Raw genomic sequence first — 57671 nt, forward strand, 5'->3', positions numbered from 1 at the left:
CGTTTTAAAGAGATTGAAAATTTTAAGCCACAGCCATATTGGGAGTTGCAAACCATGTATCGCGAGACCTTATTTAGTTATGAAGAAGGACGTTTTTTAAAGAAGGAGGATGGTGAAGCCTTAGCAAATAAGGTTAAGGAAAGTGATTTTAAAATTGTTTCTATTGAAAAAAAGAAAGGCAATGAATATGCGCCTAAACTGTTTGATTTAACGGGATTGCAAGTGTATTGCAATAACAAATTCGGATTTTCGGCCGATGATACGCTTAAAATAGTACAAACCTTATACGAGCAAAAAGTAGTAACATATCCAAGAGTAGATACCACGTTTTTACCAAATGACGTGTACCCTAAGGTTCAAGGTATTCTGCAAAAGCTAACAGGTTATGCGAGTTTAACGCAGCCACTTTTAGGAAAGAAAATTAAAAAGTCGCCGAAAGTCTTTAACGATAAAAAAGTTACCGATCACCATGCTATTATTCCAACAGGCATTCAAACCAGATTACAATATAATCAGCAGCAGGTTTACGATATTATTGTAAAACGTTTTATTGCAGTTTTTTATGAAGATTGTTCGGTCTCGAACACTACTGTAATTGGCAAAGCGGCTGAAGTTTCTTTTAAAACTACCGGGAAGGAAATTTTAAAAAAAGGCTGGCGCGTTGTTTTTGAAACACCCGATAAAAAAGAAAAGGAAACTGGGATATTACCTGCTTTTGTGAAAGGTGAAAGTGGACCTCATGAACCGTCGTTTCTAGAAAAAGAAACGAAACCCCCGAATCAATTTACAGAAGCATCCTTGTTACGTGCTATGGAAACAGCAGGCAAACAGGTTGATGATGATGAGTTAAGAGACTTAATGAAGGAAAATGGTATTGGCAGACCATCAACGCGTGCCAATATTATTGAAACGCTTTTTAAACGAAAATATATAAAACGTAATAAAAAACAGGTGTTACCAACGGTTACTGGTATTCAGTTAATAGATACGATACAAAATGAACTGTTGAAATCGGCTGAATTAACGGGTTCTTGGGAAAAACAACTCAAGGATATCGAAAAGGGTGAATTTAGTGCTGCAGCATTTATAAAAAACATGAAGCGTATGGTAGATGCTTTGGTTTACGAAGTTAGAAGTGAAACGAAGCGTGCCAATATTTCACATGTTGTTACTGTTAAGACGCGTGAGGCTAAAGAGACTAAAAAAAAGAAAGCCGGTATTGAGGCAGAGATTTGTCCAAAGTGCAAGCAAGGCCATCTGATAAAAGGAAAAACGGCTTATGGCTGCACCGCTTATAAAGAGGGATGTACGCTTGTGTTGCCATTTAGTTTTCAGGGGAAAAGGATTTCGGAGAAACAATATACAAGGTTGCTTCAAAAAGGGTCAACTGTTAATTTAAAAGGTTTTAAAACAGGTTCTGGTGACGTTGAAGGCTTGATTCGTTTTGATGAAAATTTCAAATTAAAATTGGAACCTAAAAAAACGTCCGTGCCTGCCTCGTCGGCAGACAGGAAAGCAAATAAAGATGAATTGCTATGTCCTAAATGTAAAAATGGAACGATTATAAAAGGAAAAATCGCCTATGGATGCAGCGATTATAAATTGGGATGTGATTTTAGAATGTCTTTTGATGTTGTTCGTGATAAAATTAAAGGACAAAAAGCAACAAAGGAACTTGTGTATAGTGTTTTAAATGAAGGAAAATGAACCATTGCGTCATTACTAGGAGGTACAACAAAGTAATCTCTCTATGTCGCATTAGGATAAATTCCGAATAAAAAATAAATGACTGAGGATAAAGTTAAACATAGACATTTTATTATCTATAAACCGTATGGTTATTTAAGTCAATTTTACAGCAATTCAAAGCAGCAGAAAAAGAAAATATTTTTAGGAGATTTATACGATTTTCCAGAAAACGTTATGGCTATTGGCAGGTTAGATGAAAAATCGGAAGGTTTGTTGCTAATTACAACCGATGGTAAAACAAGTGATTTTGTAAACAGCCAAAAGGTTGATAAAGAATATTATGCACAGGTTAATGGTGATATTTCTGAGGATGCAATTACTAAGTTGAAAACAGGGGTTGAAATTGGATTTAGTGGAAAAAAATATATAACGAAACCTTGTGAGGTTTTTAAATTACAAACCAAACCAGAATTGCCATTACGCTCAAAAAAAATTCGAGACGACAGGCATGGACCAACCTCTTGGGTGTCTATTACGCTTAATGAAGGTAAGTTTCGTCAGGTTCGTAAAATGACATCCGCCGTTGGGTTTTCAACTTTACGGTTGGTTAGAGTTAGGGTAGGAGCTATTTGTATTAATGATATGAATTCAGGCGATGTTATTGAAGTAGAAAAGTTTAATTTAAACTTCTAATTTTTTCAATTCTTTATAATTTCTATTCAGTCGTTTAAGTAACAAACCATAAATTAGTTTGTAAAATAGCCATATTATAAAAACAAAAATAGCAGTTACACCCACAAGTATCATATAAGTTATAATCATTTGTTTTTGGTTAAAATGCGATATGGTCTCGGTTAAATTTGGATCGTGTATAATAGCAAAATACATACCCACAACCATAGATGCAAACGCCATAATTAAGTTATAAAGCACATAATATTTAATAACTTTTCGAGTTTTTAAAATGCTTTCCATTAACTTTTTAGCGTTGTCTGTAACCGAAATAGCTTTATGAGATTTAAATAGTAAATATATAAACAGTAATATTACTAAATAACTTATTATAGTTAATCCTATAAAAATAGTTTCATTCGTATATACAGATTCTAATCGCTCTTTATAGCTATCTGAAGTAAAATAAGGAATTGTATTAATCAATATCCAAAATACTAACTCTCCAATACTTATATAGAATAGCGTCTTGACAATAGAAGATGATTTCTTTTGTAATAAGGGGTATATCTCTTGGGAAGATAGCTTTTTATAAGCCGAATCTTGTTTGCCCCAGTCTTTTTTTAATAATTCTAATTCATCCATATTGTTACGGATTAAGGATGGTTTTTAATTTAGTTTTTATCCTATTCATCTTCACACGTGCGTTCACTTCAGTAATCCCCATTGTTTCACTTATTTCTCTATAATCTTTGTCTTCTAAATATAAAAACACAAGGGCTTTTTCAATATCATTTAATTCATGCACCGCTTTGTACAAGGTTTTTAATTGTTGCTCTTCGGTATCGTCATAATCTTCAGCTTTCATTCTAAACTCAACACCATCAAAATCTTGCGTGTTAATTGTGCGTTTTGATTTCCGATATAATGTTATGGCTGTATTTAAACCAACACGATACATCCATGTGCTGAATTTTGAATCACCACGAAACTTAGGGTAAGCTCTCCATAGTTGAATGGTAATTTCTTGAAACAAATCATTGTGCGCATCATAATTGTTAGTATAGAGTCTGCATACCTTATGTATAATATTTTGATGCTTTTCAAGCAATTCAACAAAACTATGTTCTAGCTCTTGATTCAATTTGATTTGTTAGTTATTATGTAAGTAGCTTAAATATTTAAAACGTTACAAAAGTGTTTATAAATTAATTACAAAAACCCTTAATTATAAATTTTTTAGTGATTATTATTTATGATTTTTTAAAATCAATAACTCTATTGTCGTTTTATTTTAAATTAAAGTGATTATTTAAATAATAAAAATTATAAACTGATAATGAACGGTTTAAATTGGCAGTATAGATAAAATCTATTAACGTTTTTCTTCTTTAAAAGAATTGTTTTTGCCAATCTGTTTTGCTAATATATAAAAAATAGATTTTCAAATCTATTCTTCTAATTATAGCCAAATATATAATCGATTTCTATAAGTTTTTTGTTCTCGATTTATTAATTAACAGTCTTTTCTTGTGTTTTTTAAAGAGTTGGTTTTCAATATTCATCAATTCATCAATTCATCAATTCATCAATTCATCAATTCATCTTCTAATTTTTACAGTTCAGTTAATTGTAATTTTTCGTGGTGATTTTCTTTTTCAACTTTGTGTCATCATAAAAAATTAAGTAATCATTTTTATCATGAAAAAAGCGATCATAGTTACGCTTGTATTAATAGGGTTTCAATTAAGTGCGCAACAAATTATTAACGGCACAGTTTTCAATAATAAAGGTATTCCAATTGTTGGTGCCAATGTGTTTTTAGAGAGAAGTTATGATGGTGGTACAACCGATGACCATGGAACATTTAGTTTTAAAACAACCGAAACTGGGACACAAACTTTAATAATATCTTATATCTCTTATGAAAGCTTTTATATGGTTGGAGATATCACATATATGAAAGACATAATTGTGAAACTTCGCGATGATGTAAATACACTCGATACGGTTGTTCTTTCAGCGGGTACTTTTAAAGCAGGAGACAATAGTAAGGTGAATGCATTAAAGCCTTTAGATATTGTGACAACCGCAAGCGCCTTAGGAGATGTTATTGGTGCTTTTCAAACCTTACCAGGAACTTCAACAGTTGCCGAAGATGGTAGGTTGTTTGTAAGAGGTGGCGAAGCAGAAGAAACACAAATTTTTATTGATGGTATTCGCGTGTTTACACCATATACACCAACGACAAATAATGCGCCAACAAGAGGTAGGTTTTCGCCATTTTTATTTGATGGTATCACGTTCTCAACGGGAGGTTATTCGGCAGAATATGGTCAAGCCCTTTCAAGTGTGCTGCTACTAAACACTATCGATGAACCCGATCAAGAGAAAACTGACATAGGTATTATGAGTCTTGGTGCAACACTCGGTAATACGCAACGATGGAATAAAAGCTCTTTAAGTGTTAATGGTTCATACATCAACTTAGCACCATACAATGAAATTTTTCCAAACAGAAATGAGTGGATAAAACCTGCTGAAGTATTATCAGGTGAAACGGTATATAGAAATAAGTTTGATTCAGGTTTATTAAAACTCTATGCTGCTTTTGATTCAACTAATTTTGAATTAACACAAGAGGATATTAATGAGCCAGAAGGAATTCGTTTAAAATTAAAAAACAACAACTTGTATTTTAACGGATCATATCAAGGCGCTTTAAACGATACTTGGAATGTTTTTGGGGGTGCAAGTCTTACTTATGGAAAAAATGATCTAAACTTCACCGAAATGACTATTAATGATACAGAAAAGGCTATTCATGCAAAACTAAAGTTTTATAAACGTTACAGTAACCAATTTAAACTTTATTTTGGAGCCGAATACTTAGCATCAAATTTTAATGAGGATTTTTCTGAAACCAATTTCGATAAAGAAACTTATCGCTACAAAGATAATATTAAAGCCATTTTTGTAGAAGCAGATATTTTCTTATCAAAAGCAATCGCATTTAAAGCCGGTTTAAGATCAGAATATAGTGAGCTCTTCAATTCATTTAATGTGGCTCCAAGACTTTCATTGGCTTATAAAACATCAAAAAGCAGTCAGCTATCATTGGCTTATGGTAATTTTTATCAAAGTCCAACCAGTAATATTTTAAAATTTAATCAAGACTTAAAATCACAAAACACGTCACATTACATTTTAAATTATCAGTACAATGCAGATCGAAAAATATTTAGAGCTGAAGCGTATTATAAAGATTATAATAATTTGGTAAAATATGATACGGATTTTACTCAATTTGATAGTAACTACAATAGCGATGGTGATGGATTTGCTAAAGGAATTGATTTGTTTTGGAGAGACAGTAAGAGCTTAAAAAATATTGATTATTGGGTTAGTTATTCGTTTTTAGATTCAAAGCGGAATTATAAGAATTATCCGTTTAAGGCACAACCCAATTACGTTAACACCCATAACTTATCTCTTGTTGGTAAATATTGGATTAATGATTTAAGAAGTCAATTAGGCTTAAGTTATACTTTTGCTTCAGGACGACCATTTACTAACCCAAACACAGAAGGGTTTTTAAATAAAAAAACCAAATCATATAATAGCTTAAGTATTAACTGGGCCTATTTAATTAGTCCGCAAAAAATACTATACGCATCGGTTAATAATGTACTCGGATTTAAAAATATTAACGGCTATCAGTATGCTAATACTGTCAATAACAATGGCCTTTTTGATAGACGAATATTAAGACCTGCAGCCGATCAATTCTTTTTTGTTGGCTTTTTCTGGACCATAAGTGACGACAAAAAGAGCAACCAGTTAAATAATCTATAAGATGTCTCCAAGAATAGTGTGTTTTGAGTATATATTAATAGAGCACCCTAGTTTAATCGATATAGTATGAAATCTGTATTCTTCAGCTCTTTCTATGACAAAAATCATAATTTCTGAACTTTAAATTAGTTAACTTTAATACAAGAAATTTAAACCTTAAGTTATGAAAGCTAAGAAAAATCCAGAAATGGAAATTGGTAGAAATAGCAGTTTATATTTTGCTCTTGGTCTCAATATCATGCTGTTTGTTTCTTGGCAATTGTTGGAATATAGAACCTATTATAGTCGAGATTTAGCGATTGATATTTTAAGCATGGATGAAGAATTTGAGGAAGATATTCCAATAATCAATGTCAATACACCCCCACCCCCACCCCCACCTGTAGCTATTCAAGAATCTATTGAAGTTGTTGAAGACGCTGTAGAAATTGAAGAAACCATTATTGAAAGTACAGAGACCAATCAAGAAGATGAAATTTCAGAACCAATAGTGTCAGTTAGTGATGTGACCGTTGAAAAAGTAGAAGAAGACGATGAAGTCCCATTTGCCGTTATTGAAGATATTCCAGTATTTCCCGGTTGTGAAAATGTACCTAAAAATGAAAGAAGAGATTGCTTTCAATTAAAAATGGAAGAGCATGTAATTAAATATTTCAACTATCCGGAAATGGCAATGGAACTTGGGATTCAAGGCAAAGTGTTTGTTGTTTTTAAGATTGATGCAAATGGTTATATTACAGGAATAAAATCTAGAGGACCAGATAAAGTTTTAGAGAAGGAAGCAGAACGTATCATAAGCAAATTACCTAAAATGATTCCAGGTAAACAAAGAGGTAAACCAGTAAAAGTGCCATATAGCGTTCCTATTTTATTTAAATTTGTAGAAAGTTAATCTTAAAAATAATTATTGCAACAATAAATAGTATCGTTTTAATTTTATCATGTTAATTTTTTAAACCGCTTTAAGGTCTAATATATAGATTTTAAAGTGGTTTTATTATTTAATAATCGTACAAGACATCTCGTCCTGTAAATATGACAATTCAGTTACTCTCTTTTTAAAATATTGTACGTATGATAGATATTTGTCTCATAATTTAAAAACAATCAGCATGCAAAAATTAAGTGTTATTTTAGTATTATTTGTAACGAGCTTATTAAGTGCTCAATCAAATTATGAAAAAGGTATGCAAAAGGCCTTTGAACTTTGGGGAGGAAACAATCCTGCAGAAGCGTCAAATATGTTTGAGCGTATTGCAAATGCAGAACCAGACAATTGGTTGCCTGCGTATTATGCAGCTCAAATTAACATTGTAAATAGTTTTGGACTTCAAGATGAAGAAAAACTATCAGCACAACTTAAAAAAGCACAAGATCTAATTAATGATGCGACGGCTATTTCAAAGAACAATCCAGAAATTTTAGTGCTTCAAGCATTATTACACACTGCTTGGGTGGCTTATGATGGGGCAACCTATGGGATGACTCTTTCTCCTAAAGTAGCAGCAATTTATGCGCAAGCAGAACAGATAGACCCTAAAAATCCAAGAGTAGTTTATTGTAAAGCCGAATGGGGTATTGGAGGTGCAAAATATTTTGGACAAGACACTATGCCATTTTGTAAAGATTTGGAAAGAGCTTTAGAACTTTTTGCTAACTTTAAACCAGAAACACCATTTCACCCAAATTGGGGCAAAGAGAGAGTTAAAATGCTTGTTGAAACTTGTGAAAAGTAGTCAGTAGATTATTAATTATATATTATGACAAAATCGGTTAAAAATATCATTATTACATTTATTATTGGATGTTCAGTTTTTGTAATTGGCAACTTATTATCGAGTGGTTTTAATTTTGAAACGGTTAATGATTTTTTAATAAATTTTGTTTTTTATCAACTGTATTCTTTTGTTCTTGGCTATTCTAATATGTATTTCTTCGATTATTTAGAACAACGTAAATGGAAAAAGGAAGATAGAATAAAAAGGATTACGATTGGAATTTTAGGGTCAACAGCAATTACTTTAATTGGGCTATTTATTTTAAGGGCATTAACAGCAATCTTGATGAATGGTAAAACATTCACTGAATTTATTGCTAATGAAAAGTTTGCCTATTATCAATTTGGCTTGTGGATTACCTTAACTATTGTCGCTATTTTTCATTTTGTTTATTTCTACAATAGATATCAGCAGAACAAAATTAAAGAACAAAAGGTTATAGCAGGCACGGCAAGTGCTAAGTTTGATGCCTTAAAAAACCAATTAGATCCGCATTTTTTATTCAATAGTTTAAATGTGTTAACCAGTTTAATTGAAGAAAACCCAGAAAATGCACAAAGGTTTACAACGTCATTGTCAAAAGTATATCGTTATGTGTTGGAACAAAAAAACAAAGAACTGGTAACCGTTGATGAGGAGTTAGAGTTCGCTAAAACATACATGTCTTTACTTAAAATGAGATTTGAAGACTGCATAGTTTTTGACATGCCAGAAAAAGTGTCAAACCCAGATAGCAAAGTGGTGCCTTTATCTTTGCAGCTTCTTTTAGAGAATGCAGTGAAGCACAATATGGTAACTACAAGTAAACCCTTACGCATTAAAATATTTGAACATGAAGGCAATTTGGTGGTAGAAAATAATCTTCAGCCTAAACAAATTGTAAAAAAGAGTAGTGGTGTAGGTTTAGAAAACATCAAACAACGCTATAACTTATTATCAAACAAAAAAGTAAACATCGATCAACAAGCAAACAGTTTTGCCGTGGCGATACCAATGCTTACAAAACAAATATCAATCATGAATACAACATCAACTTCAAAAGTAGATAGTAGCTATTTAAGAGCACGAAAACATATCGATGATATTAAGGAGTTTTACTATGGTATAGTATCATTTATTATAATATTTCCGTTTTTAGTTTATATTAACTATGTGACTTACTGGGATTTTAAATGGTTCTGGTTTCCTCTCATAGGATGGGGAATAGGCATCATTATTAATGCTTTTAAAATTTTTATGAGTAATGGTATTTTTGGCCGAAATTGGGAAGAGCGTAAAATAAAACAATTTATGAATAATCCGGGAGATGAAGACACCCGTTGGAAATAAAAATAGCACACAAATGAGAACACAATCAGACAACAATATTGACGATAAATATGTTCAGGCTCGTAAGAAGGTAGAAGAATTAAAGGGGTTTTATTACAACCTTATTTCTTATGTTTTGGTGATTCCTTTTTTAATTTTTATTAATTACAAAACCTATTGGGACTTTCATTGGTTTTGGTTTCCTATACTAGGTTGGGGAATAGGTCTTTCCTTTCATGCCTATCATGTATTTGTTAATAATAGTATTTTAGGGAAAAACTGGGAAGAACGCAAGATCGAACAATTTATGCGGGAAGAAGAAGAAAAACGCTGGGAGTAATGTTAAAAATTAAGTATTATGACAACTTTTAGAACAAACAAACAAGAAAACGATAAATCTCAAGCCGATTTTTATCGTGAAGACGCGTATTTGAGAGCACAAAAAAAGGTAAAAAAAATTATTGGTTTCTATTGGCATTTAGCAGCTTATGTGATTATCAATTTGTTTTTTATAGTTTTTTTAGGATCAAATAATGGTGACTTTTTCAGCTTTGGTAATTTCTCAATGGCTATTTTTTGGGGAATTGGATTATTTTTTCACTTTCTAAGTGTCTTTGGACCGGATTTCTTTTTCGGTAAAAGTTGGGAACAACGTAAAATTAAAGAGTATATGGATAAGGATAAAAAACGATGGGAATGAACGTACTTATTATAGAAGACGAAAAACCATCAGCACGCAGATTACAGCGCATGTTAGCAAGTATACAAGTTAATGCAGAGGTAATGCTGCATTCTATAGAAGAAAGTATTGCTTGGTTTAAAAATAATGAACATCCAGATTTAATATTTTTAGACATTCAATTAAGTGATGGGTTATCATTTGAAATTTTTGAAACTCTAGACATTAAAAGTGCTGTTATTTTTACGACAGCATATGATGAGTATGCCTTACAGGCTTTTAAGCTAAATAGTATAGACTATTTGTTAAAACCTATTGATACTTTTGAGTTAGAGAAAGCGGTAAAAAAATATCAGAATCGAGTTCCGCAGCCACAAGCTGTAACCATAGATTTTAACGATATAAAAAAACTTTTAGTAAACCCCATTGACCAGGAGTATAAAAAACGATTCTCAGTAAAAATTGGGCAGCATTTAAAACTTATTAATATTGAAGATATTGAATGTTTTTATAGTGAAAATAAAGGCACATATTTATATACTAATGAAGGTAGAAACTATTTGTTAGATACCACGTTAGAGCTATTAGAACAAGAGTTAGAGCCTCAAACCTTTTTCCGAATTAACCGTAAATTCTTTGTAAACATAAATGCCATTAAAGATATGGTAAGCTACACAAACTCACGTTTGCAAATAAAACTAAGTTCTTATAATGAGGATGAGGTTATTGTGGCACGCGAGCGCGTTAAGGATTTTAAGGCATGGTTGGAATAATTTTTCATTCTCAATTTGAGCCCTATTTATTTACTGAAATATTGTTGTAACAACAATATTAATTCATCTTTTTCAATCGGTTTTGAAATATATGCATCACATCCTGCGCCTAGGACATTATCTCTTTCTGCGGCTAGACCAAAATCTGTCTGAGTAATAATAATTACATCTTTATTAAAATAGGCGTATTTGTTGTGGAGTTTCATATCCATCCTTTATAGGTGTTTTAAGCCTTAAGCCGTTATGGTTTTAAATCATACCATTTATACATTTAATGATCCATTAAGCGACCATAGATGGTGCCTATTGATTTTTTTAATTTTTTAAGAGAATTATTCACTGCTTTCTCTAGGGTGTCTGCATTACTGGTAACTGCAATGGGTTGCAGGTTTTCTAATCGTGCCTCAATCAAACAACGACTATCATTCTGGCCTTTTTTTGAACCATTCTCATCTGAAAGATGCACTTCTATACGTGTGATATGATCACTGAATCTATCTAATTCTTTAGTTATTGTAGTATTTATATATTTTTCAAGTCTTTCGTTTCCTGAGATGTTTGCATCGGTATTAAGTTGAATATTCATAATGTTTTTTTAAGGTTTTATATTTGCAATGAGAGAGAAAAAATTCTTACCTAAAAATGATTCTCTAATTGTAAAGATAGTGATTCTTAAAGCGAATGTATTATACAATTGGGGAAATGAATTATGTCATTTTAAGAGTTTAGGGTAATGGATATAATTATTCTTGCTTAAAGTAATTAATGGAAGATCTATAATATAGATATAACGAATTGAGTCTTTCGTTTCACGAGTTTGTATAAGATATGTGTTGCATGGCGCAGCGTGCGGCTTGAAGCAGCGAACCCCACCAGTATTTTCTCTTCTCCAAATTAACTGAGCCGCGTGCGAATTAGCAAAGCTAGCTTCTCAGAACTTTCGGAAGTACTATTTATTATTATTTGTTCAAATTATTCAAATATTGAGAATGTAATCTATACATTTTTATAAGCCGTTTTTAATTCCGTTAACAAATTCAATCAGATTATAATAGGTTTGATTTTGTTGTTCTTCCAATGAAATATCAGAGGAACTGTCCATTAGGAGATTACCTAAATAACCAAATTGAGAATGATTACCTCTATTTATCAGAATCAATTTTGAGTTTTTCGGCAACTTACTTTTGTTTTCCATAACTTCCTCAACTCTTGCTAGTCCGTCATTATCTGCATGCAATTTGATACAAGGGATATCTTGAATTGATAAATCAATGTCTCGCGGATGAGAAGTACCCATTAAAAATAGGCCTTCAAATACATTTGGGTTTTCATAAACAAACTGTACTGCCATTTTTCCATATTGAGAGTGTCCACCGATGATAAATTTTCCTCGATTTAGGTTAATTAATTTGGAAACTTTTTGATAGTCATATTGAGGAAGCCTCCAATCCATCTTTATTAGGTGAGTAGTAAATCCATTCTCTGATATTCTCCTACAGAGTGGCGCATATGCTTTAGGGTCAGTTAAACCACCTTGTAAAAAAATAATTTCAAGTTCGTTTTCTGAAGTCTTAGATTTAAAAGCGAATTGGACATCTGTTTCAATAACAGAAACAAAGTCAGAATTCAAAAAAGTGTTTTCAGGAAGATTATGATACTGAAATGTATTCCAATTTCATATAGAAAATATTGCTACAGGACCAAACCAAATAGTCCTGAATATCTTTCGTTTGCTCCATTTTGTTGTCATTGGTCGGGGTTGTGTATAAATGGCTTATACGTAATATGATATGAATCCGTTTTAATGATTTATATCAAACGTTAAATGAAGTTAGTCAATAATCTTACAAGGTTGCCTTGTTAGGTTTTAAAGTATTCTTTTCAGTTTAAGTTAACGTTCTCTTAAAAACGAGGACTTTTTGGGTTATTCCCTTGGCGTTCAATATATAAATGATAGCTTTGTAACGAATTTTAACAAGAAAACAAAATTTATGAGTCAAGTAAAAGAAAATGATACAGTAAAAGTTCATTACACAGGAAAATTAAGCAACGGAGAAGTTTTTGATAGCTCAGAAGGCAAAGAACCATTAGAAGCCACATTAGGGCAAGGTATGCTAATACCTGGTTTTGAAAAAGCTATCATTGATATGAAAGTAAGTGACAAGAAAGTGGTAAACATTTCTAAAGAAGAAGCATATGGTGATATTCAAGACGGATTGTTTCACAAAGTAGATAAAAATCAATTGCCAGAGGAAATCAAACCAGAATTAGGAATGGGCTTAACTTCAAGAAGTGAAGATGGTAAAGAATACCAATTTAGGATTGCCGAAATTAATGAAGATCACATTGTTGTTGATGGCAATCATCCATTAGCAGGTCAAGACCTTACATTCGAACTAGAGGTTGTGGAAATTAAGTAACCATACAATAAAACATATTATAAAAAGCTTGGGCATTGCTCAGGCTTTTTTGTTTTTAAATGTTAAAATATGTTTAATCGGCTTGGATTATTCAATAATATACAGTATGTTAATAAGAGTCATTTTCATACAGAATAGTATTTATTTCTACAGCACGTTTGTGTGTTCAACACGATTTCTTTAAGTGCCGCTATTTTATTTGAAACTTGATTTACATTAAATAATTCAAAATAAAATTTGACCTTTTAAAATTTAAAACATTATGGGAAAAGATAGTAGTACATTATTAGGCATACTGGCAGGAACAGCAATAGGAGCAACGTTAGGTATTTTGTTTGCACCAGACAAGGGTTCAAACACAAGGCAGCGTATTGCAGATGAGGCTTTATCAGCTAAAGAAAAAGTAACAGAAAGTGCAGAGCACTTAAGAGAAAAAGTAGCAGAAACTGTTTCTAGTAATAAAGCGACATTAGATGAGCAGTTAGAATCGGTAGTCTCAAACGTAAGTCATAAAACAGAAGACGTTATTACTACATTAGAAAAGAAACTAAGCGAGTTGAAGAGTAAAAACAAAAAATACCAAAAATCTTAAGAATGAACATTTTTGATTCTGCAAAGGAAACATCTGAAAAATTAACGGATGCAGGAGAGATTTATATTAAAAAATCTCAAGAGTATTATACCTTAAAAGTGTTTCAACAATTAAGTGCTTCAATCAGTTTGGTTACAAAAGTTTTGGTTATTGGGGGGTTGCTTTTTATAGGCTTATTCTTTTTAGCCTTTGCCTTGGCTATGTTTATTGGTGAAAGTTTAGGAAATGTGGCTTTAGGATATGTTATAACAGCGATTATCTTTCTATTAATAACAGGTGTTATTTATTTGAATAGAAATCATATTAACAATACAGTAGTTAGAAGTCTTTCATTTAAATTTTTTAATTCATAGCCTATGAAGGAATATAAATCTTTTGAACATATAGAACAAGATTTAAAGCGCATACGTTTAGAGCGCAATATTGCTTTAGAACAAATGAAGTTATCTAAAAACAAATTTAGAAACAACTTAAGACAGAAAAATTGGTTAAGTGTAATAATTGATGTCGCTGGAAAATATGGTTTTTATATATTTTTAAAACGATTTTTTAGGTAGCGAACCGATTATTTTTTCATAAGTCGGCGCATGGCGACCCATTGTTTCAACATATCTCTGGCGTCTTGTGCAGGATACCCTAGTACTGTTTGTCCAGCTGCAACATCATTCATAACACCAGAACCAGCGCCAACGGTAGCACCAGAATGTATGGTGGTATGGTCTTTTATAGAGGCACTGCCACCAATCATAACGCCATCTCCTAAAGTTACTGAGCCCGCTAAACCGCTATGGCCTGCCATTATGCAAGAGCGGCCCATAACGCTATTATGAGCTATTTGTACCAAGTTGTCAATTTTGCAGCCATTACCAATTATGGTCGAACTGAATTTAGCTCTGTCAACACAAGAATTGGCACCAATTTCAACATAATGTCCAATAACGACATTTCCTATTTGCGGAATTTTAACTAAACCGCGACCATCATCACTTGGTCTATAACCAAAACCATCTGCTCCAATACTTACGTTAGTATGAAATATACAGTGGTTGCCAATAATACACCGTTCTCTTATTACAGTTCCAGACCAAACTACCGTATGGTCTCCTATAATAGTGTCATCAAACACACACACATTTGGATATAAAATCACACCATTTCCTAAAATAACATCTTTACCAACATAGCAATTGGCTCCAATTTTACAATCATTCCCAATTTTAGCAGACTCATGTATTACTGCCGTTTTGTGAATATTAGAATCAAAAACTGGCGTTGGCGGATTAAATAAATCTAAAATTTTTGCCATGGCTAAATCGGCATTTTTAACTTTAATTAATGCTCTGTTTTCACCTGGTTCTGCGTTTAAGTTTTCATTAATGATGGCAATACTTGCTTTTGAGTCAGCCCAAAGTTTTACATATTTACTACTTCCTATAAATGTAATGTGATTAGCTTTTGCTTTTTCTAACTGTTCTGGACCGTCAATACGTTGCGTGGTGTTACCTATTAATTCACCGTTTAAAATGGTGTTAATTTCTTCAATGGAATATGATTTCATGAAATGAATGCTTAATTAATTGCTTAGTTTTTAGTAAATCTAAAGGAATTAGTGCACAATTAATTAATTTTTATGAATTTATTTTAAACTCCTTTAGGCGTTATGGTTGCTTTAGAAGCAAATATTGATAACAATACATTTATATTTCTGAAATTTTACCAGAATTTTTAAACTTTTTAAGATTTAAAGCTACCGTGAACAATATTAGGGCAGCAGAAACAATAATAAATGCAATTCCAATCCCCCATTTGTCTGCTAAAAATCCGATAGATACTGCAATTATGGATGTGGTAATCGTGCTAAAAAATGATTGAGCAGAAATAACCGATGTTAGAATTTCCGGATCTACATGGTCGGCAATTTCACCAGTCAACAAGGGTTTTCTAATATTTTCAAAAACATAAATACATGCAAAGAAAAGTAAGGCTATCATCCATAATTCAAAATGATAAAGAATACCACAAATAAAACCAGAGATAAGTCCTAAAAGAAGCGTTAGTCTAGGAACATTACCAACTATCAATTCTGAAATTTTAAATGATTTTTTAGAAGCGTACGACGTGAGTAGATATATAAAAAAGTAAATAACACCCACAATAATACCGCTTTTTCGCTTAGTGTCAATAGATATTAAAAAAGGAATTAAAAGTGTTATCTGAAGCATTACTGGTTGAATATAATCTTTTATAGCTTTTAAATATGCTGAATGTAATGCAGATGAATTTATAATTTGTAAAACTTTGGGTTGCTTTAACGATTTTATAAAGGACTTAAAAACAAATACCATCGTTATCTTTTTTGACTCTTTCTGTTTATTTAAAGAGTAATTTAAAGCATCAGGGTACGAAAAAATATTAAAAAAATTTATTAGATAAGGAATTACAGAGTACAAAAAGATAGTACGATAACTACCTGAATACAAAACTAAACATCCGGCGATTAAAGCAGAAATGGCAGACCCTTTTTGAGACCAGGAACGCGTATGTCCATAATAGTTTGCTTTATGGTGAGACCATTTATTAAGCGCCAAGTAGTCCATAATCATGCCTTTATGTGTTCCAGTTCTAAAAGCATCTCCAACACCATAAAAAGCAATGGCAATAATGAAAAAATAGAAGGTGTTAAAAAAATAAAAAATAAGAAACGATAAAATATATAATGAAAATGATACAATTAGAGATTTTTTTCGTCCATACGTATCTGCAATAATCCCAGAAGGTATCTCTGAAACATTAATAATGATCTCTCGTAATGCATATAAAAAACCTATTTGAGTATAACTGATACCACTTTCTAAAAAAAACAGCAATAAAAAGGCGTCAAAAAACCTTAGATTTTTTAAAAATCCATAGGAGCAGAATTTAAAATATTGTTTGTTTTTTAAAGCGCTGTCCATAAGTCTAATTTAGAATAAAAAGTCTAAGGATTTTATCTTGTAATAGTTAGTCTTCAATTCTGTTTTCATCAAATGCCGAAGGTAATAATTTAGGAATAAACTTGACAAATAGAGGTAATAAAATAGCGCCACCAGGTAATATAAAAATGGCTAAACTTGGAATAGATTTCATAATGTCCAACAACTGGTCTTGAACTTTTTTTTGTTCCTCATCAGTTAAAGCTCTGGTTGTTGATTTTGTAAGTAATACCATAAGTTCCTTACTTTCTCTAAGTTCATTTAATAAGCGTTTGCTATTTCTTTTTATGAGCTTAATTACCATTTTACTGGAGTTATCATAAAAACTCTGAATCATGTTTCTAGAACTTAGTAGAGCTACTTTATCTTTGTTTAAAACGTAAAACGCATCAATATCATCTATGGATTGTTTAATTATTTCAGGACTAAGTTGCAAATCTGTACCCAAGGTGCTCAATTGCTTTTCCTCTTCTTGATCAATAATTTTATCGCTCCAAAATGCCATGCAGGCAATATCAATAATATAGTATTTACCTAATTCAGTTTTAATGCTTTTTAAGACATCGTCATAGGTCAAAGAATTTTTGTTTTGATACCGAAGAGACGATTCAAATAACTTTATTAAACTCTCATCATATTTCGATTTATCTTTTTTTGTATCAAATACAATTAACGCAATGGTTTCAATTGCTGCTTCAAATTCTTGAAGATAATTTTCTGAAATCGTGTTTGATTTTAGGTATTCTTGGTAGGCTAAAATATCAACAAACATCAAGGCATTGGTTATAAAATAATTAAAGTTTTTAGTTAGAATGTTATCATCAATATGAACACGCTTATTAATCATACTTTCCAACAACGTTGATGATTTTTTTTCACCTAACAACCCTTCAAAAAAAGATGTTTTATAATCATCAATAGTGTTGTAGAAATCAATAATACTATCAACAATATCTGTCTTCTTGTTTGAATGGTGATGTATGTAATAAAACCCTAAAAGCAAGTTGACTTTACAAAGTTCTTCATGTGTAAAGTCTATATTTTTAATACAATTATGAACAACAGAAACGTTACTTCCATAAATAAACCCACTTAATTTTAAGTCTCTGTAAAAGTCATTTAAAGACAATTCTAAGAAGCTTTCATTATTTGAAATTTCTTTTACAAGTTTTTTTATCCAACCGTTGGCTGATGGGTTCATGACTTAAATTTATCAGTGTAAAGATACTTTTTAAAAATAAAAAAGCTACTTAAAAAAGTAGCTTTAAAATTATTTTATGGTTATTTTTTTATTCAATAATGCCAGCACAACTTACTCTTCCACCAGCGGCGCCAGTTGGTTGTGTTGTATAGTCATCCGTTCCAGCATGAACTATAACTGCTTTGCCTAGAATATCTTTACTTTCATCGCCACAACCAATACACCATTCATCAGTTGTAAAAGTTATAGAACCTTTACCACTAGCATCAGCAGTAAAATTACCAATATCACCTTTATGATATCCTCCTTCTGCACCCCATTTTCCGTGAGCTTCAGCCGTTGGGTTCCAGTGTCCACCAGTAGATTTTCCGTCAGGTGAAGAACAATCAGCTTTTTCGTGTATATGAATGGCATGAATGCCTTCAGTTAAACCTTCCATCTCTGCAACCATAGTAACGGAACCATTTTCTTGAGTAAAAGTAACTGTTCCTGAAACATTACTATCGCTTTTTGGTTCAAGTGAAAATTTAATGACTTCAACCTTTGCAGTCACTTCTTCTTTATTAGTAACAGTTTCTTCAATATTTTGTTCTGCTTCTTTTTTTTCATTTTTACATGCTATGGTCAAAACCATAATAATTGCTAAAGTAAAAATTGATGTGTTTTTCATAATTTTTATAATTTAATTTTGATGAAAGTTAAGGTTAATTTAATATTTTTGCAAATATGATTATGACCGATATCATGTTTTTAAATTTTATATTCAATTAATTTTGACTTAAGTTTGAAGGTATGAATAAATCATTAGTTAATAAATATAATATTGCGGGTCCAAGATATACAAGTTATCCAACCGTTCCGTATTGGAATGAAGACACGTTTTCTACAACAAAATATAAATCGACTTTAATTAAATCGTTTAAAGAAAGTAATTCTAAAGAAGGTATAAGTTTATATATCCATATGCCTTTTTGTGAAAGCCTATGTACGTTTTGTGGATGTAATAAACGTATCACTAAACAACATGATGTAGAATCTCCATATATAGAAGCGGTTTTAAAAGAATGGCAGTTGTATTTAGAATTGTTTGATGAAAAACCCATTATTAAAGAATTACATCTTGGTGGCGGGACTCCAACATTTTTCAATCCAGAAAATTTAAAACGATTAATTAATGGAATATTGAAAAATGCTGTTATGGCAGACGGACATGAATTTAGTTTTGAAGGCCATCCAAATAATACAACAAGGGCGCATTTGCAAGCATTATACGATGTTGGGTTTACCCGTGTTAGTTATGGTGTCCAAGATTATAATATTATGGTTCAAAAAGCCATTCATAGAATTCAACCTTTTGAAAATGTAAAGCGAGCTACAGAAATGGCAAGAGAAATTGGGTATACATCTGTTGGCCACGATATTATTTTCGGCTTACCTTTTCAAACTTTAGAACATGTTGAGCAAACCATTTTAAAGACTAAAGAATTATGTCCAGACCGATTAGCTTTTTACAGCTATGCGCATGTGCCATGGATTAAAGGAAATGGTCAAAGAGGTTTTAAAGATTCGGATTTACCGAAGGCTGAATTAAAACGACAACAATACGAATTAGGAAAACAATTACTAACAGAAGTTGGTTATTATGAAATAGGAATGGATCATTTTGCATTACCTTCTGATTCGCTATATAAATCGATGCAAAGCAAAAGTTTACATCGAAATTTCATGGGTTATACTGCATCAAAAACGCAAGCGATGATTGGCTTGGGGGTGTCTTCTATAGGTGATAGTTGGTACGGTTTTGGGCAAAATGTAAAAGTGCTTGAGGACTATTATAACTTGCTAGAAAAAAATGAGTTACCTATTTACAGAGGTCATATTTTAAACGATGAGGATTTAGTAATAAGACGCCATATTCTTAATCTAATGTGTGGCTTCGAAACCTCTTGGGCTTCTGAAGCAATGGCTTTTCCTGAAATTCCTGAAGTATTAGTAAAACTTAAGGAAATGGAATATGATGAGCTACTTGAAATTCATTCAAAATCTATTAATATTTTACCAAAAGGTCAACCATTTGTTAGAAATATATGTATGGCGTTTGATTTGTTATTACAACGAAAAACACCAGATGTACAATTATTCTCAATGACCGTATAATCTAAATTTGATATTAAGAAATATAAAAAGAGCTGTTAATACCAGTTCTTTTTTTTAATCACATTCTATAGAACCCGTAACCAAATCTGTAACAGGTTCGGGTGAGATGTATGGTATGCCCAGACCAAGACCACGAAGTATAAATAAAGCCCCAATTATAATGACGAAAACAGGAATAGCTTTCTGAATTTTTTGTCGTAAGGCACCTTTTAAAAAGTTACTAAAATAAATAGTGGTCGTCATTAAGGGGATAGTACCCAGTCCAAAAAATGCCATGTACAGAGTACCTTCAAAAGCATTACCGCTGGCTATCGCCCCAAAAACAGCCATATACACCAGGCCACACGGCAGAAAACCGTTTAAAAAACCAATGGTTAAAAAGGTGTCTAATGTTTTCTTTTTTAACGCGGAACCTAAACTAGATTTTACTTTTGAAATTATTTTATATAGAGGTTTAGAAGCGTTATATTTTGCGAAGGTTTTATAAGGAATAAGTACAATAATAATCATAATAACCCCTATGATTATTGATAACTGTTGTTGAAAGCCAAAGAGATACAGGCTTTTCCCAATAAGTCCAAAAACCAATCCAATAATACTATATGATAATAATCTACCAAAATGATAAATGGCTATTTGGAATACTTTTTTAGAAGAATTTGAATGATCTACCGGAAGCATAAACGCAATAGGACCACACATGCCTACACAATGAAAGCTACCTAATAATCCTAATATCAAAGCCGAAATAAACATAGTTTAATTAATATACAATGGATTGTTTATATAAATATGATTTCCCATCGTATTGCCAATCGACGGTAATGTTCCATCGACCATCTAATAAACGTTTGTCAGGTACGAGCAAATAGGATTCAGACAATGAAATTGGAGTTTCAAAATCTAGATGTTTGTTAGATGGTCTATATAGGAACACTTTACCAGTGATTTTTTTTGTATCAAAATCTTCAGGAAACTTAAAAACTAAACCTTCACTTGTTTTTTTATAAGAAATATTTTCTTTCAGTGTTTTCGCATTGTTTTCTTTGTTAATATCATTTTGATATCCAAGTTCCTTTTTATAATAGTCTTCAGTCACTAAATCATGATTGTATTTTTCATTAAAATTCATAGAAATTACAAAATACATGATGAAGCTGATAAAGCCAACAAAAGCTAAAACAATTCCAGTTCCCCAATTAAATTTCATATTCTTTTTTTAGTTATAACTTCTAGGTCCTAAAAAGTTAACGGTTGTAGTTTCAATAAGTCTATTATTACTGTAAACTTCAATCATTAGTTTGTTTTTATCGCCTTTCAGTTCAGATTTATTTATCTCAATAAATAAAGTGCCTTCAGCAAGTCCTTGTTCCGGTACAACGAAGTTGTCTTTTGTTGAAACAAGTTTTATAGTGCCCTTGTATTTTCTTAATTTAAACGAAACATTGTCAATTTTTTGAGTTGTTTTATTCACTAATTTATAGGTAAACACATTACTTATAATATTATTTTCTTTGTGTTCAAATAATTGTCCAGGCAATCTTAAAACTCTTGCTTCTACATCATTTCTTAAAAATAGCATGCCTATTAAAACACCGGTAAGAATGACTAGTACTGCAATATAGCCTTTCATTCTTGCTGTAAGCTTAAATGGTTCTTTATTTTCAATTTCGGCTTCACTAGCATATCGAATAAGACCTTTTTCAAGACCTACTTTTTCCATGATAGTGTCACATTCATCAATACAAGCTGTACAGTTAACGCATTCTAATTGTGTACCGTTTCTAATATCAATACCAGTTGGGCATACATGTACACACTGTGAACAATCAATACAATCTCCATAACCTAAGGCTTCTCGATCTTCGCCATTACGCCATTTTTTTCTTCCATTTTCTGCTTCACCGCGTTTATGGTCATAGGCTACAACAATAGATTTATTATCTAATAAGACACCTTGTAACCTTCCGTAAGGACAAGCGATAATGCACACTTGCTCTCTAAACCATGCAAAGACAAAGTAAAAAACGGCCGTAAAAATACCCAAAGAAAATAGGGTTGATGTATGTTTAGTTGGCCCATCAACAACATATTCAATAACTTTATCTGAACCTATTAAATACGCCAAAAAAACATTAGCAATTAAAAATGAAATCATTAAAAAGATAAACCATTTTAATGAGCGTTTTCCAATTTTTTCGACATTCCAAGCTTGTTTGTCAAGTTTTATTTGTTTCCATCTGTCTCCATCAATCCAAAATTCGATACGTCTAAATACCATTTCCATAAATATGGTTTGGGGACAAATCCATCCGCAGAAAATTCGCCCAAAAGCTACTGTGAAAAAAGTAATGAAAATCACCCCAATAATCATGGAGATTACAAATAAATGAAAATCTTGAGGCCAAAAAGGAAATCCAAAAATATTAAATCGACGTTCTAAAATGTTAAACATTAAAAACTGATTCCCATTAACTTTTATAAATGGAGCAAAAATCAAAAACGCTAATAAAAAATAACTTACTAGTTTTCTGGAATCATAAAACCTACCACTAGGTATTTTAGGAAAAACCCACGCACGGTTACCTTCTTCATTTATGGTTCCAATAGAGTCTCTAAACCTTTCGTTTTCTGAAGTTTCCATTATTTTTTTGGGGTCATTTGAGAAAAAAAGCAATAGCACAAAATTGATTTAGTACTATTGCTTCAAAGTTTAGTTTAATTTTCAGATACAGATAAAGAATCTGTTTCTGTAGTTGTTGTTTCAATAGGTGCTTCTGTTTCGTCAACCCAAATATCGCCTTCTGCAGCTTTAGGATTCGCAGGTGCTGTACCCTGCATCGATAATACATAACTAGCTACTTGGGCAATTTCCGAGGGTCTAAAATTTTGTTTCCATGCAATCATTCCTTTCCCGTCACGACCACCTTGAGTAATGGTATTAAATACATTTTTAATCCCTCCACCTAGAATCCAATGATTATCAGTTAGGTTTGGTCCAATACCACCACCGCCATCGGCCATATGACATACAACACAGTTTTGTTCAAAAATGGCTCTACCACTGCTTAAATCAGCGGCATCTGTTAGTAAGGTAACCGTGTTAATATCAACTAAATCTTTAGCATTCTTTTTATATTCTGCAATACTAATCTCTGCTTGTTTATATTCTTCAGCATATTCATCAAATTGACTATTGTTTCCTAAAAAATGGAAATTCACTAAATAGATTGCGGCAAAAACTATAGAGGCATAAAAGGAATATAACCACCAAGGCGGTAAGGAATTATCTAATTCTTTAATACCGTCATAATCATGATCTAGAATAAGTTCGCCTTCCTCTTCAATTGGTTTTGTGCCAGCTAACTTTATATATATATTATTAATCCATGTGAACGGATTTTTACTAGCTTTAGAAGCTAAAAAACGTTCTTTTCCTTCTTCTGTAAGACTTTGAAACATCACGTTTTCTAAAGCGCCTACAATGGCTTCTATAGCAACAAGAATTAACAATACTAATACTAAAAACATCATTACTAGTGGATATTTAATAAATGCCGGTTGTTCGCCCGACTCTATAAAATATTCAACAAGACCGAAAATTATGAAGAATACGATTGGTACTCTGATGTAAGATGGAATAAGGTTTCTCATAACAAAATATCATTTTGGTTGTTATTGTCTAAAGGGATGTTACTTACTTTATTTATATATTCTTTTTTAGCAGTAAAAACCCACCAGAATAGAATCACAAAAAAAGTAAAGAAAATGAGTAATGATATTATTGGATATATTTCAATACCTGAAATAGTTTCCATATAATTTTTTGCAAATTTTAACATGTTTTCTTTTTATTGAATTAGTTATTCTTCTGTGTCTTTTACTTTAATGTCTGTTCCTAATCGTTGTAAGTAAGCAATAATAGCTACTATTTCACGATTTTTCATTTCAACAAAATCGTCTCCTCCAGCTTTTTTATCGGCTTCATAACTTTCTGCAAAGTCCGGATCATTATATAAATTTTGCTCAATTTGTGTTCCTTGCTCAAGCATTTGTTGTTGTGCGTTGGTTATCTCTTCATCAGTATAAGGAACACCTAAAGACACCATAGTTCTCATTTTTGCTTCTGTTTGAGACTTGTCTAATTCATTTGTAATAAGCCATTTATAATTTGGCATAATAGAGCCACTAGAAGTACTTCTTGGGTCATACATATGATTTAAGTGCCAATTGTCAGAATATTTACCACCAATACGGTGTAAATCGGGCCCCGTACGCTTACTACCCCAGAGGAAAGGGTGATCATACACATATTCTCCAGCTTTAGAGTATTCGCCATAACGCTCAACCTCACTTCTAAATGGTCTAATCATTTGTGAGTGACATCCAACGCAACCTTCACGTATATAAAGATCTCGTCCTTCAAGTTCAAGTGGTGAATATGGTTTTACACTTGCTATTGTAGGAATATTTGATTTTACTAAAATAGTAGGGACAATTTGAACGATGCCACCAATAAGAATAGCTATAGTTGCTAATATTGTTAATTTAACAGGTTTGCGTTCTAACCAAGAGTGCCAACCTTCTCCAGCTATGCGTTTTTTAGAAACACGTTCGAGAGCTGGCGCTTCTGCTAACTCATCTGTAACGCTACTTCCAGATCTAATAGTTACGACAATATTGTAAACTAAAATAAGCATACCAGTTAAATATAATGTACCCCCAATAGCACGCATCCAGTACATAGGTATAATTTCAGAAACTGTCTCAAGGAAGTTACCATATACCAAAGTTCCGTCAGGATTAAATTGTTTCCACATACTTGCTTGAGTAAACCCAGCTACATACATTGGTAAAGCATACATGATGATACCTAAGGTACCCAACCAGAAATGTAAATTAGCCAAACCTATAGAATATAGCTTTGTTTTAAATAGCCTAGGCACGAGATAATAAATGATGGCAAATGCCATAAAGCCGTTCCAAGCTAATGCACCAACATGCACGTGTGCGATAATCCAGTCAGTAAAGTGAGCGATGGCATTTACATTTTTTAATGATAACGTCGGACCTTCAAAAGTAGCCATACCATAACCTGTAATTGCAACTACTAAAAATTTCAAAACGGGGTCGGTACGCACTTTATCCCAGGCACCACGAAGTGTTAATAATCCATTTATCATACCACCCCATGAAGGCATTAAGAGCATAACTGAAAATGCAACCCCTAGGTTTTGTGCCCATTCAGGAAGTGCTGTGTATAATAGGTGATGAGGGCCTGCCCATATATAAATAAAGATTAATGACCAGAAGTGAACAATAGAAAGTCTGTATGAATACACAGGTCTATTTGCTGCTTTTGGTACAAAATAATACATTAAGCCTAAGAAAGGGGTAGTTAAAAAGAAGGCTACCGCGTTGTGGCCATACCACCATTGCACTAGAGCATCTTGAACACCGGCATAAACTGAGTAAGATTTAAGAGCACTAACAGGAAGTTCTAAGCTGTTAAAAATATGAAGAACAGCTACGGTTACAAAAGTGGCAATATAAAACCAAATCGCAACATATAAGTGGCGTTGTCTTCTTTTTAGAATTGTCCAAATCATATTAACACCAAAAACAACCCAAATTAATGCAATAGCAATGTCTATGGGCCATTCTAATTCGGCGTATTCTTTAGATGTTGTAATTCCAAGAGGTAATGTAATAGCAGCTGAGACAATAATAAGTTGCCAACCCCAAAAATTAATATTACTTAATAGGTCGCTTGCCATACGTGTTTTTAGTAAGCGCTGTAAAGAGTAGTAAATACCAGCAAACATAGCATTTCCTACAAATGCAAAAATAACGGCATTGGTATGCAGAGGTCTTAAACGACCAAAACTTAGCCAAGATATGCCATCAGTAAGGTTAGGGAATAAAAACATAAATGCCAGTATTAAACCTACAAGCATTCCCACAACACCAAAAACTATTGTGGCATAAATGAATTTTGTAACGATTTTATTATCGTAATGAAATTGTTGCATTTCCATAATTGTAAATATTAATCTTTTTTGGTTATAACAGAATTAGTTGATTTATCTTTTACAAGTTCATCTTCAAAAAGCATACGAACAGAAGGTGTATAGCTATCATCAAATTGTCCATTTTTTACAGCGAAAATAAAAGCAATAAAGAATACAACGGCTACAATAATACTTACGGTTAGCATAATATAAATGACACTCATAATTATATGATTATAAAAGGTGTTAAAAATACCTTCATGGTTTATTTAATAAAATGATATTTATCATATTTTTTATCTTAATTTCCTTCCAGCAATGTTTGTGGCGAGCGTAGTGAACGCAACAACACTAATAGAGCTTAAAGGCATTAATATGGCCGCAAAAACTGGAGACAATTGCCCAGTTGTTGCAAAATATAATCCAATAATATTATATATAAATGATAAAGCAAAACTCCACTTGATAATTGTTAAAGCTGTTTTAGAAATTTTTATAAATTGATATAGTTGATTAAATTTTGAGGCATCTAAAATAGCATCACAAGCGGGAGAAAAGACATTTACATTTTCTGATAATGCGATTCCTACATTGCTTTGAGCTAATGCTCCAGCATCATTTAATCCGTCACCAATCATTAAAACATTAGCACCTTCACTTTGGTGGTATTTAATATACTCAAGTTTATCTTCTGGCTTTTGATTAAATAATAATTTGGTTTTTGCAGGAAGTAGTTTTTTTAAATTTTCTTTTTCGCCTTCATTGTCACCTGATAGAATGGCTAAGTCATAATTGTCTTTAAGTTTGTTAAAAAGTTTTGACAGGCCTTTTCTGTAAGCATTAAAAAACGTGTATTTTCCTTTGTAATTATTATTTGTGCTTACATGAACTGTTGTGTTTAAGTTTGCGGTTTCAGCAGCATAACCTACAAAAGGAGCAGAGCCTATTTTTATTTGTGTTTCTTTATATTGTCCCTTAATACCTTTCCCTAAATGTTCTTCATACGTGTCTAATGAAATAATGTCATTTTTATTTAGAAGTTCATATAAAGCCCGACTGAGTGGATGATTTGATCCGCGTAATGTGCTTTTTAAAAGTGATTCTTCATCAACTGAAAGTTGGGTGCCTTCATAACTTATGCTCGTACCTTTATTAGCAGTAATGGTGCCTGTTTTATCAAAAATTATCGTATTTATTTTAGCTAATTGTTCAATAACACTTGCATTTTTTAAATAGAATTTGCTCACCCCTAAAATGCGTAAAATATTTCCAAAAGTAAACGGAGCAGATAATGCTAAAGCACAGGGACAAGCAATAATTAATACCGCCGTAAAAACGTTTATAGCTTTACTGGAATCAACAAACATCCAATAGGTAGTTGACATTATTGCAATAGCTAAAATAGCTGAGGTAAAATATTTACTAATTCTATTCGTAATGGTTTTAAATGATTCTTCTTTATTTGTTGTAAATACATCGTTACTCCAAAGTTGTGTTAAATAACTTTGCTCAACAGATTTTAAAACATCTACTTCAATACTTCCTTTAAGTTGTTTTCCACCTGCAAAAAGTTTATCTCCAGATTCTTTAGAAACCGCTTTCGATTCTCCTGTAACAAAGCTATAATCAACACGAGCGCTCCCATTAATTAAAATGCAATCTACTGGGATTAATTCTTCATGTCGTATTAATAATCTATCACCTTTCTCTATATCATAAACTTGAATGGATTCTTCTTTTCCATTAGATAATAACTTTGTAATTCCAATGGGAAAATATGATTTGTAGTCACGTTCAAATGATAAAAATGAATATGTTTTTTGCTGAAAAAACTTTCCTAATAATAAAAAGAAAATGAGGCCTGTTAAGCTGTCAAAAAAACCAGATCCATAATCAAAAATAATTTCAATAGTACTTCTTATAAAAAGCACTAAAATCCCTAGAGCAATGGGAACATCAATATTTAAAATTTTAGATACAAGACCTTTGTAAGCAGAAATAAAATATTCTTGGGCAGAATAGAAAACCACAGGAATAGAGAAGGTAAACATAAGCCATCTAAATAGTGGCTTGTATTGGTCTAACCAAAATTCATTCACTTGAAAATATTCAGGAAATGATAAAAACATCACATTACCAAAAGCAAAACCAGCAAAACCTAATTTGTAAATTAAAGAACGGTCAATATTTTTTCTATTAGTACTATAATCATCTAAACTTATAAAAGGCTCATAACCTATACTATTTAATAAAATGACTAAATCTTTTAAGGAAAGTGTTTCAGAATTAAAGGTGATTCTAACATTTTTTTTTCCAAAATTCACCATAGACGAACTAATTGAAGAATGAATTTTGTTTAAATTTTCTAAAACCCAAATACAAGAACTGCAATGAATATGAGGAATATATAAGGTGATTATTTGTGTTTTACCATCATTAAATTCAAGCAGTTTTTCAATAATTTTCTCATTGCCTAAAAAATTATACTTCCCCTCAATTTCTTTTGGAGTTGCTCCAGGTGCTTGCTGCAAATCATAATAGCAGGTTAAATCATTTGCCGAGAAAATTTCATAAACTGTTTTACAGCCATTGCAACAAAAACTTTTGTTATCAAATGTAAATTCAGAATCTTTAGTATCTAAACCACAGTGGAAACATGTGTGATGCTCCATAAAAAATTATTTACTCATTTTTGTGTACCTAAATGCAAATATTTCAAATATAATAAAAATGAAATATGATAATTATCATATTCTTAAAATATGATAATTGTTAGGTTTTATATAATTTTGCACTAATTCATCTTTATTATGGGCAAGTGTGAACACTGTATTATAAAACAATTTAATTCTTTAAAAACGTTAAGTCAAGAAGAATTAGTTAGAATTTCAGGTTGTAAAACGTCAAGAATTGTTAAAAAAGGAGATGTAATTTTTGAAGAAGGAGATATACTTAAGGGCATTTATTGCGTAAGAGACGGTATTTGTAAGCTTACTAAGTTAAGCTCTAATGGGAAAGATCAAATTATAAAATTGGTTGTTAAGGGAGAATTAATAGGTCAGAGGTCATTAGTGAGCGATGAGAGCGTTAATCTTAGTGCTATTGCTTTAAATGATATGGAATTGTGTTTTATTCCAAAAACTGAAATCATGAAGGATCTTCATAATAATACAGATTTTACCTTCGATATATTAAAAGTAATGGCGATGGATTTAAAAGAAGCTGACGACATTATTGTTAATATGGCGCAAAAATCTGTTAGGCAGCGTTTAGCAGAAACCTTAATTTATATAAATAATAGTTTTGGGACTAAACCAGATGGAACCTTAAGTGTTTTATTGTCCCGAGAAGATTTTGCCAATATTATTGGTACGGCAACAGAATCTACTATAAGAGTGTTATCTCAATTTAAGAAGGAAAAATTGATTACTACAATTGGGAAACAGATAAAAATAATAGATTTAGAAGGTTTAATTCGTGTAGAATAATCTATTATATAATTTCTTTTTTTTAGTATAAGTAAATCCAATAACTACAGAAACGTTTTTAGTTTAAATTGTATTATTTTTATGCAGCTATGACAAAAAACACTTTCAAAAAAAAGGGCTTTGTTTTTAAAACCTATAAGGCTCCTAATCTTTCTCCATTTGATAAACTCTTTGATGTCTTTAAGGAGTTAATTACTCATACTTCTGGCGACTTTGATGAAGCTATTGATTGGTTAAGAGAATTAGATAAGGAATACAAGTTAACCACACCTGAGTATACGATTGATGATTTTATAGAAGATTTAAAAAAGAAGGGATATATAAGAGAGGAAATAGAACCTGATGGTCCAGGAGGAATGGCAATAACAGCGAAAACAGAAAAGGCTATTCGCCAGCAGGCTTTAGATCAAATTTTTGGAAAATTAAAGCGCAGCGGACAAGGTAACCATAAAAGCAAACATGCTGGAATAGGCGATGAGCATACGGGGGATTTTAGAAATTATCAATTTGGAGATGCTTTAGATAAAGTTTCTGTAACAGAAAGTTTGAGAAATGCGCAAGTAAATCACGGTATAGGTGATTTTAAATTAACGGAAGATGATTTGGTTGTTGAAGAAACCTTGCACAAATCTCAAATGAGTACGGTACTTATGATTGATATTAGCCATAGTATGATTTTGTATGGTGAAGATCGTATAACACCAGCCAAAAAAGTAGCCATGGCTCTGGCTGAACTTATTACCACACGTTATCCAAAAGACACCTTAGATATTATTGTTTTTGGTAATGACGCTTGGCAAATTGAAATTAAAGATTTACCATATTTAAAAGTAGGCCCTTACCACACCAATACCGTTGCAGGTTTGCAATTAGCAATGGATTTGCTTAGAAGAAAGCGAAATACCAACAAACAAATTTTTATGATAACCGATGGTAAACCAAGTTGTTTGAGATTATCAAATGGTGAATATTTTAAAGATAGTGTTGGTTTAAACCCTACCATAACAAATAAGTGCTATATGATGGCACAGCAAGCAAGACGATTACATATTCCAATTACGACATTTATGATTGCGCAAGATACGTATCTCATGCAATTTATAAGAGAGTTTACCTATGCAAATCAAGGTAAAGCCTTTTATACAGGATTGAAAGGATTAGGAGAAATGATTTTTGAAGATTACGAAACCAATAGAAAAAAACGAATTAGAGGATAAAAAATGAACATAGAAAATATAAATACCTTAGGTGAATTAAAAAAAGCAGGTTATAAAAGTAAATCTATAAAGGATGAATTAAGAGATAATTTAATTCAAAAAATAAAGAATGATGATAGGACGTTTGAAGGTGTTCATGGGTATGAAAACACGGTAGTACCTGAATTAGAGCGTGCTATTTTATCACGCCACAACATTAATTTGTTAGGTTTACGAGGGCAGGCCAAAACCCGTTTAGCGCGATTAATGCTCAATTTACTTGATGAATATATCCCAGTTGTTGAAGGTTCAGAAGTAAATGATGACCCCTTACAGCCAATTTCACGTTTCGCAATAGAATTAATAAAGGAAAAGGGTGATGACACACCTATTTCTTGGTTACACAGAAGTGAACGATTTGCTGAAAAATTGGCAACACCAGATGTCACCGTAGCGGATATTATTGGAGATGTTGACCCAATAAAGGCTGCCAATTTAAAATTGAGTTATGCCGATGATCGTGTGATACATTACGGAATGATTCCAAGAGCGAACCGATGTATTTTTGTGATAAACGAGTTACCAGATTTACAAGCAAGAATTCAGGTAGCTTTATTTAATATTTTGCAAGAAGGCGATATTCAAATACGAGGTTTTAAAGTAAGATTGCCATTAGATATACAGTTTCTGTTTACTGCTAATCCAGAAGATTACACTAATAGAGGAAGTATAGTGACGCCTTTAAAAGATAGAATAGGTTCGCAAATATTAACGCACTATCCAGCGGATATAGAAACAGCTCGATTAATTACTGAACAAGAGGCAAAAATAGTTGAAAGTCAAAAGAACATGGTAAAGGTTCCAGATTTAGCTCGAGATTTATTAGAGCAAATTGTTTTTGAAGCTCGTGAGAGTGATTTTATTGATGCAAAAAGCGGTGTAAGTGCTCGATTGAGTATTACAGCTTTAGAAAATTTAATAAGTACAGCAGAACGTAGAGCTATAAAAGGAGGAGATAAGAATACGATGGTTCGATTAAGTGATTTTGTAGGTATTATTCCTTCTATTGTAGGTAAGGTTGAATTAGTATACGAAGGGGAACAAGAAGGTGCAGCAGTGGTTGCTTATAGCTTGATTGGGGAAGCTGTTAAGAGTTTATTCGAAGAATTTTTTCCAAAAATAGAAAAGTTAAAAGCACAAGACCAAGAATCACCGTATGACGATGTGATATCATGGTTTTTTAATCAAAAAGAAGGCTTTGAATTATTAGATGATTTAAGAGAAAAAGAATATAAAAATTTATTAGAGGCTATTTCACCTTTAGATGATTTATTGGGTGAATACCAGCCTAAATTAACAAAAGAAGATAGTTATTTTGTGAAAGAATTTGTGCTTTGGGCGTTAGTAGAGTTTAAGCAATTAAGTAAATTCCGTTTTACAGAAGGCACGCAATTTAAAGACCCTTATGGAAGTTTTATAAGTGGTATTTAGTGTATTTCTCCAATTTTCATATTGATGATTTAAGGTGGTTTAATTTTGAATTATATATTTTAAACTACCTATTTTTTTTATTCTTATAAAAATATTTTTTGTTTTCATACATACAGCATTTTCAGACTTTTTTTTCCTTTTTTTATGTATATTAACGAAAAATCACCTTTTTTTAGACGATTTTTAATTAAAACCACGAAAAACGTGATAGAATTTTTTTAAATATGAATAATAAAAATCTCACAAATAAGAGCACTGTCATGCTCTTGTCTTTTGATATTGATAATACCTTAATTGATTTTCACACCTTAAAAAGTAACTTTGGTAAAGTTTGGAATACTTACAAGACTGAAACAGATGTTTTATTAACGTATAATACGGGTAGATTAATTGATGATGTTCTTAACTTAATAAAAAAAGGAGTTTTACCAGAACCCGATTATATAATCGCTGGAGTTGGTACCCTTATTTATGACCATAATAAAAAATGTGTAGTTAAAGAATTTAATCAGGTTTTGGATGACGGTTGGGATTTAGCTGCTGTTGAAGACATTATTCAAGGGATAAACCATCCTATTAGCGAGCAACCTGCAAGGTTTCAACATTCATATAAACGAAGCTACTTTTTTCATGATGCTAGTGAAGAGTTAATAACTAGTATTGAGCAGGAGTTTGCAAATGCAAATATGTATATTAATGTGGTGTATTCTGGAGAGAAATTTTTAGACATTCTTCCAAAATGGGCCAATAAAGGTAATGCATTACAGTGGTTGTTAAAAAAGCTCGATTTAAAATCAAATAATGTTTTAGTAGCTGGAGATAGTGGTAATGATTCTGCAATGTTTAATATTAAAGGTATTAGGGGTATTGTAGTTGCCAATGCGCATAGAGAACTCTATAAGTTTACGAAGCATAGAGAAGTTTATCATTCTGAAGATGAAAATGGTGATGGTATTATTGAAGGACTCATATATTATGGAATACTACCAGAGGAAGCTAAAATATGCAATGATGATAATCATACCGACGATTATATTATTCAGCAAGAATTAAATATTATAGCCGAAGAAGATGATAATGAAAAACTAGCATTAATTCGTGAAGGTTATGATAAAGCAATTATAGCTCTCAAAAAGAATATTACGCCTTTAGGTTTTTCAGCTTGTTCTATAAAAGATAATGTGCCTAATGGTACCGACGAAAATTATCATAGCGTTTGGGCAAGAGATGGCGCCATAACCTTAATAGGTTCTTTGCCGCTAATTCATGATGAAGAAATTCATAAATGCCAGCGACAAACATTAATTACATTATTTGAACATATTTCTCGTAACGGCCAAATTCCATCTAACGTAAGATTAAAAGATAATGTGGCCGACTATTCAGGCGTTGGAGGTATTTGTTCTATTGATAGTGGTATTTGGGTCGTTATAGCTTTTTATGAATATGTTAATATTACAAACGATATAAGTTTTCTTCGTAAATACATATCAGCAATAAAGGAAACTATGCGTTGGTTAGGGGCGCACGATAGTAATAATGATGCTTTATTGGAAATTCCTGAAGCAGGTGATTGGACAGATTTGTTCGGAGGAAGTTATAATATACTGTATGATGAAATTCTGTGGTACAGAGCGAATGTGTGTTATGGTCGTATGTTAGAAATGCTAGGTAATTATGAAGAAGCTGGAGAATATATTCGATGGTCTCAAGTTATAAAAAAGGAAATTTTACAAAATTTTTGGCCATCAACACAACAAAAACTATTTCAATCAGTATCGTTTGCTGAACGTCAATTTACTCTAGGAGACACTTCCTACTTAATAGCTCAAACGACCCCATTTGATTTTAGTTGGCGTTGTGATGTGTTTGGAAATGTGTTAGCATTTTTACATGGAACCATAGATGCAGAAAAAGCGCATCAAACATTTAAATTTATGTTAGGTGTTGGTGTTAATGATCCGTATCCGGTAACGAATGTTTATCCTGTTGTAACTCCAGGAGACCCAGACTGGAAACCTTATTATACTGTAAACTTATTGAATTTACCCAATCATTATCACAATGGTGGTATATGGCCATTTGTAGGCGGTTTTTGGGTGAAATTTGTTAATAAGCTAGGTCTTAGAGATGTTGCTATTTCAGAGTTACACAAACTAGCTTTAATAAATAAAGAAGGTTTAACAGAAGAATGGGAGTTTACCGAATGGGCTCATGGTACCACAGGTAAAGCTATGGGGAAAGCCTATCAGGCATGGTCGGCTGCGCAGTACATTTCTGCATGTCATGATTTAAAAATAATTAATAACTAAAATATAAATATTATGAAATCGATTTTAATGATCTCTTTACACGGATATGTTGGAGCTAATGCCGAACTAGGAAAACCAGATACAGGAGGGCAAGTCGTTTATGTTTTAGAACTAGCAGAGCGTTTTAGCAGATTAGGTAAACGCGTAGATTTAGTAACAAGACAGTTTGAAGATCAGCCGGAATATGATGTGGTAGATGAAAATTATAGTGTTTGGCGCATCCCTTTTGGAGGGAAAAAGTTTATCAGGAAAGAGGATATGCACGATCATTTAAAAAAGTTCGTTACTAATTGTTTAGCAGCAATAAAAAAAGAACGTAAAAAATATGATATTGTCTATTCACACTACTGGGATGCTGGTTGGGCAGGACAAAAAATAGCAGAAGAATTAGGTATTTCCCATGTGCATACGCCTCACTCTTTAGGATGGTGGAAACAGCATACGATGGCAAGTGACATGGATGAAAAAGAAATGGAAAAAACCTACCGTTTTAAAGAGCGTATTAGAAAAGAATATTTTGTTTTTCAAATGTGTAATTATGTAATTGCAACCACATTACCGCAGGTAGATTTACTTACAAAGCAATACGACGTATTACCTAAAAACTGTGGTATGATACCACCAGGAATTAATGAAAATCGTTTTTATCCTGTACCGTCAAAAGAAAATGATAAAATTAGAGCTAAATATGATATCCATCCTACAGATATTTTAGCTCTTGGTCGAATGGCACACAATAAGGGTTACGACTTGCTTTTAAAAGCATTACCAACAGTTTTCGAACTTTGTCCAGAGGCAAGATTAGTTGCGGCCATTGGAGGCGATCAATCTAAGCAAGACGATAAAGGTGTAGCAGGTTTAAAAAAACTGGCAGAAGAATTAGGTGTTTCAGATAAAATTACTTGGAAAAATTATGTCGCTGATGAAGATTTAGCAAATGTATATAGAGCGGCTAATATTTTTGCAATGCCTTCAAGATATGAACCTTTTGGTATGGTAGCTATAGAAGCAATGGCGTGTGGAACTCCAAGTGTTGTAACAGTCCATGGTGGTTTGTATGATTTAATTGATTTTGGAAATCAAGCTTTATTTGCCGATCCACATCGCCCGTTAGAATTTGGAGCCATGATGGCCATGCCACTTTTATATCCCAAATTAAGAAACGAATTATCTGTTGAAGGCGCACGTTTCGCAAGACGTAACTTTGGTTGGACCGGTATCGCAAAACGTATGATTGCAGTGTTTAATAGTTCGATTAACCAACGTTCTATGGAATCAAATATTTATACACATTAGGGTATAAATCTATTTATATTTTAGTTGAATTAACATAAAAATCGCGATCAATTTTAAAATCTGTTTTACTAGATTCTAAGGACATCGTTTTCCATTCAGCGGTTGGGAATAACCATTGTTCTTTATTGTTAATTGTAACTTGAATTGGCATATCAAAGTTGTCTACAATTTGAGTCCAACGGTATTTAAGTTCTTTGTTTTCTATGGTATATTCTAAAGTTGGAACCTCTGTTGTACTTAAATATTGATTAAAAAACGCTGTTAAATCAATGCCTGATTGCTCGCTAATATAATTTTCAACTTGTTTTGTTGAGACCGTTTGATGGTAAAAGGTTGTGTTTAAACCACGCAAAATATGTCGCCATTTTTCATCATCTTCAATAAGTTGTCTTAAGGTATGAAGCATATTTCCACCTTTTGAATACATGTCGCCTGAGCCTTCTTTATTAACGTTATAGAAACCAATAATAGGTCTGTCGTTTCGTATGCTTCTTCTTGTGCCGATTACATATTCAGCGCCCGCTTCTTTTCCATAATAATATTCTACAAATAAACTTTCAGAGTAATTGGTAAAACTCTCATGTATCCACATATCTGCAATATCTTTATAGGTAATATTATTGGCAAACCATTCATGACCAGATTCATGAATAATAATAAAGTCGAATTTCAATCCCCAACCAGTTCCAGATACATCATTACCCAAATAGCCTTTTTTATATTGATTTCCGTAGGTAACAGAACTTTGGTGTTCCATCCCTAAATAGGGGACTTCTACCAATTTATATCCATCTTTATAAAATGGATATTGTCCAAACCAATATTCAAACGCTTTCATCATTTTAGGAGCATCCTTAAAGTGTTCTTGTGCTTTTTCAAGGTTATCTCTTAATACATAATAATGCATATCAAGGTTTCCTGCCATACCATCATATACTTCCGAAAATTTCACATAATCACCAATATTAACATTCACCCCATAATTATTTATAGGGCTATTAACAAACCAACTGTAAGTTTTCGTGTCTCCAAATTGTTCTATAGATCGTAATCTTCCGTTTGATACATCAATTAAATCTTTAGGTACATTAACGCTAATGAGCATACTGTCTACTTCATCATACATATGGTCTTTACAAGGCCACCAAACACTGGCGCCTAATCCTTGACACGAAGTAGCAATAAAATCATTTCCATTATTGTCTTTTTTCCAAGAAAAACCACCGTCCCAAGGGGCGTTAACGGCTTCTTTTGGGTTACCTTCATAAAATATTTCAATGCTCTTGAGGTTCCCTACATTTTGAATACTGTTTAGTTTTATAAAATGAGCGTTTCCCTCTTTTAATACCTGTAATTGTTCTCCATCTTGAATCGCTTTAGTAATTTTTAAAGGCGGTTGAAGATCTATTTGTAAGTCTTTTTGTAAATCGATAACTTTATATTGAATAACATTACTTCCAGAGATGAATTTTTTATATGGTTCAACTTTAATATTTAAATGATAATAGGTTAAATCCCACCAGGCACGTTCAGGTGTAATAGTTCCTCGTAATGTATCTTGTCTGGTAAAATTATGTTTCTCTTTTAATAAATCTTGAGCCTGTATCAATATATTCCCAAATAATATAAAGAAAAGTAGGGTTAAAATCTGTTTTTGCATTATAAAAAAATTTAGTTTCTAATAACATCGTTCGGAAAAACTACAAGACTTTCATAACCATTTTTTCCAACGGCAGCAATTCCAAAGAAATAATTATCAATAACAATACCTCGAAGTGTGAATTCTGAAATATCGCCAACATAACGGCTATTATCCCAAGTTGGTGAGGTAGTATCTCTCCAGTAAATTTTATATCCTATAGCACCATCGACTTTATCCCATTTAAATTTTGCTGAAGCTTCTACGATACCGCCAATAGCAACATTTTTTGGTGCGGGAGGTGCCCAAGCTAAGCTTGCTAAGTTAATCGCATTCACGGCGGTTAGTTTTTTTGCGTAGCCAAAATTTACATGTTCTATAACATCGCCGTATTTAATACCGTTTTCTTCTCTAATATTTTGATGTTGTTGTGTGTAGTTTTCGTGAGCTTCCATGATGCGAATGCCAGCAAATCCTAAATCATTAAAAGGACGATGATGGCCGCCACGACCAAAACGATCTAGTCTATACACCATTATAGGGTTCATTTCGGGCATGTACGTTTTAACGTTTTTATGAACATAACGAGCTAACTGACGGGAAATACCATCTACTTCGCCACCATAAAACCGACGCATTTGGCGCTCACGTTCTGTTTCAGTTGGAGGCACGGGCTCGGAAAAAATTCTAAAAGCTCTATTATCAATAACGCCATCAATACCTTTTATGTTTCCAATCATATCGTTGTTAAGAATACCGATAATGTCCCAGTTCTGTTCCTTAGCGTATTTAGCTAAATCATCACCCCCGAAAAGACCTTGTTCTTCTCCCGAGAGTCCAACATAAATGATACTATTTTCAAAACTATATTTCGATAATACTCTGGCGGCTTCAATAGTTCCGGCTATACCAGATGCATTGTCGTTAGCGCCTGGTGCAGGTGTTATGAAATCCATGGTGTCGCTAGCTCGAGAATCGATATCACCGCTCATAATAATAAAACGATTAGGATATTTTGTGCCTTTTTGAATGGCAACGACGTTAACTACCCATGCATCATGCGGAACACGACGATTACCCTCTTTAGTGACAAAATCTTTCTGATAAAAAACATTTAAGCAATTATTGCAGTCTTTTGAGATGTCCTCAAATTCAGATTTAATCCAGCGTCTTGCAGCTCCGATGCCTATTGAATTTGAAATGGTATCGCTAAAGGTATTTCTCGTTCCAAAATTGACCAGTGTTTGAATATCTTTTTCAATTCTTTCTGCCGAAACATTATCTATAATATCGTAGAGTTGCGTGCCCGATTGGGCTAAAACGAGTTGGGTCGAAATGAAGAGAGATAGTAGGACAATTTTTTTCATATTTTTTTACTAAAATAATAAAAAAACGTCTCTAAAATAAATTAGAGACGCCTTTAGATTTCAATTAGTCATTTGTAATTAAAAACAGTATTTGTTTTCTACTTTTACTTTTTCGGCAATATCTCTCCGTAAATCAACAATATCAGGATAATTTACATATTTTGTAAATCGTTTTAATCCCATTAACAGCATACGTTGTTCGTCGCCTTCTGCGAATGAAATAATACTTTCTTTACCATTTTTTTCAACAATTGATACGGCGTTGTATAAATATAATTTAGCCATCGCTATTTGAACTTTTTGAACCTCTTCACCAAAACGTTTTGCATTTTTCTCCGTTCTTAAAATTGCAGATTCTGCCATATATATTTCAATCAAAATGTCAGAAGCCGCAATTAATAATTGTTGATGGCTATCTAAATCTGGTCCAAATTTTTGAACTGCCGCCCCCGCAACCATTAAAAATATCTTTTTAAGTTTTGCTATCATGTCTTTTTCCTCTGAAAACAACTCAGAATAGTCAGGTGTTTCGAAGGATGGAATTCCCATTAGTTCGTTAGCTACCGCAGTGGCCGGGCCTAATAAATCGACATGACCTTTCATAGCTTTTTTAACTAACATGCCAACTGAGAGCATTCTGTTTATTTCATTGGTGCCTTCATAAATTCTGGCGATTCTAGCATCTCTCCAGGCAGCTTCCATTGGGGTGTCTTCTGAGAATCCCATACCACCAAAAATTTGAATACCTTCATCAGCACAGTTTTGAACATCTTCAGAAACGGCCACTTTTAAAATAGAACATTCTATAGCATATTCTTCAACGCCTTTTAGTTCGGCTTCCTGATGGGTGTTCCCCGCAGCAACACGAAGGGCTATACGGTCTTCAATGTCTTTTGCTGCTCTGTAACATGCAGATTCCCCGGCATAGGCGCTGGCAGACATTTCAGCCAGTTTGGCTTTTATAGCACCAAAATCAGCAATAGCTGTATTAAATTGTTTTCTTTCATTAGCATATTGCACAGCTATAGTAGTAATGCGTCTTTGTGAATCAAGGCAAGCAGCCGCTAATTTAATACGTCCAACGTTTAATGCATTCATAGCAATTTTGAACCCATTACCTCTTTCTGATAACATGTTTTCAACTGGAACAACGGTGTCAGTAAAGAATACTTGACGTGTTGATGAGGAACGAATACCTAATTTATGTTCTTCTTCTCCTAAAGTAATCCCGTTTGGCTTGTTTTTATCATATTCTACAATAAAACCAGTAATGTTTTTGTCATTTTCAATGCGGGCAAATACGATCATTAATTTGCAAAAACCTGCGTTAGAGATCCACATTTTTTGACCGTTTATTTTATAGCTTTTCCCATCTTCAGATAAGGTAGCAGTTGTTTTGCCTGAATTGGCATCACTTCCTGCTCCGGGTTCTGTTAAACAATAGGCCCCAAACCATTCACCAGTAGCCAGTTTTGGAATATATTTTTGTTTTTGTTCTTCAGTCCCGTATAATATTATCGGCAATGTGCCAATGCCAGTATGAGCACCAAAGGCCGTACTAAAAGAACCTGTTCCGCTAGAGATGTAGTCGCAGGTTAATAATGTTGAAACAAAACCCATACCCAAACCTCCATAAGATTCAGGAACTGCCACACTTAAAAACCCAAGATCACCCGCTTTTTTCATACATGCTTCAGTAAATGCATAATCTTTGGCTTCAAATCGCGTTTTATAAGGTATAATCTCACGGTCGTTAAATTCCATAACCGCATCTTTCATCATCTTTTGTTCTTCTGAAAAATCTTCAGGTGTAAAAATGTCTTCACAGTTGGTTTCTTTAATAAGGAATTGGCCACCTCTTAATAATTCTTTTTCTTTAGTTTCCATAGTTTCTTAATTTTAATTTAAAAACTCAAATATGGCACATGCACCTTGTCCGGTTCCTACACACATAGTAACAGCACCATATTTGTTTTTCATATTTTGTTTACGCATTTCATCAAATAACTGCACCGATAATTTTGCTCCTGTGCAACCAAGTGGATGCCCTAAAGCAATGGCGCCTCCGTTTACATTTACGATATCTGAATTCAATCCTAATTCTCTTATCACAGCGAGTGATTGAGAGGCGAAGGCTTCATTTAATTCTATGAGTGATAAATCAGATTGTTTTAAACCGGCTAGTTTTAATGCTTTCGGAATCGCTTTTACTGGGCCAATACCCATGATTCTTGGTTCTACACCAGCTGCAGCATAATTTACTAACCTTGCAATTGGCTCCAGATTTAATTCTTTAACCATATCTTCGCTCATGACCATTACAAATGCAGCACCATCACTCATTTGCGAAGAATTTCCAGCGGTTACACTTCCGTTAGCTGCAAATACTGGACGTAATTTGGATAAGGCTTCAATATTGGTTCCAGCACGAGGGCCTTCGTCTTTAGTAACGGTATATTTTTTGATTGCTTTTTTTCCATTTTCATCAATGTATGTTTGTTCTACATTAATAGGTACAATTTGATCTTGAAAACGATTTTCAGCTTGAGCTTTTAATGCTTTCATATGCGAATTAAAAGCAAATTCATCTTGATCTTCTCGAGATACTTTAAATTGGTTGGCAACTGCTTCAGCGGTATTTCCCATGCCCCAGTAATAGTCTTCATGACCAGATTTTACTGTGTTGTAATTTAATTCTGGTTTAAAGCCTGTCATAGGAACAGAACTCATACTTTCTGCACCACCAGCAATAATGCAATCAGCCATACCCGATTGAATTTTAGCTGTTGCAATAGCAATGGTTTCAACGCCTGAAGAACAAAAACGGTTAACCGTAACACCAGGAACATCCACACTATTTAATCCTATTAAAGAAATAAATCGGGCCATATTAAGTCCTTGAGCGCCTTCAGGCATTGCGTTACCAACGATGACGTCATCTATACGAGTGACATCTAAATTTGGTAATTCTTTCATCATGTATTGGATGGTTTCGGCACCTAATTCGTCAGCCCTTTTAAAACGGAAGACTCCTTTTGGAGCTTTTCCAACGGCTGTTCTGTATGCTTTTACAATATATGCTTGTTTCATTGTCTTAATTTCTTAAAGGTTTTCCTGTTTTCAACATGTGTTGAATACGTTCTAAGGTTTTGCGTTCTGTACATAAACTCAAAAAGGCCTCGCGTTCTAGATCTAATAAATACTGCTCACTAACTAGAGTTGGTTCAGATAGATCTCCACCTGCCATAACGTAGGCTAATTTATTAGCAATTTTATGGTCATGTTCACTGATGTATTTGCTGGCTTCCATGGAATCAGTACCTACTAAAAACATTCCTAGAGCCTGTTTGCCAAGAACTTTGATGTCTGTTCTTTTTACAGGTTGCGTATAGCCTTGTTCAGCCAATAATTTGGCATATGCTTTTGCTGTTGCAATCTGTCTATCTTTGTTTACAACGACAATATCTTTCCCTTTCTGCAGAATTCCATAATCAAAGGCTTCATAAGCAGACGTCGCTACTTTAGCCATCCCAATGGTTAAGAAATATTCTTGAAGTACATTCAATTCAACATCGTTTTTCTTAAAAGTGTCAGACGCTCTTAAAGCCATTTCTTTAGAACCACCACCACCTGGAATCACACCGACTCCAAATTCAACTAATCCAATATAAGTTTCAGCAGCCGCAACTACTTTATCGGCATGCATTGATAATTCGCAACCGCCACCTAGCGCCATTCCATGAGGAGCTGAAATAGTCGGGATAGATGAATAACGCATACGCATCATGGTATCTTGAAAGTATTTGATAGCCATATTAAGTTCATCATATTCTTGTTCAACAGCCATCATAAATATCATACCTATATTGGCTCCAACAGAAAAGTTTGCCGATTGATTACCAATAACTAATCCTGCAAAGTCTTTTTCAACCAAATCAATGGCTTTGTTTAATCCTGCAAGAACATCGCCGCCAATGGTGTTCATTTTCGATTGGAATTCGCAGTTTAAAATACCATCACCTAAATCTTCTATAACAACACCCGAATTTTTAAAGACTTCGTTAGATTGTCTAATATTATCTAAAATGATAAAAGCGTCTTGTCCTGGAACTTTTTCCATTGACTTCTTAGGGATGTCATAATAAAATGTAGCACCATCTTTAACAGTGTAAAAAGAGGTTTTTCCAGATGCAATCATATCGGTAACCCAAGCTGCTGGTTTTTTGCCTTCAGCTTTCATGAGTTCAATCCCTTTTTCAATACCAATAGCATCCCATATTTGAAACGGACCATGTTCCCAACCAAATCCAGCTTTCATGGCATCATCTATTTTGTATAGTTCATCTGAAATTTCTGGAATTCTGTTAGATACATACTCGAACATAGCAGCAAAATTCTTTCTGTAAAAATCACCCGCTTTATCTTTTCCTGATGTTAAAATTTTGAAACGGTCTATAACTTTATCAACTGTTTTAGTAAGCTCTAGCGTGGCAAACTTTGTCGATTTTTTATCGCGATATTCTAAGGTGTTTAAATCGAGAGCTTTAATGTCCTTACCTTCTTTTTTATAAAAACCTTGGCCCGTTTTACTTCCTAACCATTTATTTTCCATCATGGTATTGATGAAGTCAGGTAACTTGAACAGTTCGTGTGCTTCATCATCAGGACAATTGTCATAAATACCATTAGCAACATGAACTAAGGTGTCAAGACCCACAACATCAACCGTTCTAAAGGTTGCTGATTTTGGGCGACCAATGACTGGTCCTGTTAATTTATCAACTTCTTCAACGGTTAAACCTAATTCTTTTACTTGGTGAAATAGGCTTTGAATTCCGAAGATGCCAATTCTATTACCAATAAAGGCTGGTGTGTCTTTGGCAATAACCGATGTTTTTCCAAGGAATTGCTCACCATATCCATTTAAGAATTCTAGGACAGACGCATCTGTTTTTGGGCCAGGAATAATTTCAAATAGTCTTAAATAGCGGGCTGGATTAAAAAAGTGGGTTCCGCAAAAATGTTTTTGAAAATCTTCACTGCGTCCTTCACTCATAAAATAAATGGGGATTCCAGAAGTATTTGAAGTTATTAATGTTCCTGGAGTTCTGTGTTTTTCCAGTTTTTCAAACACTTGTTTTTTAATATCAAGTCGCTCTACAACCACTTCCATAATCCAATCTACATCCTTGACCTTAGCAATATCATCATCTAAATTTCCAGTGGTAATTCTACTTTTAAAACTTTGATGATAAATAGGAGAGGGTTTAGATTTTAAAGATGCCGTTAACGAATCATTAACGATTCTATTTCTTACGGCTTTGTCTTTTAGCGTTAATTTTTTGGCTTTTTCAGTGTCATTTAATTCTCTGGGAACTATGTCTAATAGTAAGACTTCAACACCAATATTGGCAAAATGACATGCAATACCACTTCCCATAATTCCAGAACCAATGACTGCAATTTTTTTAATTCTACGTTTACTCATTTTTGATAACCTAATTATTTAGCTTGCTTGTAAATTTTCTTATTTAATACCATTTCATTTATTAGTTCTGCAACTTCATAGAAATGATTTAATTTTTCTTCAGAAATATTATTTCTAATAGCGTTATTAAAACCAAGAACTTTTTCTTTTGAATAGGCTCTTTTTTCTCTTCCAAAATCTGTTAGATAGATAAGTACACTTCTCCCATCGTCCGGATTTGGACGCCTTTCAATTAAGCCTCTTTTTTCCATAGTTTTCAATATTCTTGACAAACTAGTTGCTTCAATGCCCATTTTTGGGCCTAAAGCGGTTGAAGGTGTTCCTTTTTCTTGATCGATACTTAACAACGTTAGCCCAGTGGCCATAGTGCTCTCAAATTTTAGAGCTTCTTCGTTATACATTTTAGAAACTGTTAACCATGTGGTTCTCAGTACATAGTCAATTGTTTTGTCTTTCATGGTTGGAGATTTCAAAATCAAATATACATAAAATTTATTATGCATGCATAATAAAATTGTATTTTTAAAAAATTATTAAACAAAAAAATGCCTCCAAAAAGAAGGCGTAAGAATTAACTAAGAGTGATTTATAAAAATTTATCCTAATTTTCCGTTGACTGGAGCAATAACCGCACCTATAATTGTCGTCATTATGATGGATATAGCAATGTCTAATCCTACTGTTTGAAAACCTACTTCAGTTGTCATTGCCAGATTGAAGAAATTAAAAATCAAGCCCATGAATAGACCTATTGTAGCGCCAGCTTTTGCCCCTGTGACTATCGTACTAATATGAGCCCATTTAGTAAAAATGTAAGCTACAAACAATCCAAAAGTAATACATCCAAGAAAAATCATAATCATGGCATTAGGACTGTCATCAGGCTGTGGAAAAAAATCTTTAAAGAGAATGCCGTAGAATAGCCACCCTAAAAAGAAATCGACAATACCACCTGTAATACCAGAAACTAAAAAATTTTTTGTTTTCATGTGAATAATTTTAATTGGTTAGTGATAGTAAATATATTAAAAAGCTAAAATTAATATAATTTATTAACTATATAATTATTAAAAAATAAAAAAAAAGTTAATAAATTAAGAATAATTAAAATCAATACAACAATGAAAGGGGCATTTAAGAACGATATATTTTTTCTATTAAGTCTTTATATTTTTCCTTAATAATTTTTCGTTTCATTTTCATCGTAGGTGTGAGGTGGCCAGCATCAATAGACCAAATATCAGATGTGAGTTCAAACTTTTTAACCTGTTCCCAATTTCCAAACTTCTTATTTGCTTTGTTAATTTCTTTTTGAATTCGATCTTTAAGAATTTGAGAAGATGCTATAGAGTGCTTATCAGGTTTAATATTTTTTCCTTTTCTTTCTATCCAATGTTTTATAAAATCAAAATCAGGTTGTATTAGAGCAGCTGGCATTTTTTCACCTTCGCCGATTACCATGACTTGCTCAATAAAATGGGATTGCTTTAATACATTTTCAATAAGCGCCGGCGCTACATATTTACCACCAGAGGTCTTAAACATCTCTTTTTTTCTATCCGTAATTTTTAAAAAGCCGTCAGCGCTTATTTCACCTATATCTCCAGTGTGAAAATAAGCACCAGTCATAACCTCTGCAGTTTTTTTAGGATCTTTATAGTAACCAAGCATAACATTGGGACCTTTTACTAATATTTCTCCGTCTTCAGCTATTTTTACCTCTACATTATCAATTATTTTTCCAACAGTTCCAATTCTAAAGCCACTATTTCGCATATCGTTAACCGCTATTACTGGCGATGTTTCGGTTAAACCATAACCTTCCATAATTGGCATACCGGCGGCCGCAAAAGTACGTGTTAACCTAGGTTGAAGAGCTGCACTACCAGAAACCATTAAATCTAAATTACCTCCAAGACCTTCTTTCCATTTACTAAAAATTAATTTTCTAGCTAATTTTAATTGTAACTCATACCATAAACCGTTTTTGCCATAAGGTTCATATTTTAAACCTAAATCTATAGCCCAGAAAAAAAGTGCTTTTTTTATACCTATTAATTCTGCACCTTTATTAACTATTTTATCATATACTTTTTCATATAATCTAGGAACAGCAGTCATTACATTAGGTTTCACTTCTTTTAAATTGTCACTCATTTTTTCAATAGATTCAGCAAAATGAATTTCAACACCACAATATTGATATAGATATAAAATCATACGTTCAAAAACATGGCAAATGGGCAAGAAACTCAGCGCTTTAGATTTTCCATATTCAAACGGCACACGTTTTTCACTATCTAATACATTCGATATTAAATTATTGTGCGATAGCATGACACCTTTTGGTTTTCCGGTGGTTCCAGAGGTATAAATTATGGTTGCTAAATCATGAGGTTTTACAGCTTCTTTTCTTGTATCTACCTCATTCTGGTTACTATCATCCTTACCTAATTCTAAAACCTCTTTCCAATTACGTTCTCCAGAAATGTCATCAAAAGTGTAAATGCCTTTAAGTTTTGTTTTCGATTTTATGGCATTTATTTTTTCCAAAACTTCAACATCAGATACGAAGCAGTAAATAGATTCAGAGTGATTCAAAATATATTCATAATCATCTTTAGAAATGGTAGGATAAATAGGGGCATTTTGTGCACCGATTTGTAAAACGCCAATATCTAAGATACTCCATTCTGTTCTATTAGTACTAGAGATAACAGCAATTTTATCATTTGGTTGAACCCCTAATCTAATTAAACCTCTGCTTATTGCATTAGCGTTATTGATATACTCTTGAGATGAAGTTGATATCCATTCACCATTATATTTGGTGATTAAAGATTTGTCTAAATTGTATTTGTCAAATTGATATTGAGGGATATCAAAGATTCTTGTAATCTCAGCCATGATGTTTAAAGTAGTTTAGTGTCTCGCAAAATAGCAAATAAAAAAGAATTTCCAAGAACAAGTTATAAAAAAGCTGGATATATAAATATTAAGATATTGTTATAATTGACGCGAATTAAACATGATATCAATAAATAAAAAGTTCCGTTTTATGATTTATGTCATTTAATAGATGTTTTATACTATCTAATTTTGTCGGCATCAAAGTTTTAAAAATTAAAAGATAATTATATGGAAACCTTAGAGTCGGTGAAAACAAGAGTTTATAAGTTCGGTAATAAATCTGCCGATGGAAATAGTAAGATGAAAAACCTTTTAGGAGGTAAAGGAGCTAATTTAGCTGAAATGAGTTTAATTGGAATACCAGTGCCTCCTGGCTTTACAATTACTACTGAAGTATGCACAGAATATAACCAACTTGGGCAAGAAACTGTTGTTTCAATGATTAAACAAGAGGTTGAAGATTCCATTTTAAATATTGAAAATATTATGGGTTCTCAATTTGGAAACAAAGAAAACCCACTATTAGTATCTGTTCGTTCTGGAGCACGTGTATCTATGCCAGGAATGATGGATACCGTATTAAATTTGGGTTTAAATGATGAAGTCGTTATTGGCTTAGCAGAAAAATCAGGAAACGAACGTTTTGCATGGGATTCATACAGGCGTTTTATACAAATGTATGGTGATGTTGTTTTAGGTATGAAACCAGAATCAAAAGAAGATATTGATCCTTTTGAAGAAATCATGGAAGCCTTAAAACACAAGCGTGAAATTGAATTAGATACAGACTTTACAATCCAAGATTTAAAAGATTTAGTTTATGATTTTAAAGAAGCAGTAAAAAAACGTACTGGACATGATTTTCCAACAAATCCATGGGATCAATTATGGGGAGCTGTTGTAGCAGTTTTTAATAGCTGGAATGGTGATAGAGCCATTTACTACAGAAACATGAATGGTTACCCAGAAGAGTGGGGGACAGCGGTAAATGTTCAAGCTATGGTTTATGGTAATATGGGTGAGAATTCTGGAACGGGAGTTTGTTTTACTCGTGATGCTGGTACTGGTGAAGATGTATTTAATGGAGAATATTTAATTAATGCTCAAGGAGAAGATGTTGTTGCAGGTGTTAGAACGCCTCAACAAATAACTAAATTAGGTTCTGAAAGATGGGCTCAATTAGCAAAAGTAGAAGAAGAAGATAGAGCTGAAAACTATCCGTCTCTAGAAGAATTAATGCCTTCTATTTATAAAGAATTAAATGAATATCAAGAAAGATTAGAATTGCATTATCGTGATATGCAAGATATGGAGTTTACTATGCAAGATGGTAAACTTTGGATTTTACAAACCAGAAATGGTAAACGGACTGGCTCCGCCATGGTTAAAATAGCTATGGATATGCTGAAAGACGGTTTACTTGACGAAAAAGAAGCGTTATTACGAGTTGAGCCTAATAAATTGGATGAATTGTTACACCCAGTTTTTGATCCAAAAGCACTTAAGCGTGCTCATGTGATTGCTCAAGGATTACCGGCATCTCCTGGCGCTGCAACTGGTCAAATAGTATTTTTTGCTGATGAAGCCAATAAGTATAAGTACACCATCTTAACTCGTATTGAAACATCTCCAGAAGATTTAGAAGGTATGAACATTGCTCGTGGTATTTTAACGGCTCGTGGTGGTATGACCTCTCATGCTGCTGTTGTTGCTAGAGGAATGGGAAAATGTTGTGTTTCGGGTGCAGGAGCATTAAAAATTAATTATAAAACAAGAACTCTTACAGTTGATGGGAAAGAATACCATGAAGGTGATTGGATTTCTTTAAACGGTTCTACTGGTAATATTATTGAAGGAAAAGTAGCAACAATTGAACCTGAATTAAGTGGTGAATTTGGTGAGCTTATGACTTTATCAGATAAATATGCAACCATGCAGGTTAGAACCAATGCTGATACACCAAAGGATGCAAGAGTAGCGCGTTCTTTTGGAGCTCAAGGAATTGGATTAACAAGAACTGAGCATATGTTTTTTGAAGTTGACCGTATTAAAGCCATGCGTGAAATGATTTTAGCGGATACTGTTAAAGGTAGAAAACATGCTTTAGAGTCTTTATTGCCAATGCAACGTGAAGATTTTGAAGGTATTTTTGAAGCAATGCAAGGGTTACCAGTAACTGTAAGATTATTAGATCCACCATTACATGAATTTGTACCTCACCAATTAATTCAACAAAAAGAATTAGCTGAAGACATGCATATTTCATTAGATGCTGTGAAAAGTAAAATTTCTGAATTGGAAGAATTTAACCCTATGCTCGGTCATAGAGGTTGTAGATTAGGAAATACATATCCTGAAATTACTGAAATGCAAGCAAGAGCTATTATTGAAGCTGCCTTAAATTTAAAAGCAAAAGGGATTGTTGCAAAGCCAGAAATTATGGTCCCATTAATAGGAACCGTTGCAGAATTTGAAATGCAAGAACAAATTATTAGAAGTACTGCACAAAAAGTGTTTGAAGAATATAACGATACTATTGAATTTTTAGTTGGTACTATGATTGAGATTCCTAGAGCAGCGCTAACAGCAGATTTAATTGCAAATAAAGCAGAGTTCTTCTCTTTTGGAACTAATGATTTAACTCAAATGACCTATGGTTATTCAAGAGATGATGCTGGTAAGTTTTTACCAGTATATATAGAAAAAGGTATCTTAAAGGTAGATCCCTTTGAAGTACTTGATCAAGAAGGCGTTGGTCAATTGGTTAAAATGGGTACAGAAAAAGGTAGAAGCACAAAACCAAATTTAAAAGTTGGTATATGTGGTGAACATGGTGGAGAACCAAGTTCTGTTGAATTCTGCTATAATACTGGAATGAACTATGTAAGTTGTTCTCCTTTTAGAGTTCCTATTGCTCGTATTGCCTCTGCGCAAGCGGTCATCAAAAAATCTATGTAATTATTTATTTTTAAGTTTAAAAAGCCTAAGTAAAACATCTGTTTTACTTAGGCTTTTTTTTATGCTTATAAGTATACAAAATCATCCTTTTAAGTACATAAGCTAATATTTATAAAATCTTCTTGTTCTACCGAGGAAGGGATTTTTATTTTATATCATATGTTAATGTGTTAAATCTATTTTGAGAATTGAATCTTTTAAATATATAATAGAAATGTTATTTAATTTCTCGTTTTTATCACTTTTTAACTATAAGTAACTTAAAAAACCTATACTATATTATCTTAAAAAGATGCTCAATTCTCCTCTATTTATTAAATCTAAAAAAAATAAATATTTTTATTTTTGAGACCCCTATATTTCAAACGTTTTCGTTAGTAACTATAGTAAACAAAGGGGTTTTCATGATAATTGTCAGTTTTAAAAGGGATTTATATAATTAATTTTGAGCATTGAGAATAAGATAGATTTCACAAAAATATTAATATAACATACAATGGAAGTAAAACAATTTAAAAGCGGAGTTTGGACAGAAAAAGTCAACGTAAGGGATTTTGTCATTAATAATGTTACGCCTTATCATGGAACTCATGATTTTTTAGTTGGACCAAGTACAAGAACTCAAAAACTATGGAAAATTTGTAAACAAGCAACGAAAGAAGAAAGACAAAATAATGGCGTTCGTTCTGTAGATACCGAAATTATTTCTACCATTAGTGCTTTTGATGCAGGCTATATTGATAGAGAAAATGAAGTGATTGTTGGTCTGCAAACAGATGTATTATTAAAAAGAACAATGAAACCTTTTGGAGGTTTCAAAGTGGTTCAAAAAGCATTATCTGAACAAGGTGTAGAGCCTAATGAGAATTTAACAAATTTATTTTCTAAATATGTTAAAACTCATAACGATGGCGTTTTCGATACCTATACTTCAGAAATTAAAAAGTTTCGTTCTCTAGGATTTTTAACAGGATTGCCAGATAACTATGCTAGAGGTAGAATTATTGGCGATTATCGTCGTATCGCTTTATACGGAATCAATTTCTTAATAAAATCTAAAAAAGCAGATCAAGTCAACATTACGGGTCCAATGAATGATGCAGTAATTCGTTTGCGTGAAGAAGTTGCTGAGCAAATCAAGGCTTTAAAAGAAATGATTGTCTTAGGTGAAACCTACGGATTAGATTTATGCCGTCCAGCCGAAAATGCACAAGAAGCTGTTCAATGGACTTATATGGCGTATTTAGCCGCCGTAAAATCACAAGATGGTGCTGCTATGTCTTTAGGTAATGTGTCTACATTCTTAGATATTTATATTGAAAATGATTTACAGGAAGGGTTAATTACAGAAGAAGAAGCTCAGGAATATATAGACCAATTTGTAATGAAATTACGTATGGTTCGCCATTTACGTATGAGTGCTTATGATGATATATTTGCAGGAGATCCAACGTGGGTAACAGAAGCAATTGGAGGTATGTTTTCTGATGGAAGAAGTAAAGTAACTAAAACATCATACCGTTTCTTAAACACCTTATATAACTTAGGAGCTTCGCCAGAACCAAATATTACGATTCTTTGGTCTGAAGCGTTGCCTCAAAACTTTAAAGATTATTGTTCTAAAGTGGCTATTGATACATCATCAATTCAATTTGAAAATGATAATTTAATGCGTGAGAATCGTGGGTCTGATGACTATGGAATCGCTTGTTGCGTATCATATCAGGAATTAGGAAAATCTATTCAGTTCTTCGGGGCTCGTACAAATCTTGCTAAGACATTATTATTAGCTTTAAATGCAGGTCGTTGTGAATTTACTGGAACGGAAGTTGTTTCAGGGATTCCAGAATATACCGATGAGTATTTAGATTATGATAAGGTAATGGCTAATTTTAAAATAGCGATGAAAGAAGTTGCTCGTGTGTATAATGACTCAATGAATATTATTCACTATATGCATGATAAATATTATTACGAAAAAGCGCAGATGGCTTTAATTGATACGAATCCAAGTGTTAATCTTGCTTATGGTATTGCAGGTTTATCGATTGTAGCAGATTCATTATCAGCTATTAAATATGCCAAAGTAAAGCCAATACGAAATGAAGAAGGTTTAACAGTCGATTTTAAAATTGAAGGTGAGTTTCCTTGCTATGGTAATGATGACGATAGAGTGGATACTTTAGCCGCTCAAGCAGTAGCCGATTTTAATAATGAATTAAAACTACTAGCTGTTTATAAAAATGCAGAGCCAACGATGTCTGTTTTAACCATTACTTCAAACGTGTCTTATGGTAAGAAAACTGGAGCAACACCGGATGGTAGAGCTTATGGAGTACCATTTGCACCAGGCGCAAATCCAATGCACGGACGAGATAAAAACGGAGCTATTGCATCCTTAAATTCAGTGTCTAAAATTAATTATCAAGATTCTTTAGATGGTATTTCTAATACATTCTCAATTGTTCCAAAATCATTAGGAGCTTCAGAAGAAGATAGAATAGACAACTTAGCAACAACTTTAGATGGTTATTTCTCAAGAAATGCACAACATTTAAATGTGAATGTTCTTAACAAAGAAACATTGTTAGACGCTATGGAACACCCAGAAGAGTATCCTCAATTAACCATTCGTGTATCTGGTTATGCTGTTAACTTTGTAAGGTTAACAAAAGAGCAACAAATGGAAGTTATTACAAGATCGTTTCACGAGTCTATGTAATTAAATGTTATGAATATTGAAGGTGTTAAAAAAATATTTTTTTGATTTTTTAGCACCTTTAACTTTAAAAAAATATGGCTATCAAAACTGCAGAGAATATATTAAGAGTGCATTCAGTTGAATCTTTCGGAACACATGACGGACCAGGAATTCGGATGGTCGTGTTTTTACAAGGATGTAAATTAAAATGCTTGTATTGTCATAATCCTGATACCATAGAAACCTCGGGAGGAACCGAATATGAAATTGAAGAGCTTGTTCAAATGGCTCTTAAAATAAAGCCCTATTTTGGAAAAAAAGGAGGTGTAACCGTATCAGGTGGAGAGCCTTTATTGCAGTCTAAAGAATTAGTGCCGTTTTTTAAAAGATTGAAAGAGGAAGGTATTCACACCAATGTTGATACTAACGGACGAATATTAAATCATTTTACTGTTGAATTACTTGATGAATATACAGATTTGGTGATGTTAGATATCAAACACATGACAGAAGATGGTTATGAAGCTTTAACAGGAATGCGCAACAAAGAAACTACGTTTACTTTTGCAAAACACCGGGAAGCTTCGGGGAAAGCGATGTGGCTCCGTTACGTTTTAATCCCTGAAATCACTAATAATCCCGAATTATTACATGCTATGGGAGAATATTTTAAAGATTATAAGACCATTGAAAAGATTGAAATTCAGCCTTACCATAAGTTAGGGATTCACAAATGGGAAGCTTTAGGATGGGAATATCAATTAAAAGATGCTCGTGAAAATACCAAAGATGAAATTGAAGTAGCTTCAAAAATTTTAAATCAATATTTCAAAGAAGTAAAAGTAAATTAATTAGATGTTGTAAAAAGCAACATCAGAATTGTATATAATTATGAATGCAAAAAAAATAAAAAATCGATGGTTAATTGCTGGTTCGGCAGTTGGTATCCATATTTCTATTGGTTCAGTCTATGCGTATTCCGTGATGACCAACCCTGTTAAAGATGTTTTTGATGTTGATGGAAGTGTAATTAAATGGGCATTTAAGATTGCTATTTTATTATTAGGTTTATCAGCAGCTTTTCTAGGTCGTTGGGTTGAAAAAGTAGGTCCAAAAGTAAGTGGAACAACGGCAGGAATTTTATACGGAGTTGGTATTTTAGGTTCAGGACTAGCAGTTCAAATAGAATCATTAACTCTCTTTTACCTGTGTTATGGTGTTATTGGTGGTATTGGTTTAGGCCTTGGATATATTACACCTGTTAGTACCCTAGTAAAATGGTTTCCAGACAGACGTGGTTTGGCAACGGGTATGGCTATTATGGGATTTGGTTTTGCGGCCTTAATTTTTGGACCCGTTATGCAATCACTTTTTGATACGGTTGGTGTATCGAACGCATTTTATGTTTTAGGTATTATTTATATGATATTGATATTGTCTTCAGCGAGATATATTGAAAGGCCTCCCGAAGGATATTTGCCTGAAGGATTTAAACTGGGAGAAGGGAAACAGATTAAAGCAGATATTTCTAATATTGATGCGAATGCCTCTTTAAAAACACCTAGGTTTTATTATATCTGGGTAATGATGTTTATTAATATTGCTTGTGGTATTGCCATCATTTCTGCAGCAAGCCCTATGATGCAAGAAAAACTGAATTACTCACCAATGGAAGCTGCTGCTGTCGTTGGGCTCATTGGAGTTTTTAATGGCTTAGGACGAATCATGTGGTCAAGTTTATCTGATTATCTAGGAAGAGCAAATACCTATATTATTTTCTTCGCATTTCAAATTTTAGCTTTTTATTTCTTACCTAAAATTGGAATGGAATTAGCATTTTTAGTTGTCTTATTTACGGTTATAACCATGTATGGTGGTGGATTTGCCACTTTGCCAGCTTTTTTAGGTGATTTATTCGGAACTAAACAATTAGGAGCCATCCACGGAATGGTATTGGCAGCTTGGGGATTAGCAGGCGTTGTTGGTCCTACAATTTATGATGTTGTTAAAAACGCGACAGGATCTCTTAATGCCACCTTAGAAGTATTCGCAGGATTATTTATTATTGCTCTTATAATTTCATTATTAATGAAACGCTCGGTAACGATAGCATATAAAGTAATTAATAAAAGCGTTAAGTTTGCTTAACATTAGGTGATTGTTTTAATAAAAAAGCTCTTTCAAATCAATTTTTGAAAGAGCTTTTTTGTACGATATACCTATGTGTTTATTTTTTATTTTCAATCCATAATCTGGCATTTACAAAAGCTTCTAACCACGGAGATACTTCGTCTTTCCTTCCTTCTGGGTAGTTGGCCCAATTCCATTGAAAAGTTGAACGCTCAATATGTGGCATAGTTACCAAATGTCTCCCCGTTTTATCACACATCATGGCTGTGTTGAAATTAGAACCATTCGGATTATGCGGATATTTAGCATACCTATATTTTGCAACAATGTGATAGTGGTCTTCTAAATATGGTAAACTAAATTTTCCTTCACCATGCGAAATCCAAACCCCAAGCGTTGATCCTGCAAGGGTTGATAACATGACTGAATTATTTTTCTGAACGTTTACCGACGTAAAGGCACTTTCGTGTTTATACGAATCGTTATGAACCATCTTTCCATGAATCTCATGTTCTGGAGTAATTTCTTCTAATTCCATAAACAATTGGCAACCATTACAAATCCCAACAGAAAGTGTGTCTTCTCTATTGAAGAAATCTTGAATAGCCTTATTGGCCTTTTCGTTATATTTAATGGCGCCAGCCCAACCTTTAGCCGAGCCTAAAACATCGGAGTTGCTAAACCCACCAACAGCTCCTAAAAACTGAATATCCTCTAAGGTTTCACGACCTGAAATTAAATCGGTCATGTGAACATCTTTCACATCAAAACCTGCTAAATACATGGCGTTTGCCATTTCGCGTTCACTGTTACTTCCTTTTTCGCGTAAAATAGCTGCTTTCGGACGTTTTCTATCATTGCGAGGTGCGTTCGAAATGAGGTCTTCTAATTTCCCTGTAAAATGTTTAGGGAATGTATATTGGAGGGGTTGTTTTTTATAGTTATCGTATCGCTCTTTTGCCAACCCGTTTGCTGTTTGTTTTTGGTCTAATAAATATGAAGTTTTATACCAAACATCACGTAATCTTGAAACGGTCATAGTAAATACTTCAGTGCCATTAATGATGTTTAATGCATCACTTTCAGTTACCTTTCCAATATTGAAAAATTCAATATTTGCTTCGGAAAGTGTTTTTTCAATGGAATCATCTTTTGCCTGAATAACAACACCAGCGTTTTCAGCAAATAATATTTTAAACGAATCGTTTTCAGCTAAAGTGGAAAGATCTAATTCTGCACCAAGATTAGTATCTGCAAAACACATTTCAAGCAAGGTAGTAATTAAACCACCTGAAGCCACATCATGTCCGGCAACGATTTCTCCGTCCTTTATTAAACTTTGAATGGTATTAAAAACATTTTTAACATAAACAGCATTGCTTACAGAAGGCGCATCGTTTCCAATCTTATTTAAAATTTGAGCAAATGAACTGCCTCCTAATTTAAAATCATCCTGAGATATATTGATGTAATAAATAGAACCAGCATCTTTACTGAAAACCGGCTCAATAACATTGCTAATATCATTACAGTTTCCTGCTGCAGAAATAATAACGGTGCCAGGAGCAATTACTTCTTCATTAGGATATTTTTGTTTCATTGATAAAGAGTCCTTTCCTGTTGGCACATTAATTCCTAAATCAATTGCAAATTCTGAAATAGCTTCAACAGCTTCATATAAACGCGCATCTTCACCTTCATTTTTACAAGGCCACATCCAGTTGGCCGACAATGAAACCGATTTTAAACCATCTTTTAAAGGCGCCCAAATAATGTTGGTTAAGGCTTCAGTAATGGAGTTTCTACTACCAGCGACCGGATTGATTAATCCTGAAATAGGCGAGTGCCCAATAGAGGTTGCAATACCTTCTTTTCCTTTATAGTCAAGCGCCATTACACCCACATTATTTAAAGGTAATTGTAACGGACCAACACATTGTTGTTTGGCGACTTTTCCACCAACACAACGGTCAACTTTATTAGTTAACCAATCTTTACAAGCTACTGCTTCAAGCTGAAGTAATTGATCTAAATAATCATAGAAATTATCAGAGTTATAGGACACATCACTATAATTTCTTTTAATAGTTTTGTCCGTCATGATAGTTTTTGGTGAACTTCCAAACATATCTTTCATGGCTAAATCCATGGGTTTATGGCCGTTGGTTTTAGATTCGAAAGTAAAACGGTGATCACCAGTCACATCACCGACAGTGTACATGGGCGAACGTTCACGTTCTGCAATACGTTGTAAAGTGTCAATATGTTTTTCGGCAATTACTAATCCCATACGTTCTTGAGATTCGTTTCCTATAATTTCTTTATCTGATAAGGTTGGGTCACCAACAGGTAATTTATCTAAATCTATTTTTCCTCCAGTATCTTCAACTAATTCAGATAAACAATTTAAGTGTCCACCCGCACCATGATCGTGAATAGAAACAATAAAATTCTCTTTACTTTCAACCATACCACGAATTGCATTTGCCGCACGCTTTTGCATTTCGGGGTTAGAACGCTGTACAGCATTTAATTCGATACCAGAAGCAAATTCTCCGGTATCGGCTGATGATACAGCAGCACCACCC

The 57671-nt window shown here is 33.0% G+C and carries 49 protein-coding genes (1 of these 49 running past the window's edge); 23 read left to right on the plus strand and 26 right to left on the minus strand.

Annotated features, from left to right (window positions below):
- A partial coding sequence (locus AC15TD_RS11460) for a DNA topoisomerase (protein WP_484452286.1) occupies positions 1 to 1707 on the plus strand: 1707 nt, incomplete at its 5' end.
- Between the two features lie 78 nt (positions 1708 to 1785).
- Complete coding sequence (locus AC15TD_RS11465; protein ID WP_484452287.1) at positions 1786 to 2382, plus strand: pseudouridine synthase; 597 nt, start codon at positions 1786 to 1788, stop codon at positions 2380 to 2382.
- On the opposite strand, the gene AC15TD_RS11470 is transcribed toward AC15TD_RS11465, so the two are convergent.
- Together AC15TD_RS11470 and AC15TD_RS11475 are read right to left on the minus strand one after the other, a co-directional pair.
- Complete coding sequence (locus tag AC15TD_RS11470; RefSeq protein ID WP_484452288.1) at positions 2371 to 3006, minus strand: hypothetical protein; 636 nt, start codon at positions 3004 to 3006, stop codon at positions 2371 to 2373. The genes AC15TD_RS11465 and AC15TD_RS11470 overlap by 12 nt on opposite strands.
- A 4-nt stretch (positions 3007 to 3010) precedes the next feature.
- Positions 3011 to 3505: an RNA polymerase sigma factor gene (locus tag AC15TD_RS11475; protein WP_484452289.1), complete on the minus strand. Its 495-nt coding sequence runs from the start codon at positions 3503 to 3505 to the stop codon at positions 3011 to 3013.
- 557 nt (positions 3506 to 4062) lie between these two features.
- On the opposite strand from AC15TD_RS11475, the gene AC15TD_RS11480 reads away from it, so the two are divergent.
- The 7 genes from AC15TD_RS11480 to AC15TD_RS11510 all read left to right on the plus strand — a co-directional run bounded on the left by AC15TD_RS11480 (position 4063) and on the right by AC15TD_RS11510 (position 10754).
- Positions 4063 to 6216, plus strand: coding sequence for a TonB-dependent receptor (locus AC15TD_RS11480; protein ID WP_484452290.1), 2154 nt, complete (start codon positions 4063 to 4065; stop codon positions 6214 to 6216).
- A gap of 163 nt (positions 6217 to 6379) precedes the next feature.
- Positions 6380 to 7108, plus strand: a complete 729-nt coding sequence (locus AC15TD_RS11485) for an energy transducer TonB (RefSeq protein WP_484452291.1) — start codon at positions 6380 to 6382, stop codon at positions 7106 to 7108.
- A gap of 220 nt (positions 7109 to 7328) precedes the next feature.
- Positions 7329 to 7952 (plus strand): hypothetical protein, encoded by a 624-nt coding sequence (locus AC15TD_RS11490; protein WP_484452292.1) that lies wholly within the window; start codon positions 7329 to 7331, stop codon positions 7950 to 7952.
- 24 nt (positions 7953 to 7976) lie between these two features.
- Positions 7977 to 9323 (plus strand): histidine kinase, encoded by a 1347-nt coding sequence (locus AC15TD_RS11495; protein WP_484452293.1) that lies wholly within the window; start codon positions 7977 to 7979, stop codon positions 9321 to 9323.
- Between the two features lie 13 nt (positions 9324 to 9336).
- Positions 9337 to 9642 (plus strand): 2TM domain-containing protein, encoded by a 306-nt coding sequence (locus AC15TD_RS11500; protein WP_484452294.1) that lies wholly within the window; start codon positions 9337 to 9339, stop codon positions 9640 to 9642.
- A gap of 18 nt (positions 9643 to 9660) precedes the next feature.
- Complete coding sequence (locus AC15TD_RS11505) at positions 9661 to 10002, plus strand: 2TM domain-containing protein (RefSeq protein WP_484452295.1); 342 nt, start codon at positions 9661 to 9663, stop codon at positions 10000 to 10002.
- Complete coding sequence (locus AC15TD_RS11510) at positions 9999 to 10754, plus strand: LytR/AlgR family response regulator transcription factor (protein WP_484452296.1); 756 nt, start codon at positions 9999 to 10001, stop codon at positions 10752 to 10754. The genes AC15TD_RS11505 and AC15TD_RS11510 overlap by 4 nt, the downstream gene beginning before the upstream one ends.
- Positions 10755 to 10780: 26 nt before the next feature.
- Here AC15TD_RS11510 and AC15TD_RS11515 read toward each other — a convergent pair whose 3' ends face one another.
- The 3 genes from AC15TD_RS11515 to AC15TD_RS11525 form a co-directional block, all read right to left on the minus strand.
- Positions 10781 to 10960 carry a hypothetical protein gene (locus AC15TD_RS11515; protein WP_484452297.1) on the minus strand — a complete coding sequence of 60 codons (180 nt, stop codon included), beginning with the start codon at positions 10958 to 10960 and terminating at the stop codon, positions 10781 to 10783.
- Between the two features lie 65 nt (positions 10961 to 11025).
- Positions 11026 to 11340 carry an HPF/RaiA family ribosome-associated protein gene (locus tag AC15TD_RS11520; RefSeq protein ID WP_484452298.1) on the minus strand — a complete coding sequence of 105 codons (315 nt, stop codon included), beginning with the start codon at positions 11338 to 11340 and terminating at the stop codon, positions 11026 to 11028.
- A gap of 420 nt (positions 11341 to 11760) precedes the next feature.
- Positions 11761 to 12384, minus strand: a complete 624-nt coding sequence (locus AC15TD_RS11525) for an alpha/beta hydrolase (RefSeq protein WP_484452299.1) — start codon at positions 12382 to 12384, stop codon at positions 11761 to 11763.
- A gap of 361 nt (positions 12385 to 12745) precedes the next feature.
- Between AC15TD_RS11525 and AC15TD_RS11530 the strand changes: the two genes are divergently transcribed.
- The 4 genes from AC15TD_RS11530 (at position 12746) to AC15TD_RS11545 (ending at position 14323) form a co-directional block, all read left to right on the plus strand.
- On the plus strand, positions 12746 to 13174 hold the full coding sequence (locus AC15TD_RS11530) for an FKBP-type peptidyl-prolyl cis-trans isomerase (RefSeq protein WP_484452300.1): 429 nt from the start codon (positions 12746 to 12748) through the stop codon (positions 13172 to 13174).
- Positions 13175 to 13436: 262 nt separating this feature from the next.
- Positions 13437 to 13766 carry a YtxH domain-containing protein gene (locus tag AC15TD_RS11535; RefSeq protein WP_484452301.1) on the plus strand — a complete coding sequence of 110 codons (330 nt, stop codon included), beginning with the start codon at positions 13437 to 13439 and terminating at the stop codon, positions 13764 to 13766.
- A gap of 2 nt (positions 13767 to 13768) precedes the next feature.
- Positions 13769 to 14119, plus strand: a complete 351-nt coding sequence (locus tag AC15TD_RS11540) for a hypothetical protein (RefSeq protein ID WP_484452302.1) — start codon at positions 13769 to 13771, stop codon at positions 14117 to 14119.
- A gap of 3 nt (positions 14120 to 14122) precedes the next feature.
- The gene (locus tag AC15TD_RS11545) at positions 14123 to 14323 is read left to right on the plus strand and encodes a DUF6327 family protein (protein ID WP_484452303.1); all 201 of its coding nucleotides are present in this window, start codon (positions 14123 to 14125) and stop codon (positions 14321 to 14323) included.
- Positions 14324 to 14331: 8 nt separating this feature from the next.
- Here AC15TD_RS11545 and lpxD read toward each other — a convergent pair whose 3' ends face one another.
- The 4 genes from lpxD to AC15TD_RS11565 all read right to left on the minus strand — a co-directional run bounded on the left by lpxD (position 14332) and on the right by AC15TD_RS11565 (position 18609).
- A complete protein-coding gene (gene lpxD, locus AC15TD_RS11550) occupies positions 14332 to 15324 on the minus strand; it encodes a UDP-3-O-(3-hydroxymyristoyl)glucosamine N-acyltransferase (RefSeq protein WP_484452304.1) in 993 nt (330 codons plus the stop codon).
- A gap of 139 nt (positions 15325 to 15463) precedes the next feature.
- Complete coding sequence (locus AC15TD_RS11555) at positions 15464 to 16720, minus strand: MFS transporter (protein ID WP_484452305.1); 1257 nt, start codon at positions 16718 to 16720, stop codon at positions 15464 to 15466.
- A 46-nt stretch (positions 16721 to 16766) separates the two neighbouring features.
- Positions 16767 to 17939, minus strand: a complete 1173-nt coding sequence (locus AC15TD_RS11560) for an LETM1-related biofilm-associated protein (protein ID WP_484452306.1) — start codon at positions 17937 to 17939, stop codon at positions 16767 to 16769.
- Positions 17940 to 18027: 88 nt separating this feature from the next.
- Positions 18028 to 18609, minus strand: a complete 582-nt coding sequence (locus AC15TD_RS11565; protein ID WP_484452307.1) for a superoxide dismutase family protein — start codon at positions 18607 to 18609, stop codon at positions 18028 to 18030.
- A gap of 122 nt (positions 18610 to 18731) precedes the next feature.
- On the opposite strand from AC15TD_RS11565, the gene hemN reads away from it, so the two are divergent.
- Entirely contained in the window at positions 18732 to 20096 is a 1365-nt protein-coding gene (gene hemN / locus AC15TD_RS11570; protein WP_484452308.1) for an oxygen-independent coproporphyrinogen III oxidase, read from the plus strand.
- A gap of 54 nt (positions 20097 to 20150) precedes the next feature.
- Here hemN and AC15TD_RS11575 read toward each other — a convergent pair whose 3' ends face one another.
- The 8 genes from AC15TD_RS11575 to AC15TD_RS11610 all read right to left on the minus strand — a co-directional run bounded on the left by AC15TD_RS11575 (position 20151) and on the right by AC15TD_RS11610 (position 28779).
- Positions 20151 to 20852, minus strand: coding sequence for a sulfite exporter TauE/SafE family protein (locus AC15TD_RS11575; RefSeq protein WP_484452309.1), 702 nt, complete (start codon positions 20850 to 20852; stop codon positions 20151 to 20153).
- A 7-nt stretch (positions 20853 to 20859) separates the two neighbouring features.
- A complete protein-coding gene (locus AC15TD_RS11580; protein WP_484452310.1) occupies positions 20860 to 21306 on the minus strand; it encodes a FixH family protein in 447 nt (148 codons plus the stop codon).
- A gap of 9 nt (positions 21307 to 21315) precedes the next feature.
- The gene (gene ccoG, locus AC15TD_RS11585; protein WP_484452311.1) at positions 21316 to 22740 is read right to left on the minus strand and encodes a cytochrome c oxidase accessory protein CcoG; all 1425 of its coding nucleotides are present in this window, start codon (positions 22738 to 22740) and stop codon (positions 21316 to 21318) included.
- Positions 22741 to 22814: 74 nt separating this feature from the next.
- Complete coding sequence (locus tag AC15TD_RS11590; RefSeq protein ID WP_484452312.1) at positions 22815 to 23750, minus strand: cbb3-type cytochrome c oxidase N-terminal domain-containing protein; 936 nt, start codon at positions 23748 to 23750, stop codon at positions 22815 to 22817.
- Positions 23747 to 23938, minus strand: coding sequence for a CcoQ/FixQ family Cbb3-type cytochrome c oxidase assembly chaperone (locus tag AC15TD_RS11595; protein ID WP_484452313.1), 192 nt, complete (start codon positions 23936 to 23938; stop codon positions 23747 to 23749). Before AC15TD_RS11595 ends, AC15TD_RS11590 begins: the two co-directional genes overlap by 4 nt.
- A 21-nt stretch (positions 23939 to 23959) precedes the next feature.
- Positions 23960 to 26134 carry a cytochrome-c oxidase, cbb3-type subunit I gene (gene ccoN / locus AC15TD_RS11600; protein ID WP_484452314.1) on the minus strand — a complete coding sequence of 725 codons (2175 nt, stop codon included), beginning with the start codon at positions 26132 to 26134 and terminating at the stop codon, positions 23960 to 23962.
- An 11-nt stretch (positions 26135 to 26145) separates the two neighbouring features.
- Complete coding sequence (gene ccoS / locus AC15TD_RS11605) at positions 26146 to 26331, minus strand: cbb3-type cytochrome oxidase assembly protein CcoS (protein ID WP_484452315.1); 186 nt, start codon at positions 26329 to 26331, stop codon at positions 26146 to 26148.
- A 72-nt stretch (positions 26332 to 26403) separates the two neighbouring features.
- Complete coding sequence (locus AC15TD_RS11610) at positions 26404 to 28779, minus strand: heavy metal translocating P-type ATPase (protein ID WP_484452316.1); 2376 nt, start codon at positions 28777 to 28779, stop codon at positions 26404 to 26406.
- Between the two features lie 138 nt (positions 28780 to 28917).
- Between AC15TD_RS11610 and AC15TD_RS11615 the strand changes: the two genes are divergently transcribed.
- The 5 genes from AC15TD_RS11615 (at position 28918) to AC15TD_RS11635 (ending at position 35890) form a co-directional block, all read left to right on the plus strand.
- Entirely contained in the window at positions 28918 to 29595 is a 678-nt protein-coding gene (locus AC15TD_RS11615; RefSeq protein WP_484452317.1) for a Crp/Fnr family transcriptional regulator, read from the plus strand.
- An 89-nt stretch (positions 29596 to 29684) separates the two neighbouring features.
- Positions 29685 to 30812 (plus strand): vWA domain-containing protein, encoded by a 1128-nt coding sequence (locus AC15TD_RS11620; protein ID WP_484452318.1) that lies wholly within the window; start codon positions 29685 to 29687, stop codon positions 30810 to 30812.
- A 3-nt stretch (positions 30813 to 30815) separates the two neighbouring features.
- The gene (locus AC15TD_RS11625; protein WP_484452319.1) at positions 30816 to 32282 is read left to right on the plus strand and encodes a magnesium chelatase; all 1467 of its coding nucleotides are present in this window, start codon (positions 30816 to 30818) and stop codon (positions 32280 to 32282) included.
- Between the two features lie 224 nt (positions 32283 to 32506).
- On the plus strand, positions 32507 to 34594 hold the full coding sequence (locus AC15TD_RS11630; RefSeq protein ID WP_484452320.1) for an HAD-IIB family hydrolase: 2088 nt from the start codon (positions 32507 to 32509) through the stop codon (positions 34592 to 34594).
- A gap of 12 nt (positions 34595 to 34606) precedes the next feature.
- Positions 34607 to 35890, plus strand: a complete 1284-nt coding sequence (locus AC15TD_RS11635) for a glycosyltransferase (protein ID WP_484452321.1) — start codon at positions 34607 to 34609, stop codon at positions 35888 to 35890.
- A 13-nt stretch (positions 35891 to 35903) separates the two neighbouring features.
- Here AC15TD_RS11635 and AC15TD_RS11640 read toward each other — a convergent pair whose 3' ends face one another.
- From AC15TD_RS11640 to AC15TD_RS11675, 8 genes are all read right to left on the minus strand, one after another.
- On the minus strand, positions 35904 to 37550 hold the full coding sequence (locus AC15TD_RS11640) for a M1 family metallopeptidase (RefSeq protein WP_484452322.1): 1647 nt from the start codon (positions 37548 to 37550) through the stop codon (positions 35904 to 35906).
- Between the two features lie 11 nt (positions 37551 to 37561).
- Positions 37562 to 38896, minus strand: coding sequence for a M28 family peptidase (locus AC15TD_RS11645; RefSeq protein ID WP_484452323.1), 1335 nt, complete (start codon positions 38894 to 38896; stop codon positions 37562 to 37564).
- Between the two features lie 78 nt (positions 38897 to 38974).
- Entirely contained in the window at positions 38975 to 40783 is a 1809-nt protein-coding gene (locus AC15TD_RS11650) for an acyl-CoA dehydrogenase family protein (protein WP_484452324.1), read from the minus strand.
- Positions 40784 to 40795: 12 nt separating this feature from the next.
- Positions 40796 to 41986, minus strand: coding sequence for an acetyl-CoA C-acyltransferase (locus AC15TD_RS11655; RefSeq protein ID WP_484452325.1), 1191 nt, complete (start codon positions 41984 to 41986; stop codon positions 40796 to 40798).
- Between the two features lie 4 nt (positions 41987 to 41990).
- On the minus strand, positions 41991 to 44384 hold the full coding sequence (locus AC15TD_RS11660; protein ID WP_484452326.1) for a 3-hydroxyacyl-CoA dehydrogenase/enoyl-CoA hydratase family protein: 2394 nt from the start codon (positions 44382 to 44384) through the stop codon (positions 41991 to 41993).
- 14 nt (positions 44385 to 44398) lie between these two features.
- Positions 44399 to 44842 (minus strand): MarR family winged helix-turn-helix transcriptional regulator, encoded by a 444-nt coding sequence (locus AC15TD_RS11665; protein WP_484452327.1) that lies wholly within the window; start codon positions 44840 to 44842, stop codon positions 44399 to 44401.
- Between the two features lie 138 nt (positions 44843 to 44980).
- Positions 44981 to 45373, minus strand: a complete 393-nt coding sequence (locus AC15TD_RS11670; RefSeq protein WP_484452328.1) for a hypothetical protein — start codon at positions 45371 to 45373, stop codon at positions 44981 to 44983.
- 145 nt (positions 45374 to 45518) lie between these two features.
- Positions 45519 to 47291, minus strand: coding sequence for an AMP-dependent synthetase/ligase (locus AC15TD_RS11675; RefSeq protein ID WP_484452329.1), 1773 nt, complete (start codon positions 47289 to 47291; stop codon positions 45519 to 45521).
- Between the two features lie 231 nt (positions 47292 to 47522).
- Here AC15TD_RS11675 and ppdK point away from each other — a divergent pair, with 231 nt between their 5' ends.
- The 4 genes from ppdK to AC15TD_RS11695 all read left to right on the plus strand — a co-directional run bounded on the left by ppdK (position 47523) and on the right by AC15TD_RS11695 (position 55101).
- Positions 47523 to 50252, plus strand: a complete 2730-nt coding sequence (gene ppdK / locus AC15TD_RS11680; RefSeq protein ID WP_484452330.1) for a pyruvate, phosphate dikinase — start codon at positions 47523 to 47525, stop codon at positions 50250 to 50252.
- A gap of 496 nt (positions 50253 to 50748) precedes the next feature.
- Entirely contained in the window at positions 50749 to 52974 is a 2226-nt protein-coding gene (pflB, locus tag AC15TD_RS11685; RefSeq protein WP_484452331.1) for a formate C-acetyltransferase, read from the plus strand.
- A 74-nt stretch (positions 52975 to 53048) separates the two neighbouring features.
- The gene (pflA, locus tag AC15TD_RS11690) at positions 53049 to 53804 is read left to right on the plus strand and encodes a pyruvate formate-lyase-activating protein (RefSeq protein WP_484452332.1); all 756 of its coding nucleotides are present in this window, start codon (positions 53049 to 53051) and stop codon (positions 53802 to 53804) included.
- Between the two features lie 40 nt (positions 53805 to 53844).
- Positions 53845 to 55101 carry an L-lactate MFS transporter gene (locus tag AC15TD_RS11695; RefSeq protein WP_484452333.1) on the plus strand — a complete coding sequence of 419 codons (1257 nt, stop codon included), beginning with the start codon at positions 53845 to 53847 and terminating at the stop codon, positions 55099 to 55101.
- A 79-nt stretch (positions 55102 to 55180) separates the two neighbouring features.
- Here AC15TD_RS11695 and purL read toward each other — a convergent pair whose 3' ends face one another.
- Positions 55181 to 57671 carry the 3' portion of a phosphoribosylformylglycinamidine synthase gene (gene purL / locus AC15TD_RS11700; RefSeq protein WP_484452334.1) on the minus strand. It continues 1190 nt past the right edge of the window, so 2491 of the gene's 3681 nt are visible here — the last part of the coding sequence; its start codon lies beyond the right edge, outside the window; the stop codon is at positions 55181 to 55183.

Source organism: Yeosuana sp. (genome assembly GCF_057126245.1).

Excerpts from the sequence above, each read along its gene's own strand:
- AC15TD_RS11465 (WP_484452287.1), top strand. The coding sequence starts at position 1,786 with ATGACTGAGGATAAAGTTAAACATAGACATTTTATTATCTATAAACCG.
- AC15TD_RS11470 (WP_484452288.1), bottom strand. The coding sequence starts at position 3,006 with ATGGATGAATTAGAATTATTAAAAAAAGACTGGGGCAAACAAGATTCG.
- AC15TD_RS11480 (WP_484452290.1), top strand. The coding sequence starts at position 4,063 with ATGAAAAAAGCGATCATAGTTACGCTTGTATTAATAGGGTTTCAATTA.
- AC15TD_RS11485 (WP_484452291.1), top strand. The coding sequence starts at position 6,380 with ATGAAAGCTAAGAAAAATCCAGAAATGGAAATTGGTAGAAATAGCAGT.
- AC15TD_RS11490 (WP_484452292.1), top strand. The coding sequence starts at position 7,329 with ATGCAAAAATTAAGTGTTATTTTAGTATTATTTGTAACGAGCTTATTA.
- AC15TD_RS11495 (WP_484452293.1), top strand. The coding sequence starts at position 7,977 with ATGACAAAATCGGTTAAAAATATCATTATTACATTTATTATTGGATGT.
- AC15TD_RS11500 (WP_484452294.1), top strand. The coding sequence starts at position 9,337 with ATGAGAACACAATCAGACAACAATATTGACGATAAATATGTTCAGGCT.
- AC15TD_RS11505 (WP_484452295.1), top strand. The coding sequence starts at position 9,661 with ATGACAACTTTTAGAACAAACAAACAAGAAAACGATAAATCTCAAGCC.
- AC15TD_RS11510 (WP_484452296.1), top strand. The coding sequence starts at position 9,999 with ATGAACGTACTTATTATAGAAGACGAAAAACCATCAGCACGCAGATTA.
- AC15TD_RS11515 (WP_484452297.1), bottom strand. The coding sequence starts at position 10,960 with ATGAAACTCCACAACAAATACGCCTATTTTAATAAAGATGTAATTATT.
- AC15TD_RS11520 (WP_484452298.1), bottom strand. The coding sequence starts at position 11,340 with ATGAATATTCAACTTAATACCGATGCAAACATCTCAGGAAACGAAAGA.
- AC15TD_RS11530 (WP_484452300.1), top strand. The coding sequence starts at position 12,746 with ATGAGTCAAGTAAAAGAAAATGATACAGTAAAAGTTCATTACACAGGA.
- AC15TD_RS11535 (WP_484452301.1), top strand. The coding sequence starts at position 13,437 with ATGGGAAAAGATAGTAGTACATTATTAGGCATACTGGCAGGAACAGCA.
- AC15TD_RS11540 (WP_484452302.1), top strand. The coding sequence starts at position 13,769 with ATGAACATTTTTGATTCTGCAAAGGAAACATCTGAAAAATTAACGGAT.
- AC15TD_RS11545 (WP_484452303.1), top strand. The coding sequence starts at position 14,123 with ATGAAGGAATATAAATCTTTTGAACATATAGAACAAGATTTAAAGCGC.
- lpxD (WP_484452304.1), bottom strand. The coding sequence starts at position 15,324 with ATGAAATCATATTCCATTGAAGAAATTAACACCATTTTAAACGGTGAA.
- AC15TD_RS11555 (WP_484452305.1), bottom strand. The coding sequence starts at position 16,720 with ATGGACAGCGCTTTAAAAAACAAACAATATTTTAAATTCTGCTCCTAT.
- AC15TD_RS11560 (WP_484452306.1), bottom strand. The coding sequence starts at position 17,939 with ATGAACCCATCAGCCAACGGTTGGATAAAAAAACTTGTAAAAGAAATT.
- AC15TD_RS11565 (WP_484452307.1), bottom strand. The coding sequence starts at position 18,609 with ATGAAAAACACATCAATTTTTACTTTAGCAATTATTATGGTTTTGACC.
- hemN (WP_484452308.1), top strand. The coding sequence starts at position 18,732 with ATGAATAAATCATTAGTTAATAAATATAATATTGCGGGTCCAAGATAT.
- AC15TD_RS11575 (WP_484452309.1), bottom strand. The coding sequence starts at position 20,852 with ATGTTTATTTCGGCTTTGATATTAGGATTATTAGGTAGCTTTCATTGT.
- AC15TD_RS11580 (WP_484452310.1), bottom strand. The coding sequence starts at position 21,306 with ATGAAATTTAATTGGGGAACTGGAATTGTTTTAGCTTTTGTTGGCTTT.
- ccoG (WP_484452311.1), bottom strand. The coding sequence starts at position 22,740 with ATGGAAACTTCAGAAAACGAAAGGTTTAGAGACTCTATTGGAACCATA.
- AC15TD_RS11590 (WP_484452312.1), bottom strand. The coding sequence starts at position 23,750 with ATGAGAAACCTTATTCCATCTTACATCAGAGTACCAATCGTATTCTTC.
- AC15TD_RS11595 (WP_484452313.1), bottom strand. The coding sequence starts at position 23,938 with ATGTTAAAATTTGCAAAAAATTATATGGAAACTATTTCAGGTATTGAA.
- ccoN (WP_484452314.1), bottom strand. The coding sequence starts at position 26,134 with ATGGAAATGCAACAATTTCATTACGATAATAAAATCGTTACAAAATTC.
- ccoS (WP_484452315.1), bottom strand. The coding sequence starts at position 26,331 with ATGAGTGTCATTTATATTATGCTAACCGTAAGTATTATTGTAGCCGTT.
- AC15TD_RS11610 (WP_484452316.1), bottom strand. The coding sequence starts at position 28,779 with ATGGAGCATCACACATGTTTCCACTGTGGTTTAGATACTAAAGATTCT.
- AC15TD_RS11615 (WP_484452317.1), top strand. The coding sequence starts at position 28,918 with ATGGGCAAGTGTGAACACTGTATTATAAAACAATTTAATTCTTTAAAA.
- AC15TD_RS11620 (WP_484452318.1), top strand. The coding sequence starts at position 29,685 with ATGACAAAAAACACTTTCAAAAAAAAGGGCTTTGTTTTTAAAACCTAT.
- AC15TD_RS11625 (WP_484452319.1), top strand. The coding sequence starts at position 30,816 with ATGAACATAGAAAATATAAATACCTTAGGTGAATTAAAAAAAGCAGGT.
- AC15TD_RS11630 (WP_484452320.1), top strand. The coding sequence starts at position 32,507 with ATGAATAATAAAAATCTCACAAATAAGAGCACTGTCATGCTCTTGTCT.
- AC15TD_RS11635 (WP_484452321.1), top strand. The coding sequence starts at position 34,607 with ATGAAATCGATTTTAATGATCTCTTTACACGGATATGTTGGAGCTAAT.
- AC15TD_RS11640 (WP_484452322.1), bottom strand. The coding sequence starts at position 37,550 with ATGCAAAAACAGATTTTAACCCTACTTTTCTTTATATTATTTGGGAAT.
- AC15TD_RS11645 (WP_484452323.1), bottom strand. The coding sequence starts at position 38,896 with ATGAAAAAAATTGTCCTACTATCTCTCTTCATTTCGACCCAACTCGTT.
- AC15TD_RS11650 (WP_484452324.1), bottom strand. The coding sequence starts at position 40,783 with ATGGAAACTAAAGAAAAAGAATTATTAAGAGGTGGCCAATTCCTTATT.
- AC15TD_RS11655 (WP_484452325.1), bottom strand. The coding sequence starts at position 41,986 with ATGAAACAAGCATATATTGTAAAAGCATACAGAACAGCCGTTGGAAAA.
- AC15TD_RS11660 (WP_484452326.1), bottom strand. The coding sequence starts at position 44,384 with ATGAGTAAACGTAGAATTAAAAAAATTGCAGTCATTGGTTCTGGAATT.
- AC15TD_RS11665 (WP_484452327.1), bottom strand. The coding sequence starts at position 44,842 with ATGAAAGACAAAACAATTGACTATGTACTGAGAACCACATGGTTAACA.
- AC15TD_RS11670 (WP_484452328.1), bottom strand. The coding sequence starts at position 45,373 with ATGAAAACAAAAAATTTTTTAGTTTCTGGTATTACAGGTGGTATTGTC.
- AC15TD_RS11675 (WP_484452329.1), bottom strand. The coding sequence starts at position 47,291 with ATGGCTGAGATTACAAGAATCTTTGATATCCCTCAATATCAATTTGAC.
- ppdK (WP_484452330.1), top strand. The coding sequence starts at position 47,523 with ATGGAAACCTTAGAGTCGGTGAAAACAAGAGTTTATAAGTTCGGTAAT.
- pflB (WP_484452331.1), top strand. The coding sequence starts at position 50,749 with ATGGAAGTAAAACAATTTAAAAGCGGAGTTTGGACAGAAAAAGTCAAC.
- pflA (WP_484452332.1), top strand. The coding sequence starts at position 53,049 with ATGGCTATCAAAACTGCAGAGAATATATTAAGAGTGCATTCAGTTGAA.
- AC15TD_RS11695 (WP_484452333.1), top strand. The coding sequence starts at position 53,845 with ATGAATGCAAAAAAAATAAAAAATCGATGGTTAATTGCTGGTTCGGCA.